The organism is Marinobacter sp. VGCF2001, assembly GCF_049943275.1.
Classification (GTDB): domain Bacteria; phylum Pseudomonadota; class Gammaproteobacteria; order Pseudomonadales; family Oleiphilaceae; genus Marinobacter.
Genome location: NZ_JBNFVX010000013.1, coordinates 1 through 56,445, shown reverse-complemented (window position 1 = coordinate 56,445; position 56,445 = coordinate 1). Strand labels below are relative to the sequence as shown.

The window sequence follows — 56,445 nt, the reverse complement described above, 5'->3', positions numbered from 1 at the left end:
GGTGATCGACTGCCTGCACTGTTCCATGAACATCACCTCGGCCGATCCGAAAATCCACTATCACGAGGAGGTGCTGGAGGATTTCGATGTGGTGATTCCCAGAATCGGTGCCTCGGTTACCTTCTACGGCACCGCGGTACTGCGGCAATTCGAAATGATGGGCGTTTTCCCGGTGAATGAGTCGGTGGCCATCACTCGCTCCAGGGATAAATTGCGCTCTCTGCAGTTGTTGGCGCGAAAGGGGGTTGGGATGCCGGTCACCGGGTTCGCCAATAAGCCCGATAACGTGCCTGAACTCCTGAAGATGGTGGGCGGCGCTCCGGTTGTCATCAAACTGCTGCAGGGGACCCAGGGTATCGGTGTGGTGCTGGCGGAAACCCGCAAAGCGGCCGAGAGTGTGATCGAGGCATTCATGGGGCTCAAGGCCGACATCCTGGTGCAGGAGTTCATCAAGGAAGCCGGTGGGGCAGACATCCGCTGCTTTGTCATCGGAGATAAAGTGATTGCCGCCATGAAGCGCCAGGGGGCCGAAGGTGAGTTCCGCTCGAACCTGCATCGTGGTGGCACCGCCTCGTTGATCAGGATTACACCGGAAGAGCGGCGCACCGCCATCGCTGCTGCCAAGGCCATGGGCCTGAACGTGGCGGGCGTGGATTTGTTGCGTTCCAGCCGCGGCCCGCTGGTTATGGAGGTGAATTCCTCTCCGGGCCTTGAAGGCATCGAGAATGCAACCGGCAAGAACGTCGCGGGCCTGATCATCAACTGGACTGAGAAAAACTACCAACCCTGGAAAACCAAAACCCGGGGCAGGGGATAAGCACCCATGGCCAGAGCACCCTTTGAAATCGCCGGCGTTCAGGTGAAAGCCGGAACCCGGGAGACCGTGGAAGTGCCGGTCGCCAAGCTTTATACCCATACGCCGTTGCACATCCCGGTCGAGGTGGTGCACGGCCGGCGGGATGGCCCGGTGCTGATGGTGTGCGGTGCCATCCACGGTGATGAAATCAACGGCGTTGAGATTATCCGCCGGGTGTTGAAAAACTCGGCCTTACGGCATTTGCGGGGCACGCTGGTGGCGGTGCCGATCGTCAACATCTTTGGGTTTGTCCAGCGCACCCGCTACCTGCCAGACCGCAGGGATTTGAACCGGTGCTTCCCGGGCTCGGAAAGTGGCTCGTTGGGCGGGCGCATTGCCTATCTGCTACGCACCCAGATTATGGAGAGCGTGACCCATATTATCGATTTGCACACCGGCGCCATTCACCGCTTCAACCTGCCACAGATTCGCGCCGAGCTGAAAAACCCGGAAACCGCTCGCATGGCGGAAGCATTTGGTGCCCCCATCATCATCAATGCCGGGCTGCGGGAAGGCAGCCTTCGGGCTTATGCCGATTCTCAGGATATTCCGGTGATCACCTTCGAAGGCGGTGAAGCACTGCGTTTCGACGAGGTGGTCATCTCCAGTGGAGTGAAGGGCGTGATGCGAGTGATACGGGCACTGGAAATGATGCCGGCGCAAAAGGGCCCGAAAGCGCCCAGAAAACGCTCGGAAACCGCTGCCAATTCCCTCTGGGTGCGGGCTGATATCGATGGCATCATGCGCCCGGTGGCCCGCCTGGGGCAGAAAGTGCGTAAAGGCCAGCGGCTGGCCATGGTGGCCGACCCCTTTGGTGAAACCGAAGTGGCCATTACCTCGCCCTGCTCCGGCATCGTCATCTGCGTAAACAACCTGCCGCTGGTGAATGAAGGCGAAGCCATCTATCACGTTGCGCGATTTGATGAACTGGGCGAAGCCGAGAAAGCGATGAATTATTTCCGAAGCACCTACGAAAGCGAAGTGTCTGAGGAAGCGGTTGTCCCGGTGCATCCCTGGGATGAATTTCAGAAATAACCGGCCGTTGGAGAAAACCATGATCTGGCATCAGAACCTTATTGAACTGGCCCCCAGGCCGAGGGGCTTTCATCTGGTTACCGATGAAATTCTGGCGCAGGCGCCGGAACTGACCAACTGTGAAGTGGGATTGCTGAACCTGTTTATTCAGCATACCTCTGCCTCTCTGGCCATCAACGAGAACGCAGACCCGGATGTGCGTGGCGACCTGGAGCGCCATTTCAACGTGATGGTGCCGGAAGATGCCGATTACTACGAGCACACCCTGGAGGGGCCGGACGACACCACCAGCCATATCAAGAACGTGATGATCGGGCCGTCGCTGAGCGTGCCCATTACCCATGGGCGGTTGGCATTGGGCACCTGGCAGGGGCTGTATCTGTGTGAACACCGGAACCGTGCAGGCAGCCGGCGTGTGGTGGCGACGTTGCAGGGGCGGTGGTAAAGGGCGGGTAAAAAAAGAAAACGCCGCCCGGGGCGGCGGCGTTGGGTAACTCCGGAATCAGTCCGCCAATGCCTCCATGGCGTGCTGACCAATGTCCGTGTGGTGCAGAATCGAGCCAAAGGGTTCGATTGCTTCAGCCGGGCCCTGGGTGAACACCAGTACCGGGGTGTTGGTGTGGGTACCGGTAGACCAGACCACGTTCTGCTGTTCAGCCACTTCCCGTGCCAGAAGGTTCTGGCGGTTGTCGTCGGTCTGATACACGAAGAATGCGCCGTTCACATCCATTTTCGGAACCGTCTTCGAGCTCAGGTAGGAGTGACCTTCCGCGTAATAGGGGTTGTCCTCGGTGGCCAGAACTCGGGCTGCCTGGGCTTCGGTGATTTCGAAGCTGGTTTCCGCGTTCACGATGCGAGCCAGGTTGGCCGGAGTCTGTTCGTCTTCGCTCAGGGCGTCGAACTGGCTGTAGAAGATGTCGCCATAAGAGGCTTTCTGCTCGTACAGTTTGTCGAGGGTTGCTACATCGCCGAAGTTGAAGGCCGGTTTGAACTGGTGGTCTTCAAATACGTCGCCCGGCAGGTCCATGGCGTGGGGCAGGTTGTTGGCGGAGTAGCTGAAGCCAAAGCCGCCGGTTTCGTGGTCAGCGGTTACTACCACCATGGTATCGTCGCGGCTTGCGGCCCAGTCCAGAACGTAGTTCAGGGTTTCGTTCATGCGCAGCATTTCGTGCAGCATGGTGCCGGTGTCGTTGTAGTGGCCAGCCCAGTCGATTTGCCCGGCTTCGATCATCAGGAAGAAGCCCTTGTCGTTCTTGGCCAGCGTGCTGATGGCCTTCTCCGACATTTCCTTGAGCGTTGGGATGGTGCGCTCCGGGTCGTTTTTGGTCTGGCTTTCCACGATGCCGTTGGGCAGTGCGGAGTAGGCAAACAGGCCAAGAATCTTGTCGTCCGCCTGGTTCATCTGTTCAAGATTGAAGGCCAGGTCGTAGTCTTTCTGCAGGGCTTCGGCAATCAGATTGCGGTCGTCTTTGCGCTTGGACTTGATGCGCACGGAGCCTTCCGTCAGGGCTTCCAGTTGTTGGCGGGCTTCTGACTGGGCATCGTTGGCCGATTGCGGAATCCAGTAGCGCAGGCCGCCGGAGAGCATGACATCCACATCGTTATTCAGCAGGTCTTCGGCAATTTCATTTTCCAGGCTGCGGTGGCTCTGGTGGGCGGCAAAGCCGGCCGGGGTGGCGTGGGTAATCCGGGTATCCGATACCAGGCCGGTGGATTTGCCCAGGCGCTTGGCCCGTTCAAGGATGCTTTCGGCGGTGTAGCCGTCGGCGTTGGCACCAATCATTTCCGCACCGGCCAGCTGGCCGGTCGCCAGTTGGGTGGCGGAGGCAGCGGAATCGACAATCAGGTTGTCGTTGGCGTGGGTCATAGAGACGCCAATGCGGCCGTTGTCGGCGATGCGGTCAAACGCGGTGATGCCGTCGGTGATGACGGAGTTGGGGGCCTGTTTGGCGTAAGCAAGCAGAAGGCCTATCTGCTGCGGGCCCATGCCATCGCCGATAATCATGATGACATTTTTGGCTTGATCGGCCTCCGGCTCTGAGCTCTGGGAACCGAATTGCAAAGGTGCGCAGGCGGCCAGCAGCAGAGACGAGGCAAGCAGCCCCGCTCCGGCCGTAATGTTGCGGATGTTCATAGATATCCTTTTCACGTGAGTGCTTTTATGGTTATGGAAGGGCGACAAGGCTCGCCCTAGCTATCGTCCAGATGCTTACCAAGCATGGCGTGGTAAAGCTCCCGGTCGCCAATGGCGCCGGTGATCTGGCCGTTTTCTTCCACCAGCAGGCTGTGGCCGGTGAAGTATCGGATCTCCACGGCATCCCGCAGAGGGGTGTCCGGGGCAATACGGGTAGGCTGTTTGGCCAGGCTGTCGATGGCCTGGTCTTGTTCCCAGGGTTGGGTCTGAAAGGTTTGGCCGCCACTGGTGATTACGGCTTTCTCGGCGTTATCCGGGGTGTGCAGCCAGGTGTCGTAGCGCTTGTTCAGGCACCGATTGCCCCGGGTATCTTCCTGAATGCTTTCGATGGGCAGTGCCAGAGAGCGCGCAGCGAGCACGTTCAGCGGGTTGGTGCTGGCCACGAAGCTCTTGACGTAATCGTTGGCCGGTTCCAGAACAATGGATTCCGGCTTGCCGTGCTGAACAATCTGGCCATCCTTCATGATGGCGATGTGGGAGCCCAGCTTGAGTGCTTCGTCCAGATCATGGCTCACGAACACGATGGTTTTCTGCAGTTCTTCCTGCAGGGTCAGCAGTTCATCCTGCAGTTGCTGGCGGATCAGCGGGTCAAGGGCGGAGAAGGGTTCGTCCATCAGGAGGATTTCCGATTCTGTCGCCAATGCCCGGGCGAGCCCCACCCGCTGTCGCATCCCGCCGGAGAGTTCGTCAGGGCGACACTTGGCCCACCCCGACAGGCCTACCAGCTCCAGCTGTTTGGCAACCTTGCTGCGCCGCTCCGCTTTGCTCATGCCTTGCAGTTCCAACCCAAAGGCCACGTTATCTTCCACGGTCAGCCAGGGCATCAGGGCAAAGTTCTGGAAGACCATGGAAATACGCCGGGTGCGAATGTCGCGCCGGGTCTTTTCGTCGGCCTGGGTGAAGTCGACCATCTGGCCGTCATGTTGAATGCGAATGGCACCACTGGTGACTTCGTTCAGGCCGTTAATGCAGCGTAAAAGGCTGGATTTGCCCGACCCGGACAATCCCATCAATACGCAGATTTCGCCTTTCTTTACGCTCAGGTTGGCATTCTGGACACCCACCACCAAGCCGGTTTCGGTCCGGATGTCTGCCCGGTCCATGCCTTGCTCAATCATAGGCAGGGCGCGCTGGGGCTGCTTGCCGAATACCACGTTTACATTTTCAAATTCGATCATGCTGCAGCCTCCGAGGTGTTTTTCTGACGGAAGAAACGGTCCATCCAGATGGCGAGCAGGACAATGGCCAGGCCGGCTTCAAAGCCCTTGCCAATATCGACCGTGTTCAGAGCCCGCACAACCGGGACGCCCAGACCATCAGCGCCAACCAGAGCGGCGATGACCACCATAGACAAAGACAACATGATGCACTGGGTGATACCGGCACCGATGGAGCTCATGGCGGCGGGCAGCTCTACTCTGAACAGCAGTTGCCGGTTGGTGCAGCCAAAGGCTTTGCCGGCTTCTACCAGTTCCGTCGGTACCTGGGAAATGCCCAGGTAGGTCAGCCGTACGGGGGCGGCAATGGCAAAAATAACCGTGGAAATTACGCCCGGTACCACACCCAAGCCGAACAGGGTCAGGGTCGGGATCAGGTAAACGAACGGTGGAATCGTTTGCATCAGGTCCAGGACCGGTTGCAGGAATTTGTACAGCCAGCTGCTGTGGGCCGCGTAAATGCCGAGTGGAATACCGATAAGCACGCACAGCAGGGTGGCGTAGAGCACCAGCGACAGGGTGGCCATGGTGTCTTCCCAATAGCCGATATTCCAGATCAGAAGAAAGCTGGCGGCGGTAAACAGGGTGAGCCCCCAGCGGCGGTGGCGAACATGGGCGGCTATTGCGAACACGGTGATCAGAACCGCCGGTGGCACCCAGAGGAGCCCGTCGGTGAGGCCGTGGATCATGCTTCTCAGGGTTTCGGAGACGGCGTCAAAAAAGCCGCTGAAATTGATCACCAGAAAATCAACAACGGCTTCCATGAAGTCGCCGAAGGGCAGTTGATGCTCAGTTATCCAGTTCATGGTTTTCTGTCTTTTCAGGTACAGGCAGGTGCCCGCACGGGGAATGAATGATTCAGGTAATGCATATCCGGGCCCGGGGTTGCCCCCGGGCCGCACGGATTACTTCAGGGATGCTTTTACAGCGGGCAGGGCTTCGTTACCGTCGAGGGTGGTTACACCTTCAAGCCAGGCGTCGAGCACGTCCGGATTGCTGGCCAGCCAGGCGTGTGCGGCGTCCCGGGGGGCCTCGCCATCGTTCAGGATGGCGCCCATGACTTCGTTTTCCATGGTCAGGGAGAAGGTCATGTTCGTCAGCAGCTTGCCAACGTTCGGGCACTCTTCAAGGTAGTTTTTGCGCACGTTGGTGTGCACCGTGGCGCCACCGTAGTTCGGGCCGAAGAAGTCATCGCCACCGTCGAGGTAGGCCAGGTCGTGGTTGGCGTTCATCGGATGCGGTTCCCAGGCCAGGAAGACCACCCACTGCTGGCGGCGTGTTGCCCGGCTGACCTGCGACAGCATACCCGCCTCGCTGGACTCAACAACGCGGAAGTCGCCCAGGCCAAAGGCGTCCTGGTCAATCATGTCCTGGATCAGGCGATTGCCGTCGTTGCCCGGCTCGATTCCGTAAATGCGGTCGTTGAATTCATCGGCGTGCGTGGCAATGTCGGCAAAGCTTGTAACGCCGGCATCGTAGACATATTGAGGAACGGCGAGTGTGTATTTGGCGCCTTCGAGGTTGGTAATCACGGTCTCAACGTCGCCACTTTCCAGATAGGGGCGAACGTCGCCTTCCATTGTGGGCATCCAGTTACCGAGGAAGACGTCGATGTCTTTGTTTTTCAGCGACCGGTAGGTGACCGGCACAGAAAGCACGTTGGCGGTGGGGTTGTACCCCATGCCTTCCAGAACCTCAGAGGCCAGAGCTGTGGTGGCGGTAATGTCCGTCCAGCCAACATCGGCGAAGCGTACGGTTTTGCATTCGGTGTTGGGGGCGGCGATGGCGGCTCCGGAGAGCGCAAGGCCAGCACAGGCCAGCATCAGTTTTTTCATGGTAGATCTCCTTTCGTTGTTTTCGGTCACAGCGTTTGCGTTACCGGTCAGAGAGATGTCCGGCTTGATTCGGTATGGCCGGCGTTCGCGGCGATAGCCTGGTCAACGTAGGTTTTGCACAGGGCGACCGCGCGATCGAGTTCGATTCGGCCTTCGCTCAGGGCCGCCCTCAACCAGAAGCCGTCGATCAGTGCGGCAATGGTTTGGGCCGTTGCCCGAGCCTGTTCCGTGGGCATGAGCTGACGCAACGGCACAATTAAATTAGACAGCAGGCGGCGCTCATTCACTCTCTGGAGGCGCATCAGGTCCGGGTTGTGCATGGCCTGGGTCCAGAAAGCCAGCCAGGTTTTGGCCGACTGGGCGCTGGTCTGGGCGCCGGAGAAGTTGGCATCAACAATGGCCATCAGCTGCTCTCGGGGCGCTTTGGAGCGTTCAGACATAAGCTTGGCCGCATCTCGCTGCAGGGAAGCCAGCAGGTGCCGCATACAGGCTTCCAGCAGGCCCTGCTTGTTGCCGAAATAATGGCTGATAATGCCCACCGATAGTTCCGAGACCTCGGCGATCCGGCCGATGGTAGCGCCCTGGAAGCCGTGCGCTTCGATAACTTCCATGGTGGCGTCGATGAGTTGTTGACGCCGGATCGATTCCACTCCTGGACGTGCCATGAACATTCCTATGCAAGCGTTGAATACATATTCAATTTGTTGAACGACTATTCAATGCTGGGAAAGGTTAATGGTTTGACTACTAAAGATCAAATCTTCGAAAAAATCGCTGTAATTCTTTAAGGCCCCGAAATTCGCGAGGTTTGCGTATTTTGTTTGAGAAAAACCCTTTAGAGCGCGAATTAAGTGTGAGGCGAGCGCTCCTGTGGGCATGATTGGCGCTGTCACCAGAGTGGTTGGTTCGGGGTGGGTGAAAGTTCACACATCCAGGGTAAGCAAAGGGTGGAAATCCACCCATCAGGGCTTTCTTATTCCGGGTTTTATTTTTTAACGTCATGTTTTTGTAAGGAAAATTTTTCTGGCTCGGTATTTGCCTATACGAACTCCGGGCGCCCAACAGGGCCGAGCTATTCAGCACCCAATAATCAAACAATCAGGGAGCATTCTCTATGAAGACCCAAGCCGTTATGACCGCCGCTTTCGTTTCAACACTTACCCTGGCCGCGCCGGTGGCTGCGCAGGATCGTGCCGGTTGGCCGGAAAGCTTTACTGTGGGTACCGCAAGCCAGGGGGGCACTTACTTTGCCTATGGCTCTGGCTGGGCAAATTTTGTGGCAGAGAACCTGGGGGTGTCTGGTGGTGCAGAGATTACCGGTGGTCCGGTGCAGAATATGGCTCTGGTGCACACCGGCGATCTCAAGTTTGGTTTGACCACCATGGGGCCGGCCCGGGAATCCCGTGATGGCCAGAGCCCGCTCGCGCCGGGCATGAAGATGGACAACGTATGCGCCATGTTCCCGATGTATGAGACGCCGTTTTCCATCACCACCCTGTCCAGCTCTGGTATCACCAGCATTTCCGACATTCCGGACGGCGCCGCCATTGGCTTCGGCCCCGCGGGCTCCACGTCAGACACCTATTTCCCGCGCATGATGGAAACGCTGGGCGTGGATTTTGAACGCCGCAACGGCAGCTGGTCGGATCTGGGTGGCCAGCTCCAGGATGGCCTGATTGATGTGGTGGCCTTCGCGGCCGGTATCCCGATTCCGGCGGTCAGCCAGCTGGAGGTTCAGACGGATGTAAACGTCATCGGCATGAACGATGAGGAAGCCAGAAAGATCGTTGATAACTTCCCCGTGTCCGAGTTTGTCATCCCGGCCAGCACCTACCAGTCGCTGGAGGCGCCATCACGAGTGGTGTCCATGTGGAACTTTGCCATGGTGAACTGCGATATGCCGGAGAGCTTTGTCTACGAAATCACCAAGCTGACCATGGAAAACAACGAAAAAATGGTGTCTATCCACAAGGCGGCGCGCCATTCTGTGCCTGAGAACTACACCAAGAACACCGTGCTGCCCTGGCATCCGGGTGCTGCCCGTTGGTTCAACGAGAACGGCTACTCCATCGAAGATGCGGCTATCAAGCAGTAATGCCGCTGGCCGAGGGGGCGCCTGGCGGCCCCCCGGCATTCCGTTGCTACCGATTCACCGCCTCTCTGACAGGCAGGATGCACCATGACTCAAGAACACCCCCATGCCGGCGGAGAAACCCAGCTGGCTGAAAACCTGACCGTTAATGAAGACCACGTGCTGGCTCACGATGTCGACGCGGAGCCGGTGGAGGCGAACCGCCGCCTTTATACCGGTGCCTTGCTCAAGTTTGTTGTGTCGCTGGCCATTGCTTACTCGGTGTTTCACCTGTACACCCTGAACGTTGCGCCGATGGAAACCTGGTCGTTCAGGATCGTGCACGTGGCCGGTGCCCTGGTGTTGGGCTTTTTGCTGTTTGCCGGCGCGCGGTTTGTGTCCTCCGAGGAGGGCGCCGCAAGACACCGCTGGACGACCTGGTTTGCCGCAGCGGCGCTGGTTCCCGCCGTGTACGCGCTGTACCAGACCTATGCTTTTTATCAGATGATCCAGGGCGGTACCCTGCGGATTCCCACCGAGCTGGAAACCTGGCATTTTGGCTGGCCACTGCTGGCGGCATCCGGTGTCGGGATTGTCATGAGCTGGTTCCATCAGCGGAATCGCGCCCGCTTCAGTGTTCCGGATCTGGTGCTTATTCTCTGCTCGGTGGCGGTCGCGGCCTATCTGTTGGTGGTGTTTAACACCTCCATGCGCATGGCGACGGGCACGGCGTTTGCCCCCGTTGGCATTTCTTTCGCGGCAGTTGCCGGTACGGCGCTGATTATGGAGATGACCCGCCGGGTAGCGGGTATGGCACTGGTCATCATTGCCCTGGTTTTCCTGACTTATGTCTTTGCCGGCCCCTATCTGCCGGGCTTCCTGGGGTACCCGGGCCTGTCGGTTCAGCGTTTCTTCAGCCAGGTTTATACCGATGCCGGTATTCTGGGGCCCACCACAGCGGTGTCTTCAACCTACATTATCCTGTTCATCATCTTCGCCGCTTTCCTGCAGGCGTCGAAGGTGGGCGACTACTTCGTAAACTTTGCCTTTGCGGCGGCGGGGCGTTCCCGCGGGGGGCCTGCCAAGGTATCTATTTTTGCCTCCGGCCTGATGGGCATGATCAACGGCACCAGTGCCGGCAATGTGGTGTCTACCGGGTCTCTGACCATTCCGCTGATGAAGCGGGTGGGTTACAGCAAGGAATCGGCAGGTGCCGTTGAGGCAGCAGCATCCACCGGTGGGCAGATTATGCCGCCGATCATGGGGGCTGGTGCTTTCATCATGGCTGAAATTACCGGCATTCCCTACACCGATATTGCCATTGCCGCGATCATTCCGGCGATTCTCTATTTCGCATCGGTCTTCTTCATGGTGGATTTTGAAGCCAAGAAGCTGGGTATGCGGGGTATGCGCGAGGACGAACTGCCGAACCTGCGGCTGATGCTGCGCCAGGTGTATCTGTTTGTACCGATCATTATTCTGATTGTGGCGCTGTTCCAGGGCTATTCGGTGATTCGGGCCGGTACCCTGGCCACGATTTCGGCCGCCGTGGTGAGCTGGATCTCACCCAACAAGATGGGCCTGCGCCAGATTCTCCATGCCTTCGAGATTGCGGCTTATATGTCCATCCAGATCATCGTGGTGTGTGCGGCGGCAGGGGTGATTGTCGGCGTGATTTCCCTGACCGGTGTTGGCGCGCGCTTTTCGGTGCTGTTGCTGGACGTGGCGGCGCACAGCAACCTGCTGGCGCTGGTGTTTGCGATGTTCATTTCCATCCTGCTGGGTATGGGTATGCCCACCACTGCCGCCTATGCAGTGGCGGCGTCTGTGGTTGCTCCGGGGCTGGTGCAGTTGGGTATTGAGCCGCTGACGGCACATTTCTTCGTGTTCTATTTCGCCGTGGTGTCGGCCATTACGCCGCCGGTTGCGCTGGCGTCCTATGCGGCCGCCGGTATTTCCGGTGCCAATGCCATGTCGACGTCGGTGGCATCGTTCCGGATTGGCATTGCCGCGTTTATCGTGCCCTTCATGTTCTTCTACAACGGTGCGCTGTTGATGGAAGGCGGCTGGTTCGAGATTGCCCGCGCGCTGGTGACGGCCTGCTTCGGGGTGTATCTGCTGTCGGCTGGCGTGCTGGGCTGGTTCGCCCGTTCCCCGGCGCCTGCACTGGTGCGCCTCTTGTTGGTGGCGGCTGCCTTGCTCACCATTGAGGGCGGTGTCTGGACCGATCTTGCCGGTATTGGCCTGGCCGTGGTGGCGATGCTCGTTCAGCGTAAACGCGCGCCGGCGGTTGCCGCAGCCTGATTCGACCTTTCCCGGCGGGGCAGTCTGCACTTGCGGGTTGTCCCGTTGGGCCGGGGGCGCTAGGCTTGGCCGATCTCCTATCCCAGTCTGATGGAACCTATTCCATGCTCCAGCGGTTCAGCGTCGTTGCCACTCTGGTTGTTACTTTGCTGTTGTCCTGGTCGCTCGGTGGCTGGTACGGCTACCGTGAGCTTGAGCGGGAATCCCTTCAGGAGGCCTTCCGGTACCGGCAACTGGTGGCCAATGAGCTGAACCGTTACCTGCCGGTGCCGGCACTGATTGCCGAACATCCCCTGCTGGCCGATGCCCTGAAAAAAACCGACGATGCCGTAACGCTGCTTCGCGCCAACCGGCAAATGGAGCGGATGGCTACCATTGTCGGCGGGTCGGATATTTACCTCATGGATTTGTCCGGGCTGACCATCGCCGCCAACAACTTTGGTCAGCCGGATACCTTTGTGGGCAATAATTACGCCTTTCGCCCGTATTTCTCTGAGGCCGTTCGAACCGGGCAATCGGTTGCCTATTTTGCGCTGGGTTTGCGATCCCTTGAACGCGGGCTCTACTTCACCCACCCGGTTCGCGATCAGCGCGGCAAGATGCTGGGAGTGGTGGCGATCAAAGTGCTGGTACACGAGCTGGAGTCCCAGTGGCACAGGCCGGAGTCTGCCCAGCAGGCCGACATGGTGGTGCTGGATGGCGATGGCATCAGTTTTTTGTCCAGTCGCAGCCAGTGGCTGTACCGGGATTTTCAGCCCGATAACGACGCGGAAAAGACCCCAGAGGTCCGCCGGCGTTATCCGGAGCGGACGTTAAGGTCTGTGGATTTTTCGCACACTGCCAGGCCCTGGGGGCTGGCGGAGGAGTCGGCGCGCATCCGGTTAAGAGACCAGGGCCGTGAACAAACCTATCTGACGGTGCAGGTTGCCCTGCCGCGGCTGGACTGGAGCCTGATGGTGCTGACCGGGACCGGTTCCGTGATCTGGACACGTTTCGGCTTTCTGGCCGGGGGGCTGGCGTTCTTTCTGGCCGGTTTCCTGACCTGGCTCTACCTTCGCGAACGTTATCGGCGTGAGCGTGAACTGGCATTACGGGGCGATCAGCTGGAGCGACGGGTGGCACAGCGCACGGCCGACCTGGAGCGCTCCAATAATCAGCTGTTGGGTGAAATCCAGGAGCGCGAGCGGGCCCAGACCGAGCTGCGTGAAACCCAGCAGGAGTTGATTCAGGCCGCCAAGCTGGCGGTGCTTGGCCAGATGTCGGCCGGGCTGAATCATGAAATCAACCAGCCGTTGACCGCCATTCAGGGGTACGCCCGCAACAGCCGCAAATTTCTGGAGCGGGGCGCACCCGACATGGTCGACGCCAACCTGGCGGAGATTGTCGCCCTGTGCGACAAAATGGCGGAGTTGATCCGGCAATTCAAGGTGTTCGCCCGCAAATCCGAAGGGCCACCATCGGTGGTTGATTTGAGACTGGCCGTGGATGCCGCGCTCAAAATCATGCGTGCTCAGCATGGCAGCCTGGGCATTGACATCCGCTGGCATCGACCGGAGCAGCCAGTGATGTGTCACGGTGACCTGATACGGATTGAGCAGGTGATGGTGAACCTGATGGCGAACGCCATTCAGGCTCTGGAGGGGCGCCCTCAGCCGGTTATCGACATACTGATTACCGCAGATGGCAGTGATTGGTGTTGCCGGGTACTGGATAATGGCCACGGTCTTCCCGGCAACTCCGAGCAGGTATTCGAGCCGTTTTTTACCACCCGCTCGGTCAAGCAGGGGCTGGGGTTGGGGCTGTCCATTTCGCGCCAGATCGTTGAGGCGCTTGGCGGCAGCCTGGTTGGCCACAACCGTGATGACGGGCCGGGGGCGGAATTTGTGTTGACGTTGAAACAGCGAAGGGCAGAGGAATGACAGCAGCTTCAGTCGTTTTTGTAGACGATGATCCCGATATCCGGCCGCTGATGGAGCAGACACTGGCGCTGGAGAATATCCCGGTGGCCTGCTTTGCTGACGGGGCCTCTGCACTGAAAACGCTGGATCCGGATTTTCAGGGTATCGTGCTCTGCGATTACAACATGCCGGACATGGATGGCCTGGAAGTGTTGCAACGCCTTCAGGCCATGGATCGGGACATACCGGTTATTCTGCTGACCGGGCAGGGGGATATCAGCACTGCGGTATCGGCGATGCAGCAGGGGGCCTACGATTTTATCGAGAAGCCCTTTGATCACGACGAATTGATTGAACTGCTGCGCCACGCTCTGGAAAAGCGCCACCTGGCTTTGGAAAACCGTCGGCTGAAAGCGCAGTTACGGCACCTGGCACGCCCCGGCCCCCGAATGCTGGGAGATTCCCCCGCCATGCAGCGGGTGATGGCGACGATTGATCCGGTGCTGGATATTTCGGCCAACGTGTTGCTGCATGGCGAAACCGGCTCGGGTAAGGATGCCCTGGCTCGTTACATTCATGAAAACAGCCCGCGCAGCACTCACAATTTTGTCGCCATCAATTGCGGCGCGGTGCCGGAACATCTGATTGAAAGCGAGTTGTTCGGGCACGAAGCAGGCGCGTTTACCGGGGCGGACAAGCGTCGAATCGGTAAAATTGAACACGCGCATCGTGGCACTCTGTTTCTGGATGAGCTTGAGAGTATGCCCATGCCGCTGCAGATCAAACTGTTGCGGGTTCTGGAAGAGCAAAAAGTCGAGCGTCTGGGCAGCAACCAGGTGGTGGACGTGGATGTCCGGATCATTGCCGCGACTAAAGCCGATCTCAGGGAATTGAGCGACAGGGGCGAGTTTCGGTCCGATCTGTATTACCGGTTGAATGTGGTCAAGGTAGACATTCCACCTTTGCGGGAGCGCAAGGACGATATTCCCAAGCTGTTCCATCATTTCGCGCTGATTGCGGCCGCCCGTTACGACCGGGAAAGCGTGCCTCTGGACGCCAGCCAGGCGGCGCGGCTGATGCAGCATTCATGGCCGGGCAATGTGCGCGAGTTGCGCAATCTGGCAGAACGCTACGTGCTGCTCGGGGCCGGAGCACTGGAAGAGGGCGACTCGGCAAGCGGGCCCAACATTACCGGTCGGCAGACGCTGTCGGAAATGATGGATGGCTTCGAGCGATCGGCGGTGGTCAGCGCTTTGAATGTCTGCCACGGCAGCATCAAAGACACTATGGTTCAGCTCGGCATTGCCCGCAAAACCCTGTACGACAAGATGAAAAAACACGGGCTGGACAAGGCTCAGTTCAAAGACTGACGGAACCTCACAAAAAATTACACTGTGGTTGCGCCGGTATTACAAACTACGGGGAATCCTCACTGAATCCGCCGTGTCTTTTTCTGTAGGCTTGCTAATCTTTTTATCAGATGTCCAAGACAGCCATTCCTACATTGGAAGACACGCCCCATGAAAAATCTCACTATTCAGGCACGGGTTCTGTTACTGGCCCTGGTGCCGGTTATCGTTCTGACTGCGCTGCTGACTACCTATAATCTGAACCAGGCCGGCTCGATTGGCGATCGGGCGGTGGCCACCTTCTCCGAGGACATGGAGGCCAGCAAGCGTCACGAATTGCGCAATTACCTCGAGTTGGCCAAAACGTCGATCCAGCACCTGTACGACCAACCGGGCTCGGCCAACGATCCGGCGATCCGGGAGCAGGCCTGGGAAATTTTGCGCCAGTTGCGGTTTGACGACTCCGGCAGTGAGGGGTACCTGTTTGCCTACGACACCGAAGGTGTGGCCGTGATGCATGGTGTCAATCCCGCGCTCGAGGGGCGTAACCTCTGGGGCTTCCAGGACCCGAATGGCAACTATCTGATTCGCGAACTGCTGCAGGCTGCGCGTAATGGTGGCGGTTACGTGCCTTACGGCTGGAAACATCCTGAAACCGGTGATGTGGCGCCCAAGCTCGGTTACGCCGAAATGCTGCCCAAGTGGGGCATCATGCTTGGAACCGGATTCTGGGTTGACGGGCTGGAGGCCCAGGTAGCGTCGATGGAGCAGCGGGTGGGAGATTCCTTGGGTGAGGCCATTGTCGGCTCGGTGACCACGTCGCTGATTGCCCTGGCGATTATTGTCTTTCTGGCTTTGGTGGTCGTGCGTGGCATCATCCGGCCGCTCAAGTCTGCGGTCACCGCCATGAATGGCATTGCCAGCGGTGACGGAGACCTTACCCGCCGCCTGGAGGTTGCGGGGCGGGACGAACTGTCGCAGCTGGCTACGGCGTTCAACAGCTTTGCAGATCAGGTGCATGGGCTGGTCCGGCAGGTTCGCCACTCGGCCGAGACATTGAATGACACCACCGGCGAGCTGAACGAGGTCATGGTGGAAGCCGAGCAGGGCGTTGAGCGCCAGAAATCGGAGAGTGACCAGGTGGCCACGGCGATGAACGAGATGACGGCCGCGGCTCAGGAAGTGGCCGGCAACGCCAGTGAGGCCTCAGACTCGGCAGGTCATGCAACGGCTCAGGTAACCGATGCCCAGGGGCTTGTGCATCAGGCGATCACGGTAATCGGCGGCTTGTCGGAGCAGGTTGAAGAAGGGGTCCGCGTGATCGAGAAGCTGGGTGCCGATTCCCGCCAGATTGACAATGTGCTGGAAGTCATCCGGGATATTGCCGACCAGACCAACCTGCTGGCACTGAATGCGGCCATCGAGGCCGCCCGCGCCGGTGAAGCCGGCCGGGGGTTTGCGGTGGTGGCGGATGAAGTCCGGACGCTGGCCAGCCGCACCCAGAAGAGCACTCAGGAAATTCAGGAGACCATCGAGCGGCTGCAGAAGGGTGCCCAGCAGGCGGTGACGCTGATTGGTGCCATCAGCCAGCGCAGCGAGGAAACAGTGGAGGAAACCCGGCAGGTAAACGAGGCGCTGCAGCGTATATCCCAGGCAGTGAATACGATTACCGATATGAACACGCAGATTGCCAGTGCCGCAGAAGAGCAGACCAGCGTGTCGGAAACCATTAACCAGAACGTGCACGAAATTGTGGCCATCTCCGAGCAAACCGCACAGGGCACGCGCCGTGCGGGTGAGGCTACTCAGCGCCTCAGGGCGCTGGCCGGTGATTTGACTGACGAGGTCAGCGGCTACCGGGTCTGAGCAGGGTTGCACACAGGGTTGAATGAAAAGGCGCAGTCACGACAGTGATCTGCGCCTTTTTTGGGCCCGGGTCAGGGCGCGATTTTCTTTTTCAGGGCCTTGGTCAGCGGCCTTGGCAGGCTCGGCAGCGATTTCAGCAGCCAGGGCAGAACCTTTCTTTTCACGCCATTCAGGGATTCCGGCACCACCGCTTCAATCAGGTGCGGGCCGGGGTTGTGTTTGGCGTATTCCATGGCTTTGATCAGCTCTTCGGCGGTGGTCACCCGGGTACCGTGTACGCCCATGCTCTGGGCCAGCAGCGCATAGTCAGTAATCGGGCCACTGATGTCGAGTTGGGATTTTGCCGTGGTCCCGGCCTCTTCAGCACCAACCCGCTCCAGTTCTACGTTCAGGATGGAGTAGGAGGCGTTGTTGAAGATGATGGTGGTCACGTTCAGGTTTTCCCGGGCCATGGTCCACAGGGCCTGGTTGGTGTACATGGCGGTGCCGTCGCCGATCAGGGCGTAAACCTGGCGGTCCGGGCAGGCGATGGCTGCACCGACGGCGTTGGGCATACCTTGCCCGATGGCACCGCCGGTAAGGGTGATCATGTCGTGCCTTGGCGAGCCGGCGGTCATGGCGTTCAGCATCAGGCCGGAGGTGATGGCTTCATCCACGATAATGCTGTTCTCGGGCATCAGTTCGCCCACCGCCCGGCAAACCTTTTCGGCGGTGAGTTTGCCCCTGGGAAGGCCGGGGCGGCCGGGCGCCTGCAGCGCTGGTTGGGCGTTGCTGGCACCCAGGGTATCGGCGAGCTTTTTAAGGCTGGCGGCGGCATCCTGCTCCGGTGTGCTCAGGGTGTGAGCGGTGCAGTTGTCCGGCACCAGGTAACTCTGTTTGCCGGGGTAGGCGAAGAAGGATACCGGTGCCTTGGCATCCACCAGAATCAGATGGTCAAACTCGGAGAGCTGCAGGGTGGCCAGTTCCGCCAGGTAAGCAATCCGTTCCACCGGCGGCAGGCCGGCACCCCGTTCGATACGGGTGGGGAAGGTTTCGGCAAACAGAGTAACGCCGCTGTGGGCGGCAATGCGGGCGGCTTCCAGCAGGGCGTGCTCTCGCAGGGCGTGGCCACCCAGCAGCAGGGCGGTTTTTTTGCCGCTACGGATGGCGTCAGCGGTTGCCTCTACAGCGTAATCTTCAGCCGCAGGCGCTTGCGCCTGGGTCGCTGCGGCACAGGGCTTGCCGCCTTCGCCCCAGGATACATCCGCCGGCAGAATCAGGGTGGCTACCTGGCCGGGCAGGCCCCGGGCGGCGGTGATGGCGTCGGCGGCGTCCTGGCACAGGGCGTCGGTGCTCCGGGAGGTACGCACGAAGCCCGGTGAGACGTTGCGGGCCACGGTTTCGATGTCAGATTGCAGCTGGGCATCGTACTTCACATGATAGGTGGCGTGGTCGCCGACAATGTTGACCACCGGTACCTTGCCCTTGCGGGCATTGTGCAGGTTGGCCAGGCCATTACCCAGGCCGCAGCCCAGGTGCAGCAGGGTGGCGGCAGGCTTGTCCGCCATTCGCGCATAGCCATCCGCGGCGCCAGTGGCCACGCCTTCAAACAGCGCCAGAACGGCGCGCATTCCCGGTTCACTGTCCAGGGCGGCGACAAAATGCATTTCGCTGGTACCCGGGTTGGTAAAACACACCTCAATACCGGCATCGACCAGCGTTTTCATAAGAGCTTGGGCGCCATTAGGCATGGTGTTCTCCTGATTCATCCGATGTCTTGTTGTTGTCGGTCCGTGCGATCACTGTCCGCTAACGATGGACCTGGCGGCAGCCCGGGCGGTGAGCATACACCCCGGCAGGAAGGTGCCCTCCAGTGAACGTTTGCCGTTGCTGCCCCCGCCGCCGAAGCCGGCGGCCTCGCCCACGCAATACAGGCCGGGGATGGGTTTACCCCCGGCGCTTAGCACCCGGCTTTGCAGATCGGTGCGAAGCCCTCCCAGACTCTTTCGGGTAGCCAGCTGCATATGGATGGCAATGAAGGGCCCGGCGCCCGGTTTCTGCAGCGGGGCGGGTTTGCAGGTTCGTAGCCGGTCCGGGCCCCACTGCCGCGCGTGCCGGATCATGCGGATTTGCGCGTCATTGTTCAGCTGGTTGCCGCTGCGGAAATTGGCATCAAAACGGTCGGCGGTCGCCTTGAGGGTGGCTGGCTCGATGTCGAGCGAGCAGGTCAGGGCGTTCATTTTTGTTGCCAGGCCTTCCAGGGTGTCGTCCGTCAGGAAGTGCCGGCTCTCGTTCTGCATCTGGTTAATCAGCGGCGTGTTGCCCAGGAGCAGTTCTTTCACAAACATCGGAAATTGCTTGTCGCGGATACGGGCGTTGTGCTCGGCCCCGGAAATGGCAAATTCCTTCAGGGCGATGCGCCGGTTCAGCAGGTGCCAGGTCCAGGGTTTTTCCTGCTCGGCCACGCGCTGGCACAGCCAATGGGTATCAAAACCGGTTACCAGGGACTCCGGCCCGATGCGCTCGCCCCGGTGGTTCAGCCACAGGGCGGATTTGCAGGGGATGGTAGACAGGCCATGCCCTGGAAAATGCGGGAAGGGGTGTGGAAAGCCGGCCGCGTAGTTCCACATTTCACCAGCGTGGGTGATGCGTGCGCCCAGGTGGTTCTTGGCCCAGTGATGAAGCTTGCCATCGGCAAACGGATGAGCACCGTTGAGCATGGTGGCCGGTTGCGGGCGGTGACTGGGCCAGTTGGCCCGGCATTCGGCATGGCTGCCGTTGATGCCGCCCATGGCCAGCACCACGTTCGGGGCTTCAAATCGCACCTCTTCGCCGGTTTCCTCGTTGATGGCGACCGCGCCGCAGACCTCACCGGCCTGGTGGTCGAGTGCGGTGATTCGGTGACGGTGGTGAATGGTCAGGCGGCCGCTGGCGTTGGCTTCATGCAGGGCCCTGACCATGCAACGCACAAGTTCCCGGGAGGTGCCCCAGGTAACGTGGTAGCGGGGCACGCTGTTACCGTCGCCGAACCGGCCCCGCTCTACCCAGTTCACGGCCGGCAGGAATTTGATACCTTCGTTGGTTAGCCAGTCATACACCTCGGTTCGCACGTGCTCGACGTAGTAGCGGGTCCATTGCATGGGCCACTCATCGTTGGGGTCCAGTTCGCCGAACCGCAGCCAGTCTTTCAGGGCCAGTTCCGGCGAGTCGGCGATCTTCATGCGCCGCTGCAGGGGGGTGTCAATCAATGCCATGCCGCCGAAGGCCCAAAGAGCCAGGCCACCAAAACGTTCTGGAGTGTCGCGGTCGACCAGGGTTACGGACTTACCGGCCCTGAGGGCCTCAAGTGCCGTGACCATGCCCGCCAGGCCGCCGCCGGCAATCAGGATATCGGAGCTCGCTGGTTTTGCCATGTTTCTTTTCCGGAATGCGTTTTTGATTTTGTTATAACCGACCATATACCGCTACGATCGGATCTGAATTGACTTTAGAGGCCAGAATCATTGGCGTTAAAAACCACTGTATCAATGGGCTGGGTCAATTCTACCGGGCTTTTCAGCGCTGGAACGGAATGCCCCCGGCGCGCTGGCGCAGGCAAGGGGCATTGTAAGGCTTACAGGTTGGCTTCCGCGAACTCGGCCAGCAGCGAGCGGGGAACGCCTTGCAGGTGGATGTGCCCGCCATGGCGGAAGCTTTTGAAGCGTTCGGTCATGTAGGTCAGGCCGGAACTCAGGGGGCTCAGATAGGGGGTGTCTATCTGAGCCAGGTTGCCCAGGCAGATTACCTTGGAGCCATTGCCGGCCCGGGTGATGATGGTCTTGATCTGGTGCGGGGTCAGGTTCTGGGATTCATCAATGATGATCAGGCTGTGCTGGAAGCTCCGGCCACGGATGTAGTTCATCGATTTGAAGTGCAGCGGCACCTTGCTGAGGATGTAGTCGACGCTGGCGGTCATGTTCTCATCGTCTTCGTGCAAAGCTTCCAGGTTGTCCACGATCGCACCCAGCCATGGCTCCATTTTCTCGGCTTCGGTGCCGGGCAGGAAGCCGATGTCCTCGTCCAGCCCCTGAGTGGAGCGGGTCGCGATAATGCGTTTGTAGGTTTTACTGGCGACGGTCAGTTCAATGCACGCCGCCAGGGCCAGGATGGTTTTACCGGAGCCGGCGGAGCCGGTCAGGTTGACCAGATGAATGTCCGGGTCCAGCAGCAGGTTCAGGGCCATGGCCTGGTAGATATCCCGGGGAACCAGCCCCCAGACTTCCTCGTTCAGCAGATCGTCCTGGTGCAGGTCTTTCAGTACCAGCCGGTCTTCGGAGATATCCACCACCTGGCCGATAAAGCCCTGTTGATCAATCACGAATTCGTTAATGTTCAGCCTGGCCAGCTCGCCTTCGCGTTTGAGCAAGTGCTCGGTTACGCCTTCCCGCTGGACGGTTTCCACCTTGGCGATACCGTCCCAGAAGGAGTTCGGGAATTCTTTATAGCCTTTGGGAAGCAGGTCAATGTCATCCAGGAGCTGGTCGTTATGGTAGTCCTGGGCCTCGACACCAAAGCCGCGGGCTTTGAGCCGCATATTGATGTCTTTGCTGACCAGGATGATATCCCGGGCGGTGTGCCGTGCCTGCAGTGCGGCCAGAGTATTGATGATCTTGTTGTCGTTCAGGTGCTCCGGTAATGAGTGGTTACCGGTGCCTTCGGTGCTCATGATGATGGACAGTGTGCCCAGGGGGGCCGCTTTCTTGCCGCGTAGAATCGGCACGCCTTTCTCGATGTCCCCCGGGCTGGCATCACCCAGCAGTTTGTCGATGTTGCGAATGGCCTGCCGGCAGTCGGCGGCTACCGATTGTTTGCCGGATTTCAGGCTGTCGAGTTCTTCGAGGACGGTCATCGGAATGATGACATCGTGTTCTTCAAAGTTCAGGAGGGCATTCGGGTCGTGGATCAGGACATTGGTGTCGAGGACATACATTTTCCGGCGAGCTTGCGATGCTCTTGGCATAGGTGGCGCTACCTCTCTGGTGGCTCAGTCGGTCTCGGCGCAGCGTTGCGTCAGGTCTCTGTCGGAGATCAGTTTCAGCATATCGTAAGTGGTTATGATGCCGGTAATTTTTGAATCCCGGGTGACAAAAATCCGGTGCAGGTGTTCGCGCATCATGATGTTGGCAATGTCTCGCACTGGGGTGCTTTCGTCAACCGACAAAATAATCGGTGTCATGATATCCCGCACTTCCACCGGCACCTTGCCCATTTCCTCAAAAAGCACCATCCGCAGGCGACGCGCCTCTTCCTGCTCTTCTTCGGTCAGTGTGGGCTGATCGCCGGAGCGGGAGGCGTTCCAGCGGAATTCGGTGATGTCTTTCAGAGTGGCGATGCCGATGACGTCGCCGTTGTCGTCAGTCACCGGGCTGCCGGTAATTTCGTTGTCGGTGAGAAAGCGGGCCAGGCGGTCCATGGTCCAGTTGTGGGGGACGGCTTTGATGGTTGGGGTCATGATCTCGTAGGCGAGAACAGTCATGGGCGGCATCTTCCATTGGCTGAGCTGTTGACGCAGCTTAGCCGTTCCCTGGCTTCTCGTCACCCCCACCTTGGCCGGTGTTAACGACCGGCCGGGGCAACACCCTGCAGTTGGCCGTCGTCGCCCCATTGCAGCCGGTGGTTTTGGTAGCGATTGTGTTTGGCAACGGCCTCCAGCGCCTGCATGGACTTGACCGGAATATCAACAATCAGGCTGTTCACCAGCCACCCCGGCAGTGCGCCGTTCGGTTCTGTGTGCTGGACCCAGACCATGCGGGTGCGTTCGCCCTCGGGAATAAACCGGTAGTGCGTGTCTGAGCGGTCGACCCGGACCCGGCTGTTGAACTCGGCCCGCATATCGGGCATGGCATTCAGGGTCATGATGATCTCACCGGTGGTGGCATCGCCCTGGGTCTGTATGCGTAAAACGTAGTCCCGGTCGGTTACCGGCCAGGGCATATCATTGACCGAATAGGCGTAGCGCTCCTGGAAGCTGCCCTGGCCAAAGGCGTAGGATTCGATGCAGTTGTGGACCCATTCTTTGCAAGATTCCGGGTTGATCATAACAGCCATCAGGTTCTCAATGGGGACGTCCAGTTCCGCCACCGCTTTGAAGGCCTCGAAGCTGGAGCCCTCGCGTTCCATGGTGTATATCCGCACATTGTCCACTTCCTGGCGCAACGACCAGCCGTCGGCTTGTTCCGGGGGCAGAGGGGCGGGTTTGCTGGCGGCGGCCGTCAGCGTGATCAACAGGCCCATCATGCCGGTAAACAGTCGCTGAAAGCCGTGGGCTCTGGTAGAAATCATAGGCTACACTTCCCTTAGAAAATGCGTCGAGTTTATCACGGGGGCCAGATATGGCCGGCCGCTAATGCGGGGGTTTGTGAACCAGGTAACTTAGTCGCACCGTGCAATTCACGTTTGGCCTGATCTGACGAATATGACGACAATACAGAAGCTGGTGGATGCCAGAGGAAGAATTACCCCGGGGCTGATAAACCAGCCTGTCGAGACCATCAATTACCTGGATTACGACCTGCGTACCGTGATGGACCGGCCCCGAACGCGCCTGGCCAGGCGCTGGCGTTTCAATCAGTTTCAGTTTGTCAGTGTCATGGCGCCGGGCTGGGTATTCGGCCTGGCCATTGTGGACCTGAATCTGGTGGGCAACGGTTTCTTTTATCTGTTTGATTTTGAGACCGGGCAAATGTTCGAGCATTCGTTTTTGCAGCCGCTGGCCCGCAACACGAGTATTGAGCCCTACCCGGAACGCGGCTGTGCCCGGTTTCAGAAAGGCGAGCTGAGCATGGCCATTGAGCCGGCGACCGGTGGCCGCAATGTTCGGGTTAACGGCCCGGGTAACATCCGGATCGATCTGGAATTAAGGGATATCGAGCAGCCGTTGCGGTTGGTTTCGCCAGCCGGATACAACGGCTGGGTGTTCACCCGTAAGTCGGCGGGCCTGGCCGTTGACGGCGAGGTGCGTCTGGGAGATATGGCCTGGCGTTGCGACGAAGCCACTCGCGGGTCCATCGATTGGAGCTGTGGTTTCATGCGCCGGGAAACGGCCTGGAACTGGGCGTGCCTGGCGGGTGTGGCCGAAAACAAGGTGTCGGTGGGGCTGAATCTCGCCGCCGGCGTGAATGAAACCGGGATGACGGAGAATGCGTTGTGGCTTGACGGGCGCCGTGTGTTGCTGGGCCCGGCCCGGTTCGAGTTTGACCGCTACCAGCCCGGCGCTGACTGGCGGGTAACAACCGACGATGGCCGGGTGGATCTTACCTTTGTACCGGCCGGGGCGAGGCGGGAGAAACTCAATGCCTGGGTGATTGCCTCGAACTTCCGGCAGTTTGTGGGCTCTTTCCGGGGCACGGTTACCGATGAGGACGGCACAAAAATCCCCGTAAAGGGTTTACGGGGATTGATGGAAGACCATTTTGCCCGGTGGTGAGCCGGGCAGGGTTCAGGACTTTTCAGGCAGGGTGACGTTGAGTTCCAGTACCGAGCAGTGGTCGTTACGATCCACTTCCACCTGAACCATATCGTCACTGATCTGTACGTACTTGCGTATTACCTGTAGCAGTTCCTGCTGAAGCTGGGGCAGGTAATCCGGTTGCTCGCGCTGGCCGCGTTCGTGGGCCACGATAATCTGCAGCCGCTCTTTGGCGACACTTGCCGTGCTGGTTTTCTTGTTTCTGAAGTAATCAAAAAAGCTCATGCCCTAGCCCCCTTTGAACATCCGTGAAAAGAAGCCTTTTTTCTGGGCGGTCATGAAGCGGTGTTCCCGTTCTTCTCCCAGCAATCGCGCCACAGCGTCATCGTAGGCCTGGCCGGCGTCGCTCTGTGTTTCCAGAATGACAGGCACGCCCTGATTCGAGGCATTCAGCACCACCTGGCTTTCCGGGATCACACCCAGCAACGGGATGGCTAGAATTTCTTCAACATCCTGAACCGACAACATCTCGCCCTTATCGACCCGGTCCGGGTTGTAGCGGGTCAGTAGCAGGTGTTCCTTAACCGGGTCCTGGCCCATTTCTGCCCGGCGGGATTTGCTCTGCAAGATGCCCAGAATCCGATCCGAATCCCGAACCGAGGAGACTTCCGGGTTGGTGACCACAATGGCCTCGTCGGCGTAGTAGAGCGCCATCTGGGCACCGTGCTCAATACCGGCGGGCGAATCGCATACGATGTAGTCGAACGCTTCTGACAGCTCGTTGATAACTTTCTCTACGCCTTCTTTCGTCAGCGCCTCTTTTTCGCGCGTTTGAGAGGCTGGCAGTATGTAGAGTGTTTCAACCCGTTTGTCTTTGATCAGGGCCTGATTGAGCGTGGCTTCGCCCTGAATAACATTGGCGAAGTCATATACGACCCGGCGCTCGCAGTTCATGATCAGGTCGAGGTTGCGCAGGCCCACGTCGAAATCAATGACAACGGTCTTGTGGCCATGCTTCGCCAGACCCGTGCTGATGGAGGCGCTGGTGGTGGTTTTGCCCACGCCGCCTTTTCCTGAGGTAACGACAATGATTCTAGCCAAGGTTCATTTCCTGTTTCTCGGTGGATTCGTCATGTCTTCAACTGTTGTTATCGGTTTTTTACAACATCAGGCTTTGTCCAGTGGCGTTACCACCAGTACATCGTCCCTGAGCTGGATCTGTGCAGCGCTTTTCCAGGCAATGTCCTGGAGATCTTCAGAGATTTTATAGTGTCCGGCGATGGACACAAGCTCGGCTTCCAGTGATTGGCAGAACACACGAGCGGTGTCGGCGCCATGGATTCCGGCCAGCGCCCGCCCGCGCAGGGGGCCGTAAACATGAATGTTGCCGGCCGCCAGAACCTCGGCCCCTGCCTGCACGGGTGCAAGGATGATCAGATCGCCCTCCGGAGCATACACCTGCTGGCCCGAACGGACAGGCTGGTTAATTACCCTGGCCGGTGCGGGTTCGCGGGCGGATTCCGGTTGGGGGACGGTTGGCGGCTGGGCCTCGGGCTCTGCGGCTTCGGGTGCCGGCTCTTTTACGCTGCCCCCGGGCAACAGTGCAAGCGAGGCACCCCGGGCGAGCCGGCGCTGATCGTCGTTGGCGGCGCGCACGCCAATCACGTGGATACTATGTCGCCGGCAGGTGCCGATGATCTTGAAGAAGTCCAGTTCGCTGTCTGGACCGTCGTATTTGTCCAGGCTGATGATCAGGGGAATATCTCTGAAAAAGCCCGGGGCCTGGCTGATCTTGCTTTTCAGGTTGGCTTCGAACTCGTCGTTGTCGAAATAGTAAAGTTCGAGGGCCGTCAGTGAAATACTGGCGCTTTTGAGTTGAAAACTCTGTCTGGTCTCGGTTGCTGCGGAGTCGCTCATGGATGCAGTTTTTCTCCGGTGTCTGAGACGTAGGCGGTCGGTCGGGCGCGTAACGGTGAGGCGTCGAATCGGATGCCGGACCAGCCCGTGCTGATGAACTGGCGAATATTACCATGGCTTTCGCCTGCCGGGTCGCCCAGTACTTGCTCGTAGTGCTGTGCAAACAACCGCAAGGTGTCGGCCTCACTCAGGTTGCAGTGCTGGCCCAGGGCGAAGACTCGGCAGGAGCCGGCGTTTTCTCCGGCTTCGTTGCGAAGCGGGCCATTGCTGAAACCGGTTGGCTGGAACTCGAAATGCTGGTCGATCAGCCCCAGGGTATCGTTAAAATCGGCGTGCCCGGCTTGCAGGGAGGCCAGGTGAATGCGCACCGCTTCGTTAACGTTCATTATTTGTGATCCTGCTTCGGGCCGGTCTGGTACTTTGATTTCCATTCGTCGTACGGCATACCGTAGATTTCTTCCCGTGCTTGCGGGTCAGAAATCTCCAGGCCACGTTCTTCCGCCTCGGCCCGATACCATTTCGACAGGCAGTTGCGGCAGAAACCGGCAAGATTCATCAGGTCAATATTCTGCACCTCGGTGTGCTCGCGCAAGTGATTAACCAGGCGACGAAAGGCGGCTGCTTCAATTTCTGTGCGCTCAGAATCGGGAATCGGGTTGTTCATAAGGCCTCGCTGTTGCTCACTGGAACACTGGGGGTTTCCTGACATTCTCAGCATGTTACCGTAAGATACAAGGCTGTATAAACGTACAGATTGTTAACGTGAGTCTGCCCCTATGGCCCAGCGCAAGATCATTCATGTGGACTGCGACTGCTTTTACGCCGCCGTTGAGATGCGTGACGATCCCAGCCTGAGGGAGGTGCCGCTGGCGGTTGGAGGAGATGGTGGCCGTGGTGTGGTGACGACCTGCAATTACCGCGCACGGGCTTTTGGGGTGCGTTCAGCCATGCCTGGCGGCGAAGCCCGGCGGCTGTGCCCGGGATTGGTGACGGTACCGACCGACATGGCTCGCTACCGCGCGGTGTCCCAGCAGGTGATGGCGATATTGAGGGACATGACGGACCTGGTTGAGCCCTTGTCCCTGGATGAGGCGTTTCTGGACGTAACGGATGTGGCGGACTTCAAGGGCAGCGCCACGCTGATAGCCCGGCATTTGCGGGAGAGAGTCAGTCGCGAAGTGGGTATCACCATCTCTGCCGGTGTGGCCCCGAACAAATTTCTGGCCAAAATTGCCAGTGACTGGCGCAAGCCTGATGGCCTGTTCGTGATTACACCGCAGCAGGTTGCGGATTTTGTCCACGAGCTTCCGGTAGAAAAGCTGTTCGGTGTTGGGCAGGTGACTGCCGCCAGGCTTCACGCGCTGGGGGCGAAAACCTGCGGCGATATGCTGGCATTGGGGGCGGATGTGTTGATCGAAACGTTCGGCAAGCAGGGTTACCGATTGTTCGAGATGGCCCAGGGGCGGGATGAGCGGCCGGTGGTGGTCTCGCGAGTGGCCAAATCGGTGAGCGTTGAACGTACCTTTTCCCAGGACCTGCCAGACCGCGGTGCCTGTGGCACCGTGATGCCGGGGTTGGTGGCCGATCTTAATCTGCGGCTTACCCGCAAAGGACGGCACAAACCGATACACAAACTGTTTGTGAAAATCCGGTACAGCGATTTTTCCACTCACACCCTGGAGCGGGTTCGGGATTCGGTTACCGGGCCGGCGCTTGCCGATTTCCAGCCCCTGCTGGAGGAACTGATGCCCCGGGACCGGCCTGTGCGCCTGTTGGGGGTGGGCGTTCGCTTCCGCAACGACGATGCGCCGGTCACTCAGCTGCGGCTGTTTGACTGAATCGGGCCTGCTTCGCGATATCCGGCGTTTTTCAGGTGAGAATGGTCTGGCTTGTGCTTAGAAATGACGGCTTGTCAGCCACGGCATTGCCGGAACTGTGCGTGTTGGTGTCAGGCGCCTGGCCAGTTCATAGAGGCCCAGCCCAGCGTGCCGCCAATGAGCGCGCCAGCCAGTACATCGGTGGGATAATGCAGCCCCAGAATAACTCGAGAGGCCGCCACAGAGAGCGTAAACGGCAGTATCCACCAGGCCAGGGCCGGGAGCCCGGCGAACAGCATGGTCTGAAAGCATACCGCGTGCAGGGTATGGCCGGAAGGAAAGCTGTAGCGATCCAGCGGTGGGGTGGCGCAGTTGATTGCCGGAAAGGAGATGAAGGGCCTTTCCCGGATCAGCCAGCGCTTGAGGGCTTTGTAGATCAGGGTGCAGGCGAGCCCGGTCAGCGCCATCTGCAGTGCAAGAGCCGGGCCGAGGTCGGCCTCGTAGAACGGCAGAGACAGAATCAGCGCGTACCAGAACCAGCCATCACCGAGCCGGCTGACCAGTTGGAAGTATCCGAGAATGGGGCGGAACCGGACGGTACGGTTAATCGCCTGACAGACAGCGAATTCCCGCTGGTCTGCCAGTTCAAAAAAGCGGGATGTTTTGCTTGTTGACGCCATGGGATCGGGCCTTTGCCTTGGGGTTCAGAACCAGTTGTTCAAATTGGTCGATCTGGCTGCCCCAGCTCAGTTCCAGGGCATCCAGCCGCGCCTGGGCGCGAATCCGTTGCAGCAGTGATGGCTGGTCTGTCAGTCTCAGGGCGTGATTGATGAACGCGTCGTCCTCGGCCAGTTCTGCTTTCAGTCCGTTTTCGCCGTGCCGGATGTGTTCGGCGGCCGCTGCATCGTCAAACGCCACAACGCCGAGGCCACTGGCCATGGCTTCCAGAACCACATTGCCGAAGGTGTCGGTTTTACTGGGAAACAGGAACAGGTCACCCGAGGCATAGTGCCGGGCGAGATCCTCGCCCCGCTGAGTGCCGCAGAACACGTATTCGGGGTGCTTGTGCTCCAGCGCGTGACGCAGGGGGCCATCGCCCACCAGCACAAATCGGGCGGAAGGGTGCAGGCTCCGGAGTCGCTCGAAGCAGGCAACAGCCATACGCAGATTTTTCTCGGCGGCCAGGCGCCCGACATAAAGGATGGCCGGCTCGTTCGGCCCCAGCCCCCACTGCTGGCGCAGAGTTGTGTCGCGTTTATGGGGGGTGAAGCGGCGACAATCCACGCCCCGACTCCAGAGCCCGGTATGGGTAATGCCCATGCCCCGGGTTATCCGTTGCATATGCCGGGTTGGTACCAGAGTGATCGCCGTTCTGTTATGGAACCATCGGCCATAGCTGCACAGGAGGCGCTCCAGCAAGCCGGCGCCGTAATAGCGGGAATACTGGTGAAAATTGGTATGGAAACCTGAACAGACGTGCAATCCCAATGTTCGTGCGGCGTTGACAGCGGCAACGCCAAGGGGGCCCTGGGTGGCTACGTATATGCCGTCGGGGCGCTGCTTCTGCCATAGTTTTCTGAGGGTAGAGGCCCGCGCCATGCCGAATCGAAGGTCGGCGTAACCGGGCAGTGGCAGGCCGTCTACGACCAGTTCGGTAGAAAACAGTCCGCTGCCGGTGCTCTCAAACCGTCCTTTTTGTTCGTGGCCCTGGCGGGGGCGTACCACCGTGACCTGGTGGCCACGTTGCATCAGCCCCTGGCAGAGATGCCGCATGGTATTGGCAACGCCATTGATTTCCGGCGGAAACGTCTCGGAAACAATGGTAATGTGATGCGGTTGCCGTTCGGTCAACTGGGCGTCGGTCACGGAGGGTCCTGAAGATTCGTATGTCATGCCTTTACTATGGAAAGCCGCCATGACAGAAATGCGACAACTCCGTGACATTCCGTTTACCCGTTTCACTCCCCCTTTCTGTCGATCCACCGTGAGGAGATTCCATGCAAAAGCGAAAACTTGGATTAACCGATATTGAGGTTAGCCTGATCTGCCTTGGTACCATGACCTGGGGCGAGCAGAATACGGAGCAGGAGGCCTTTGAACAGCTTGATTTTGCGGTTGATCAGGGAGTCAATTTCATTGATGTTGCCGAGATGTACCCCGTGCCGCCCAAGTCGGACACCCAGGGGCTGACCGAACAGTACCTCGGCAACTGGCTGACTCGTCGTGGCCGGCGCGACGATCTGGTGATTGCCAGCAAGGTAGCCGGGCCGGGCAATGGCCTGAGTTATTTGCGTGGTGGGCCGAGGCTGACCGCTGAGCACGTGCGTGCCGCCTGTGAAGAGAGTCTGAAGCGCCTGCAGACCGATTATATCGATCTCTACCAGGTACACTGGCCGGATCGGAACGCCAACTTTTTTGGCAAGCTGGGATATGTTCGTGATCCGGATGAGCAGATGACGCCCATTGAGGAAACGCTTGAAGCCCTTGACGGATTGGTTCGCGAGGGCAAGGTAAGGCAGATCGGTTTGTCCAACGAGACTCCGTGGGGCACCATGCAATACCTGGCGCTGGCACAGCAGCGCGGCTGGCCCCGCGCGGTGTCGATCCAGAATCCCTACAACCTGCTCAACCGCTCCTTTGAGGCCGGCCTGGCGGAATTCGCTCACCGGGAGGGTACCGGTTTGCTGGCGTATTCACCGCTGGCGTTTGGAATGTTGTCTGGTAAATATCTGGGAGGAAAGTGGCCGGAACAGGCGCGTTTGACCCTGTATGAACGGTTCAGCCGTTATACGGGAGACCGGGCAGCGGATGCGACCCGGGCATATGCGGAGCTGGCGCATCAGCATGGCCTGACTCCGGCCGGGATGGCTTTGGCCTGGGTGAACAGTCGCGAGTTCGTGACCAGCAATATTATCGGCGCGACCACCATGGAGCAGCTGAAAGAAAACATCGGCTCTGCCGGCGTTACTCTGAGCCCCGATCTGGTGTCTGCCATTGAGGCGATTCATAATGAATTCACCTATCCCTGCCCCTGACGAGTGCGCGCCGGCGGGCCTCTGGCCGTAACCAGCCCTGCTGCCCCTTGTCCGGGGCAGGGGCGTTACAAACAGACATAAAAATGATCATTCATTGACAAAAAAGCTGCTGGCAGGCGACAAAATACTGGCGAAATTGTGTGCAGAATCACATCAAATTTTCTGGCAGCCATTAGACTTTGGTACTGAAGTTAGCCCGATTCATTTTTTACCGGATTTGCCGTTGCCATGATTCTCCGCCTTTTTGTCGTCTTGCTTGCCCTGAACAGTGTCGCCTTCGCGATGCGGGCAGACGCCTCGCAGCCTGCATTGTCAGAGCCGGTGCTCTCTGACCGTATGCTGGCGGAGCGAGACGACATGATGACCGAACAAGAGGTTTACCAGCTCCAGGAGTGGATGTCCGGCGATTACGAAGACGATCGCAGTGATGCAATTACCGCGATCGGCTCCCGGCTGCTCAGTCTGGGCCTTACCCGTTCCCGCGATGCCGGGAAAACCTACGCCTCCGATCCTGCCCAACCCGACCATGGCATTGCCCTGCTGAACGAAGGCGCGTGCCTGAATTTACGCTGGAAATTCTGAAACTGTCCTGACTCATCGGTGCCCGACGAGACGCCCGTCTCATTGCCCCGGCTTTCTTGAAATGTCATGACCTGACGCATTGTCAGGTTGAATCTGTCGTGTGATTATCCGTTTATTGAGATTCTCACATGACGAGGAGCCGGTAATGGCAGGAGAGAACGGAGTCTATTGCGACGATGCAAATCGCTGTGTTGATCAGGTAATAGAGCGTGTTGGCAAGCGGATTACTCTGGGGCTTCCGCTTGGTCTGGGCAAGCCGGTGAGGTTTGTAAATGCCCTTTACCAGCGGGCCAAGGACGATCCGGAAATGGATCTGCATATTGTCACCGCACTTTCTTTGCTGGCGCCGGAGGGGAGTTCCTCTCTTGAAAAGCGCTTTATGGGGCCTTTCGCCGAGCGGCTGTTCGGGGAGATTCCGGAACTGGCCTATGCCCGTGATGTCTCGCGGAACCGTCTGCCCAAAAACGTCCGGGTATCGGAATTCTTCTTTAAAGCCGGAAGTTATCTGAACAATCGCAGCCAGCAGCGCAATTATGTGTGCACCAATTATACCCACGCCGTCCGTGATCTGATGGCCCAGGGAGTGAATGTGGTGGGGCAGATGATGGCTCCGGGCGAGCCCCATGGTTTTCCCGGTCAACTGAGCTTCAGCTGCAACCCCGATTTGTCTCTGGATATTCTGCCGCTGCTGCGTGAGCGGGAGCAGCAGGGCGTGCCGGTGGCCATGGTGGCAGAAGTTAACCAGCAGCTGCCCTGGTTCGGCCATCATTCGGCCGTGGAGGAACAGCAGTTCGATGTGATCTTTAACCAGCCAACAACGGATTACCCACTGTTTTCGGCGCCACAAATGGCCATCAGCCCGTCGGACCACCTGATCGGATTTTACGCCAGCTGTCTGTTAAAAGATGGCGGCACCCTGCAAGTGGGCATTGGCTCTCTCGGCGCATCTCTCGTTCATAACGCCATTCTCCGTCATAAGCACAACGATGCCTGGCGTGCCGTTTATGATCATCTTGATGTGGCTTCGCAGTTCCCTGTGGTGGAGAGTTACGGCGGCACGGGACCGTTTGAAACCGGTCTTTACGGATGCAGCGAAATGATGGTCGATGGTTTTCTGTATTTGCTCCAGGAGGGAATTCTCAAGCGTGAGGTGTTTGATCATGCCGGTCTCCAGGCGCTGCTCAATCGTGGTGAAATAAGCCAGAAACCGTCCCTGGATATGCTGGATGTGCTGGTTCGTGAAGGATTGATCGATTCGCCACTGCGAGCCCGTGATGTTAATTGGCTGATTCAGTACGGCATCTTCCGGGAGACCGTGGAGTTTCGCGGTGGCCGTCTGCGCCTGAGTGAAGACCACGCCGTAGAGGCGGACCTCAGCCAGGAACAGACCCGGGAGGCCCTGGCTGCGCTGGCGTTGGGCTCGCGTCTGGCCGGGGGGATTGCCATGCATGGCGGTTTCTTTGTCGGACCAGAGGCGTTCTACCAGGCGCTGCGAGACCTGTCGCCCGAGCAGCGCGACAAAATCTGCATGACCAGCGTGAATTTCATCAACCATCTTTACGACCATCGCTTTGGCGACCAGAAGCTCAAAGCGGCGCAACGGTTGCACGGCCGTTTTATCAATTCAGCCATGATGTATACCCTCAGTGGTGCGGCGGTGTCGGACGGGCTGGATGATGGTCGCGTGGTCAGTGGCGTAGGAGGGCAGTACAACTTCGTCTCCATGGCCCATGAGCTTCCCGGTGCCCGTTCGATTCTGGCGCTGAGGTCTACCCGCCTGTCCGGTGGGCAGGTAGTGTCCAATATCGTGTTCAACTATGCCCATTGCACGATACCGCGACACCTTCGGGACATTGTGATTACCGAGTACGGCATTGCCGATTTGCGGGGGCAGTCCGATGAAGATGTCTATCTGGGGCTGATTCGCATCGCCGATTCCCGGTTCCAGGCGGAATTGCTGAAACGGGCACAGAAAGCGGGCAAGGTGCGTGAAGACTTCAGCTTGCCCCAGCACTGGCGCAATAACACGCCTGAATCTGTTCGCGAGGCCCTGGGAGCGGCCGGTTCCGGAGACTGGTTCCCCGCGTTTCCGTTTGGCCGGGACTTTACCGACGAGGAGCTGACCCTGGGGAAAGCCCTTAAAGGACTGAAGGCCGCAACGGCGACTCCCCGTGGTAAACTGGCGACTCTTCTGCAGGCCTTCAGGACCGAAGATGACGCCGGCCAGTACGCTGCGCTGCTAAAGCGCATGGATCTGGAAAAGCCGTCCGGACTCCGGGAGAAGCTGGACCGCAAACTGGTTATTCATGGTCTGCAGCAAATTGAACCCGCTAAAAAGACAGGAAGCGATAACAGCTGATGCAAGCCGAGAACCCGAACCCTCGCCCGGATATTTTCACCGTTCACTATGTGCTCAAGAACCGCATCGGTGAGTTGGTGGACACGTCCGAGGGCAGTGAGCCATTACACTTCGTTTACGGTAGCCCGGAAATCATCGCCGGCATTCAGGAAGCGGTGAAGGATCGCAATGTGGGGGACTGTCTGGAAGTGACGGTGCCGCCCGAGATGGCTTACGGCGAATACAAGGAAGAGCTGGTCCGCAAAGTGCCGCGGTCTTTGTTTGAAGGGATCGAAAACCTGGAGGTTGGTATGAAGTTTCAGACCAACTCCGGGGATCAGGCCCAGGTAGTGCAGGTGGTTGCCATTGATGGCAACCTGGTGAAAGTCGATGCCAATCACCCGCTGGCGGGCTTCACCCTGTATTTTGACCTGGAAATCGTGGGCCGGCGTGAAGCGACTGAAGACGAGGTGCTTCAGGGCCGGCCGCTGTTCTGAGCGAAATCCCTGCTGATGGGGCTCAGCCTGCTGTTACAGGATTCGTGTCACAGGCTGTAACCCTTGGGCTGTTCCATGTATATTTCTGAATGCTATGTATAATTGCTGTAACTGTACGTTGCCTGTATCGTCGGGGGTAAAACCCTGAAACCGGAATAAAATAACCAGAGATGGATGGCGTGGAACAAACAAACGAAAGCTGGCGAATCCTGATCGTAGAGGACGATGAGCGGCTTGCGGATCTGACCCGCGAGTATCTCGAAACCAATGGTCTGACGGTCTCCCTTGAAACCCATGGCGGGGCCGCGGTTGAGCGAATCCGGAACGAACAGCCCGATCTTGTGGTGCTGGATCTCATGCTGCCGGGTGAAGATGGCTTGTCGATTTGCCGGCGGGTGCGACCGTTCTATACCGGCCCGATCATCATGCTGACGGCCCGAACGGACGACCTTGACCAGGTGTTGGGCCTGGAAATGGGGGCCGACGATTACATTGGCAAGCCCGTGCAGCCGCGGGTTCTTCTGGCCCGTATCCGTGCCATGCTGCGCCGCGTCGACACCTCGCCGGTTAATGGCCAAGAACCCGCCGGCGAAGAGCCTGTGCGTCTTCAGTTCAATGACCTGGTGGTTGATCGCTCGATGCGCGAGGCGTGGCTGAGCGACGAAAGCATTGACCTCACCAGTGCCGAGTTCGACCTGCTATGGCTTCTGGCCAGTAATGCCGGCCGGGTATTGAGCCGGGAGGAAATTTTCACGGCTTTGAGAGGCATCGAGTACGACGGCCAGGATCGTTCCATTGATGTTCGTGTCTCCAGGATTCGTCCCAAGATTGGTGACGACCCCATTCACCCCCGTCGTATCAAAACCGTTCGCAGCAAGGGCTACCTGTTTGTAAAGGAAGCCTGATTGTGCCTGAGGCGTTGCCGCCCCGAAAACGACAACGCCGATTACCAGGGGTGGCCTGATGTCCCTGAACTTTTTCCTGAAAGCCTACGCCCGTGTTGCGATCATCGCAGCGGTGGTCCTGCTTGTTTGCATAATGTTGTTTAGCGGTATCAATTCCGTTCGTGAGCAGTACTGGCGCGAGCGGATGGCCACACCGTTGATGAGCTGGCTGGCGGCGGCCCCGGACCCTCTTAATCAGTACCACTGGATGGCGCCGATGTTCGGCCTGAAACGCGGGCAGCCCGCAAGCCTGGGGCTCTCCGCTGTCACCACCGAGCGGTTGGGGTATGGTCAGGTGGTGGCACGGCAGACAGATGGCGGCTACGAGTTTTTTGTCCGTGCGCTGAATGGCGGCGTGCTGGGACTGCACCTGGGCCAGCCCTATCAGGACCTGTTGCGGGCAACCGCGTTAGTGGTTCGCTGGCATCTTGATACGATTCCGGCGAGCCGGCGCGTGGATGTGGCGGCGCAATTGTCCGAATCGTTCAACGTTGATATCCGGTTGGTGCAGAGCGCCCGGGAGCTGCCGGACCACCAGGCGTTGGGGCTTCTGGATGAGGCCGGTCTGGCCATTCTCGACCGGAGCGACAGCCGGGCCCGGGCACTGCTTCGCCTCTCGGAGGGTGCGCTGGTGATGGTGACACCGCCTGAGCGTTTCAATCCCTGGGGTTGGCCGGTGGTGGCATTGTTGTTGGCCGTTGTCGGCGGCGTGTTGGCTCTGGCTCTGTTCCTGGGGTTGCGTTTTGTTGAAAGCCATCTGCGGAAAGTTGAGTCGGTGGCCATTCGCATTGCCCGTGGTGAGATGGGCGCCCGGGTTGAATCGGCGCCCGGTACTCTGGTGTCGCGCCTGGCGTCCTCGTTCAACAGTATGGCAGAGCATATCCAGCGTCTGGTTCAGGTGCAGCGGGAAATGATTCATGCGGTTTCCCATGAGCTGAGAACCCCGGTGGCCCGAATCCGGTTCGGCGTTCAGATGATTGAGTCCGGAAGCAGTCAGGCGGTTCTCGATAAACAGCTTGAAGGTATCGACGGTGACATTCAGGAGCTGGACGAGCTGATTGACGAGATCCTGACCTATGCCCGGCTGGAGCAGGGGGGGCCTGTGTTCAGTTTGCGGGAGGGGTCGGTCACCGATATCGTCCGGCAAGTCGTGACCGAGCAGCGGCTGATCAGGCACGATGTCCAGATTGACTGTGATATAGATGAAACGTCCCAACGGTGGTCTCTGGCGGACATGGAGCCGCGTTATATTCATCGTGCAGTTCAGAATCTGGTCGGCAACGCGGCGCGTTACGCAGCCGGTCGAGTGAAAGTAAGCTGTCATCTCGACGAAGAGAACTGCCGCATTGATGTGGAGGACGACGGCCCCGGTATTCCGGAACAGGATTGGGAAAAGGTGTTTACTGCGTTTGCGCGTCTGGATGACAGCCGCACCCGAACCTCGGGAGGCTACGGGCTTGGCCTTTCCATTGTGCGCCGGATTCTGTATTGGCATGGAGGCCAGGCCTTCGTCTGTCGAAGCGATGCCCTGGGTGGGGCCCGCTTCAGCCTGGTATGGCCCAGGCTGAAGCCTGCAGATCCGGAATTGTGAACCAGTGCTCGTTGGCTCACCTGATGTAACAAAGCTCTACACAACCCTAACTGACGCCCGTGCTGCTCCGACCGATAATCAGCAATGTAAGGGATGACTTTTGAGGTTGTAGTTCTTACGAACTTTCCTTGTTTCATTCGTCATTTGAGGGCCGGTTTTTCCGGCCCTTTTTTTATTTCCGCGCCGCGTCACACCGCGCGCCTCCTGTCCTGTTAGAATTCCCCTAAACAACAGGAGATCTCAATGCCCCGATATCTGCTTGCCATTGACCAGGGAACCACAAGTTCCCGAGCCATTGTTTTTGATCAAAAAGGCGCGCAGGTCGCCGTTGCCCAGCAGGAATTTGACCAGTACTTTCCGGAAGACGGCTGGGTTGAGCATGATGCCGTGGAAATCTGGGAGAGCACGTTGTCGGTCTGCCGTGACGCCCTCTGCAATGCCAGAATTGCCGCCTCGGACCTGGCCGGAATCGGCATCACCAATCAGCGCGAAACCACCGTTATCTGGGATCGGGCCACGGGGCAGCCCATTCATCATGCGATTGTCTGGCAGGACCGGCGTACTGCCTCCTGGTGCACCAAATTGCGCCAGGATGGTCACGAGCCTCTGGTGGTTGACCGCACCGGGCTATTGATCGATCCCTACTTCTCTGCCACCAAGATTGCCTGGATTCTGGACAACGTTGACGGTGCCCGCCAGCGTGCGGAAGCGGGTGAGCTGGCCTTTGGTACCATTGATACCTGGTTGCTCTGGAACCTCACCGGAGGCAAACGTCACCGTACCGATGCCACCAACGCCTCCCGGACTGCGCTGTTCAATATTCATAGCCAGGAGTGGGACGACGAGTTACTCAGGCTCTTCCGCGTGCCTGCAGCTTTGCTGCCAGAGGTGCTGGACAGCGCCGCCGAGTATGGTGAGACCGACTCCGACGTACTCGGCGCCCCTGTTATGGTGGCGGGTATTGCCGGCGACCAGCATGCGGCTTTGATCGGGCAGGCCTGTTTTGAGCCGGGAATGGCCAAAAGTACCTATGGCACGGGCTGCTTCCTGATGCTGAATACCGGTCCCGAGGCTCTGCGCTCTGAAAACCGGTTGTTAACCACCGTGGCCTATCGGCTTGATGGTCAGCCCTGTTATGCGATTGAAGGCAGTATTTTTGTGGCCGGTGCTGCCATGCAGTGGTTGCGTGACGGGCTCCGTTTGATTTCACACGCCCGGGAGTCTGCGGAGCACGCAGCGGCAGTCGGTGTGAATAATCCGGTGTACCTGGTGCCGGCATTTACCGGACTGGGGGCCCCACACTGGGACCCGAACGCTCGTGGCGCCATTCTGGGGCTGACCCGTGACACCGGCATTGCCGAGATTGTCACTGCAGGGCTGCAATCGGTGTGTTACCAGACCAAAGACCTGGTGCGGGCCATCCGCAACGACGGCGCCCGGCTAGAGTCGCTTAGGGTGGACGGCGGTATGGCAGTCAACGACTGGGTGATGCAGTTTCTATCTGACATTCTGAACGTTCCCGTCGACCGGCCGCGGGTCACCGAAACCACAGCCTTGGGTGCTGCTTACCTGGCTGGATTGCAAACCGGCGTGTTCGAGAGCCTGGAGCAGATTCGCTCGCTCTGGGAATGCGAGCATCAGTTCCGGCCAGATATGGCACCGGGTTTGCGCGAATCCTTATATGCCGGATGGCTGGACGCGGTAGAGCGGGTCTGCCATCACTGACCGCCCGGGGAGCGCCCCGTGCGCCCTAGTGCACGGGTTCGTGCCCGGCGCGCTCAAAGGCGATCAGGTGGTCTGCCTCTACCCGGACAGGGACATTTTCACCAAGATTGAAGTCCAGGTGACTTCGGAACAGGGCCTCAAACTCGGTCTCTTCCGAGCAACGGAAACGGTAGAGAGTGGAGGTGCCGGCAAAGGTTTTTTCCACCACTTTCGGCTTCAGGTCCGAGGTCTCGTCAAACACAATATCGTCCGGCCGGATCAGTACATCCAGTAAGGTGCCGGGTTGCCATTTATAGGCTCTGTTGCCGTGAATGACACCCAGTTCCGAATCGATGGTGTCAGGCCCCAGCGCCTTGCCCGGAATAAATCCGCCCTGCCCGACGAAACTGGCAACAAACCGGTTGGCGGGTTCGTGGTAAAGGTTGTAGGGCACATCCCACTGCTGAATCTGGCCGTCCCGGAGTACCGCCACCTGATCGCACATCGCGAACGCTTCTTGCTGGTCATGTGTTACCAGTATTGCGCTGATGCCCAGGGTTTTGAGGATTTCCCGTACGTCCAGGCTAAGGCGACGGCGCAGATCGGTGTCGAGATTGGAAAACGGTTCGTCCAGCAGGATAAGCGTAGGCTCCGGGGCCAGCGCGCGGGCCAGGGCTACCCGCTGTTGCTGACCGCCGGACAGCTCATGAGGGTAGTTGTCAGCCAGGTCCTGCAGGTGCACCAGATGCAACAGCTCCATCACTTTTTGCCGACGCTCGGGTTTGCTGAGAGATTTCAGGCCAAACCCGACGTTGTCTGCGATGGAGAGATGCGGGAACAACGCATAATCCTGAAAGACCATGCCGATCTTGCGCTTTTCCGGTTGCAGGGCCCGGCCCGGTAAGCTGATTGCCTGGGATTGCAACCGTATTTCACCCTGAGAAATTGGTAAAAAGCCTGCCAGAGCTCTGAGGACGGTGCTTTTTCCGCAGCCGCTGGGGCCCAGAAGGCAGCCGATATCGCCGTGACTGAGGGCAAAGCTGATGTCTTTTACTACGGAGTCAGCACCGTAGCCACAGGACAGGTTATTAACTTCCAGCAGCCACTCTGCCGGGGGCACCATCGTGTTCGGCATGAATCAGTCCAGACGGTTGAGAATCAAAAATTCGAGCAAGGCTTTCTGGGCATGCAGCCTGTTTTCGGCTTCATGCCAGACCACTGAGCGTTCGTGGTCCATCATGTCTGCCGAGATTTCCTCGCCCCGATGGGCGGGCAGGCAGTGCATGAACAGGGCATCTTTGTCGGCCAGTGCCATCAGCGCCGGGTTGATCTGGTAGTTGCCAAAGGCTTGTTCCCGGGCTTTCTGTTCGTCTTCCTGGCCCATGGAGGCCCAAACGTCGGTAACCAGCAGATGAGCGCCGCGGGCGGCTTCTTCCGGGGTTCGCATCACGGTAACCCGGTCGGAATGCTGTTTGGTCAGTTCCTGATCCGGCTCGTAGCCCTCGGGGCAGGCGATGTTGAGATGGAACCCGAAGCGCTCTGCGGCATTGATGTAGGAGTGGCACATATTGTTGCCGTCGCCAATCCAGGCCACTGTTGCACCCTGAATGCTGCCTCTGAGCTCGCGGTAGGTCTGCATATCGGCGAGCAGTTGGCAGGGGTGAAAGTCATCGGTCAGGGCGTTGATTACCGGTTTGCTGGAGGCCGCAGCAAAGCGCTCAACAGTGTTATGGTCGAAGGTGCGGATCATTACCGCATCGACCATGCTGGAAATCACAATGGCAGAATCTTCGATTGGCTCGCCGCGGCCAAGCTGGGTGTCGCGGGGGGAGAGAAACATGGCGGTCCCTCCCAACTGTGCCATGCCCGCTTCAAAGGAGACCCGGGTGCGGGTTGAGGATTTCTCGAAGATCATGGCCAATACCCGGTTTTTCAGGGTGTCCCGGGTCTGGCCGGCGCGCCATTCCTTGCGCAATCTGGAGGCGTGGTCCAGCAGCCCTTCCAGTTCCGCAGTGCTCATGTCATTCAGTGTCAGAAAGTGTCTTGCTGCCATGAAAGGCCCCTGTTTGAAGCAAACTGCCCGTTTGGAAAAGCAGACAAGTCTAGCCCGTCATTACCCTGAAAACAACGCTGGCCGGGGGCTGGTTGCTCTGGGTCAAACCAGATGGTTTGTTGAGGTTGCGGGCACCCGTGTACAATGCCTTTGAAAGCCGCGTGATGGCAATGCCGACTCCCAACCAGAGGACTGAGTTCATGGATATCAATGAAACCATCAAGAGCCAACTCGAAGAGAACCCCGTTATCCTGTACATGAAAGGCACTCCGCAGGCTCCACAATGCGGTTTCTCCTCACGCACGGTTCAGGCTCTGATGGCCTGTGGCGAGCGCTTCGCCTTCGTAAATATTCTGGATAATCAGGAGCTTCGTGAGGCGCTGAAAGTTTATTCCAGCTGGCCGACCTACCCACAGCTCTATATCAACGGTGAGTTGGTCGGGGGGTGCGACATTATTATGGAGATGTCGGAAAGCGGTGAGCTCGCCAAGATGGTGAAGGGCGCTGCGGGCCAGGCCGAAGCCTGAGGCCTTCTGCCGTTACTGCCGTTTCGGGGTGAAGACCAGCTCCACCTCGAAACGGTCAGACTCCTCCCCCTCGGGGCTGGGATAGGGGCTTGCCGCCAGAGCCGTTCGGTAGGCTGCACGATCAATGCCTTCCACCCCCGTAGATCTAATTACCCGTGCCCGTGTCAGCGCGCCGTTGGGCATCAGCCTCAATTCCAGTTCCATGGACACGGTTTCTGTCAGTGCCGAAATTTCCGGCACCCGTTTCTGATCCAGATTCTCTGCCAGGTGTGTGGCCAGCCGAATGAGGTAGGGGTCGTTTTCCGACGGTGATTCTGTGATTCTCTTGATGCGCTCCGGGGTTTGTGTAGGTTCGGAAACCCTGGGGGTCAGCGCCGGTGTTGAACGCGAGGCCTGCGACTCCGGCATCGGCTTTGGGGAGCTGGTGCCCCTGTTGTTTTGGGTGTCAGTTCGGGGAGTGCGCTCAGGTTGTGGTTCAGCCATGGTGCGGGACGGTGCCCGGGGCGTTGCGTCCGGCGGTCGCCCGGTATCAGGCTCGGCGTGTTCGGGAGCGTTTTGCGAGGGGGCTGGTGCCTTTTCCTGGGTGGGCGGAGCAACCGGGCTCGTCAGCGTAAACACCAGACGATGGGTTAGCTCCTGGGCTTCCGTCAGGGGAGCAGGAAGCCCGGCCAGCACCAGAGTGTGTGTCAGGATGGCTAACGACGTCGCCAACAGCAGTCGATAGGGCGCCGGCATTGAGGTGGAGTGAACAGCCAGATCCGGCATCGAGATCAGGCTGTTTTTGCGCGCAGATTACCGACAACGGCGTTCAGGGCCCTGTCAATCAGTGCGCCTTGTTCCAGCAGTGTAAGGCGCCCACGACGCATTTCGTGAGCCAGTTCAACCCGGCTTTTCTCGATGACTTTCAGGCCCATCCGGTTAACAAAGACAAAGCAGTCTGCTTCCTCAATGATCGCGGAAAGCTTGCAACGAAAGCTCGTGCCGTTCACCAGGCGAAACTCAACCCAGTTGCCCAGTTCGATATTGTCCAGTTTGGTTACGTATTCGGCGATGGCGGCATCTTCCAGTTCTTGCTGTCGTTCAATCGCAGTCTGGTGCAGAACCGGGGCTTCTTCTTCCTGCTTCGGGTCTGTGTCCTGGCGAGCTTCGATTGCCGCGTTGGTGCGGAAAGCTTCAGCCAGTTCATGTTTTAGCTGCCCCATCATCTGGTCGAGCCGGGTGGCGTTGTAGGACACCTCCTCCAGGCCGGCGCGAAGTGCTTTCAGCAGGCCGGGAACAACGCGGACCCACTGGTCGCGTTCCTCGTCTTCTTCATGGGGATGCAGGCACCAGATCAGGTCGTCTACCACCCGTGCGCTTTCCTGCCAACGGTGTTCGGTATCATCTTTCAGATAGGCCAGGAACATGACGCGGCTCCAGCCATTCATCAGAATGTCCCGCACTGACTCGGGTAGCCGATAGCGGGATACTTTCTCCTGCAGCAGCCGGTCGACCTCCTCCTGGGCTTTCTGCGACTTGATTCGGCCGCGCTCGGACTCCCGGGTTCTTTGTTCCACCAGCGAGGCCTTTCGGTTTTCCCGTTCGAGGAAGAGTTCAAACTCGTCGTTGAGTGTCTCGAACAGCCGGATATCGCCGTCGAATTCGTTCAGGATGCGTTGCACAACGTTGTGTATCTGGCTGTAAAGTTTGTCTCGGGATTTTTCATCACTGTTGCTCCATCCGATACCGGCGCGGGCCAGAGAGTTAAGCAGTTTGCGGGCCGGATGGGTGGCTTTGCCAAAGAAACTTTTGTCTTTGATGACGACTTTGAGAATGGGGATTTGCAGACGACTGATGAGCACCTGAACCGGCGCCGACAGGTTGTAGTCATCCAGAATGAATTCGAACAGCATGGAGACGAGGTTTATCAGGTCTTCATCGACTTCGTTCAGGGCCGGCTGCCGGCCATCCGGGGTATCCTTTTTGGCCAATAGCTGCTGTACCACCTGGCGCAGGTCGACAGTCAGAGGTTCGCCGGTGCTGAGATCCCCGGCCTCCATGCCATGCTGCTGCAGCGGAATCGCATTGAGCAGATCGGCCAGTTCCCGGCCGCCAATCACCTCTAATGAGGGGTCTGCACTGCGCGGTGGCATACCTGCGTTGGCTCTCTGAACCGACAGCATCTGCCGGATTTGGTCGAACAGTGCAGTGTCTTCCGGCCGTTGATCGTAGCTGGCGGCTACTTTCTGGCTGTCTTCGGAAGAACTTTCCCCGGCCGCGGCCGTTTTCTGACCGGGGTCCTTTTTACCGTGATAACGGAAATTCGGAATAATCCCGGCCTGGATCAGAATGCGATTGGCTTCGTCCAACAGCATTCCCAGGTTGGAAATGACATACCGGTCAAATTGCTTGAGTAGAATGAGGCGCTCGCGAATTTGTATGTCGAGAGCCTGAATGGCTTCAGTGAAGGCGCTGCAGAGATGTTCCGGTGCCATGGGGTTGACCGGTTCGTCCTCGGTAGCGCCCGGATAGATTTCGCTGAAGCGTGCCTGCAGTTGCAACAGGGGCCCCTGGAAATGCGCTTTCGCCTTGGTGGCCATGGCGTTGAAAGCAACCTGTTCTTCAAGGTCGTCGTTGCCAACCAGCGACAGGGAGTCGGCGCCTGCCTGCGGATTGGCTTCATTTGCCTGGAGCTGACCTGCGTGGGGCGGGTTGGCAAAGAATTGTGCTACGGTATTCTGGAAGTGTCTTTCCACGCCCTTGCGCTTGATCCGGATTTCGCGCATGGCTTCGAAATAGCGGTTTTGTTCATTATTACTTCGGGCATTATTGGCAAGTTCGAAGAGCGAGTCATCGACCGCGTCGAAGGCCCCTTGCAGTAAATCGCCCAGCCCCGCCACAACCGTGTCGCGGATGCGAGTAGCCTCCGCCGGAACCGGCCGCGTGCTTGCCGCTTCCCTGTGCTCGCGGAGATAGTGTATGCCGGACTGCTTATTCATGGCCGACTCCTGTTTACGCCTCAACCGGATACATGACCGAGCCTGATGTTTATCTATTCTGGTTATTGGTTAAATTTAGCGCATTTCCCGCCGCATTAACATGAATAAACGCTAACCTGGGATCGGGTTCATAAACTCCTGGTGCGTTTCTTCTTGCGTTTCGGGTGTACGATGGCCGCTTTGACCACGTTGTCTTTGATTTGCAGCACTTCGATGCGATGTTGTCCTACCTTCAGGCAGACGTTGGTGTCCGGGATGTTTTCCAGGGTTTCCGTGATCAGGCCGTTGAGTGTTTTGGGGCCATCGGTAGGCAGGTGCCAGCTCAGGGTTTTGTTGATGGTGCGCACCGATGCACTGCCATCAATAATAAAGGTGCCGTTGTCCTGGGGAATAATGTCGGGGGAGGTGGCGGCGTAATCCGTTGTGAATTCTCCGACGATTTCCTCGAGGATATCTTCCAACGTGGCCAGGCCCATGACATCGCCATACTCGTCCACGACGATGCCAAACCGGCGCTTTCCTTTCTGGAAGTTCAGCAGCTGCGTATTCAGGGCCGTGCTTTCCGGAATGAAATACGGTTCCTGGCACAGTTGCATGATCATGGCCTTGTTAATGTCGGCCTCCTGCAGCAGTCTGGCCGCGCTGCGAAGATGCAGAATCCCCTGGATGTTGTTGATGTCGCCCTTGAAAATCGGCAAGCGCGTGTGCTGGCTGCTTCTGAGCTGGCGCAGAATGGTGTCGGTATCGTCCTCCAGGTCGATGCCGACGACATCATTCCTGGGCACCATGATGTCGTTGACCGTGACATTTTCCAGATCAAGAATGCCGACCAGCATATCCTTGTGGCGTGCAGGAATCAGGGCGCCGGCTTCGTTTACCACGGTGCGCAGTTCTTCGCGGCTGAGGTGGTCTTCCGAGGCCCGGGCGGAAGAAACACCCAACAGCCTGAGAATGCCGGTGGTGAACAGGTTTACCGCCCAGACCAGCGGGTAGAGCAACTTCAGCAGTGGTCCCAGCACAAAACTGGCGGGGAACGCGATTTTTTCCGGAAACAGGGCGGCGAGAGTTTTGGGGGTAACTTCTGCGAAAATCAGGATGACGATCGTGAGCAGAGCCGTGGCGATGGCAATCCCGGCATCACCCCAGAGCCGAATGGCGATCACCGTCGCAATGGACGAAGCAAAAATGTTGACGAAGTTGTTTCCGATCAGGATGACGCCTATCAACTGGTCGGTCCGGTTGATAAGTCTTTGCGCCCGTTGCGCGCCCTTATGGCCGGTTTGGGCCATGTGTTTCAGGCGGTAGCGGTTGAGGGACATCATGCCGGTTTCGGAGCTGGAGAAAAATGCGGAAAGAATGATCAGCCCGAAGAGAAGGATAAACAGCGCGGCCAGCGATGTTTCGTTCAAGAGAAAAGCCCTTTTAATTGGTGGTGAGCTGAGAAAGTAGGTTTTGGCTGTGACCTGTGTCAAGCCGGTCTGCTCAGGGACGTTCCGGCTCAGAGCCCCCGGTGAAAGACCAGCTCAAGAACAAACTTGCTGCCGTAAAAAGCCAGCATCAGCAGGGCGCAGCCGGCCAGGGTCCACCGGCTGGCGGTGATGCCGCGCCAGCCCTTGGTGTAGCGGCCTACCAGAAGCCCTACAAAAACCAGCAGGGATAACAGAGAGAAAACAGTTTTGTGGGCCAGATCCTGGGCAAACAGATCTTCAATAAACAAAGCGCCGGTAACAATGGCCAGGATCAGTAGCACCACGCCCGCCCAGACCATTTCGAAAAGCAGGGATTCCATGGTCTGCAATGGCGGGAGATTGCGCACGAGCAGACCATTGTAGTTGCGTTTGAGTTGCCGGTTCTGGAGCCAGAGAATGACGGCTTGAATGGCGGCCAGCGAAAACAGGCTATAGGCGGTAATGGACAGCGCGATATGGGAGAGCATTCCGAAGCTCTCCTCCGGCACCAGGCGGGACGGTGTATGGGTGATCAGCGCCATTACTATGGTTAGCGCGGCAATGGGGTAAGCGACCACAAACAGGCTTTGCACCGGTTTTCTCAGGTTCAGCCCCAGCAATAAAAATACGATCAGCCAGGAAATCAGCACCGAGCTTTTGAAAAAACTGAAGTCGAAGCCGTCGTCCAGGTGCACGGTCTGGGCGATCAGCAGCCCGTGACCGACCAGGGCGAGTATGCCGATCAGCGTGGTGATCGCAAGGTTGCTGTGCACCCTGCCGCGCAGATGGAGGGCCTGAAGCGCGGTTCCAACGCTATAGAGAAATAATGCGGTAACCGCCAGAATCAGCGTTCCCATGACATCCTTAATCGTGTTGCCTGATGAAGTGAAATCGGCGCGGAGTTGTTCAGAGGCTCCGTAGTCTGGGTATAATGTCGCGATTATGCAACAGGAATCAAGCGGGCCGAGCCGGCTTCTTGATCTGTGTGAACAAATTCTCCGGGGTACGGAAGAGCAACATGTTTGAGAATCTCCAGGACCGGCTATCCGGTAGCTTGCGCAAGATCTCGGGTCAGGCCCGCCTGACGGACGACAATATCAAGGACACGCTCCGCGAAGTGCGGATGGCGTTGCTTGAGGCCGACGTCGCACTGCCTGTGGTCAAGGCTTTCGTAGAGGGTGTTCGCCAGCGTGCGATTGGTCAGGAGGTGCAGCGCAGTCTGACGCCGGGGCAGGTTTTCGTAAAAGTTGTCCAGCAGGAGCTGGAGCGGGTTATGGGGGACGGCAACGAGTCCCTGAACCTGGCGACGCGTCCGCCTGCGGTCATTATGATGGCCGGCCTGCAGGGTGCGGGTAAGACCACGACAGTTGCCAAGTTGTCGCGGATTTTGAAGGAGCGTGAAAAGAAGTCGGTACTTGTGGTCAGTGCAGACATCTATCGGCCGGCGGCTATCCGGCAGCTGGAAACTCTCGCCGGTGAAGTGGGGGTTGAGTTTTTCCCCAGCACCACCGAGCAGGACCCGGTAGATATCGCCAATGGCGCCATTGAGGCCGCCCGTCGCAAGCACATTGATGTGGTGATTCTGGATACGGCGGGCCGTCTCCACGTTGACGAGCAGATGATGGGCGAGATTGGCCGCTTGCACAAAGCCGTTGATCCGGTTGAAACCCTGTTCGTGGTCGATGCCATGACCGGCCAGGACGCCGCCAATACCGCCAAGGCATTCAACGATGCGTTGCCTCTGACCGGTGTGGTGCTGACCAAAACCGATGGCGATGCCCGTGGGGGTGCAGCTCTGTCGGTACGCCACATTACCGGTAAGCCGATCAAGTTCCTCGGGATCGGGGAGAAATCAGACGCATTGGAGCCGTTTTATCCCGACCGGGTTGCTTCCCGGATCCTCGGCATGGGAGATGTTCTTTCTCTCATCGAGGAGGCCGAACGCAAGCTGGACAAAAAGAAAGCGGAGAAGCTGACCAAGAAGATCAAGAAAGGTAAGGGCTTTGATCTTGAGGACTTCCGGGACCAGCTTCAGCAGATGAAGAACATGGGCGGCATTGGTGGCTTGCTGGACAAGCTGCCGGGCATGGGGCAGATGGCTCAGATGGCCCAGGCGCAGGTTAACGACAAGTCCGTTGGCCAGATGGAGGCGATTATTTGCTCCATGACGCCGAAAGAGCGTCGATATCCGGATGTCATCAATAACTCCCGCAAGCGCCGCATCGCGGCCGGTTCCGGTACGCAGATCCAGGACGTGAATCGTTTGCTCAAGCAGCACAAGCAAATGCAGAAGATGATGAAAAAGTTCGGCAAGAAGGGCGGAGCGGCTAACCTGATGCGCGGTATGGGTGGTATGATGCCGCCCGGCGGCGGTGGTGGCGGAATGCCTCCCTTTGGCCGTATGTAAAAAGCCTTACACATAAAATGGGGAAACCATCGGTTTCCCTGTTTTCATTGGCGCTTTTTTCGCATAGAATAGCGCCCCTTTCGAGTATGGGTCTTCCCGTCAGCTGCCAGTCGGCTTGTCGGGAATCGTACAAAGTTCGTACAACAGAACAGGATATTGGTCGAAATGGTAACAATCCGTTTGGCTCGTGGCGGCTCCAAGAAGCGCCCGTTCTACCATCTGACAGTCACTGACAGCCGCAAATCCCGCGACGGTCGGTTCATTGAGCGTGTTGGTTTCTTCAACCCGGTTGCCCGTGGCCAGGAAGAGCGCCTGCGCGTTAACCGTGAGCGCGTTGACTACTGGCTGGGCCAGGGTGCTCAGGCCAGCGAGCGCGTTGCGCAGCTGCTGAAGGTTGCTGAGTAAAAGCACGACTTGTACCGGGGTTGGAAAAGGCATGACACAGAATTCGCAGGAAACTGTGATCGGCCGGATCACCTCGGTATTCGGGGTCAAGGGTTGGCTTAAGGTCTTCTCTTATACCGACCCGAAAGACGGAATTCTGGATTACCGTGACTGGGTTTTGCTCCTGAACGGTAAGCGTTTTCCGGTAAGGCTTGAGGAGGGTCGCCGCCAGGGGCAGGGGATCGTCGTCAGGCTTAAGGGTATTGATGATCGTGAAGTGGCCCGCTCTTACAGCGGTGCCGAGATCCGGGTTCCGACCGAGCAGTTGCCTGAACTTCCCGAGGGAGAGTTCTACTGGCACCAGCTCGAAGGTCTGGATGTCTTTACGGTTGAGGGTGAGTGCCTTGGTAAGGTGCATCATCTTCTGGAAACAGGCTCTAACGATGTCCTGGTTGTGCACGCAACAGCGGGTTCGATAGACCAGCGCGAGCGGTTGCTTCCGTATTTGCCGGAGCAGGTTGTTCAGCAGGTGGATCTCGATGCCGGCCGTATCGTGGTCGACTGGGACCCGGAGTTCTGACGGGTGTGGGTTGGCGCAGTCAGTCTGTTCCCGGATATGTTTTCTGCGGTGACGGATTACGGAATTACCGGGAGAGCCGTGCGTGAAGGGTTATTGACCTTTCAAAGCTGGAATCCCCGGGATTACACCCACGATCGTCATCGCACGGTGGATGACCGGCCTTATGGTGGCGGCCCGGGTATGCTGATGAAAATTCAGCCCCTGCGGGACGCAATCCAGGCGGCCAGGGCATCGGCACCCGGCAAGGCCTGTGTGGTCTATCTTTCGCCGCAAGGTGAAAGGCTGGATCAGTCGGTGGTGGAGTCACTCGCCGCCGAACAGCAGCTCATTCTTGTTGCCGGTCGGTATGAAGGCGTGGACGAGCGTCTGATTGCGACCGAAGTTGACCGGGAGGTGTCCCTCGGGGATTTTGTGCTCTCGGGAGGCGAACTGGCAGCGATGGCTGTGATTGATGCGGTAACACGCCTCATCCCCGGAGCGCTGGGTCATGCGCAGTCGGCAGAGCAGGATTCCTTTGCCGATGGATTGCTGGATTGTCCGCACTACACCCGGCCCGAGGTATACGAAGGTCAGGCGGTGCCGGAAGTTCTTTTGGGCGGTCACCATGAACAGATCCGGCGTTGGCGATTGCAAGAGTCGTTGAGGCGAACCAGTGAGCGGCGCCCCGACCTGCTGGAAAAGCGGGTGCTTACGGAAGAAGAGCGCCAGTTACTGGAAGAAATTTTGAACGAACCGGGTGCCTCTGAGTCATCAGGGCATTGAAAGATTGGGTATCAGGAGCATTACGATGAGCGGCAAGAACAACATCATCAGTCAACTTGAAGCAGAACAGATGACCAAGGAAATCCCTGCCTTTGCGCCGGGTGATACCGTGGTTATTCAGGTACGCGTAACTGAAGGCAACCGTGAGCGCCTGCAGGCGTTCGAGGGTGTGGTTATCGGCAAGCGTAACCGTGGCATGAACTCTTCCTTCACTGTTCGTAAGATTTCTTACGGCGTGGGCGTTGAGCGTACCTTCCAGACCTATTCCAAGCTGATCGACAGCGTTAGCGTGAAGCGTCGCGGTGACGTGCGTCAGGCCAAGCTTTACTACCTGCGCGACCTGTCTGGTAAGGCAGCTCGTATCAAGGAAAAGCTTAACTGATTCGGATTCGTTTGGTCAGTACCGAAAAAGCAGCCTCAAGAGGCTGCTTTTTTTATGGTTTAATACCTGCCCTGATTGGGTGGAAAGGTAGAATTCTGTGCCGAGATCGGAAGACCAGCAATGGATAGAGCAGTTCAGCGATGCGGTCTGGCTAGAGGATGGTCTGGGGCAGAAGACTCGCGAGGCCTATGCCAGTGATTTGCGGCGCTTGTCTGCCTGGCTTGAAGCCTTACCCGGTGCGCCTGGCCTGATTCGGGTAAAGCGTGACGATTTGCTGGCCTGGATGTCGAGCGGCCTGGTTGATGGGCTCAAGGCCTCGACTGCGGCTCGCCGGTTGTCCGGTATCCGGCGTTTTTATCGTTTTCTGTTGCGTGAGGGGGTTATCGCCGAGGATCCGACCTTGCGTATCGATAGTCCGCGGTTGCCTCGACGGCTGCCTGACACTCTGACGGAGGCGGACGTAGAGTCTTTGCTGTCAGAACCAGACCCTCAGGTGGCCATCGAATTGCGGGACCGGGCTATGCTGGAAATTCTATACGGTTGCGGTTTACGGGTCTCAGAGCTGACCGGGCTGGCCGTTGATCAGGTTAACCTGAGGCAGGGCGTTGTCCGGATTCATGGTAAGGGGGGCAAAGAGCGTCTGGTGCCTCTGGGTGAAGAGGCGATAGACTGGCTTTTGCAATATATGCGGCAGGCGAGAGGTGAGTTGCTTCGGGCTAAATCCAGTGATGCCCTCTTCCCCGGTAACCGTGGAACCGCTATGACGCGCCAGGCTTTCTGGTATCGCATCCGGCATTATGCCGCCCGCTGCGGCATCACCAGGCATCTGTCGCCGCATACGCTCCGGCACGCGTTCGCTACCCATTTGCTCAACCACGGTGCGGATTTGAGAGTGGTTCAGATGCTGTTGGGGCACTCCGATTTGTCCACAACCCAGATATATACCCATGTGGCGCGGCAACGGTTACAGGATTTGCACCAGGCCCATCATCCCCGGGGGTGATGCCTGGCGAGTGGTCGCTGAACTATTCGCGCTTTCCGGTGTCGCAGACATCACACTTAATGACAGAGGTAGTTGTAAGCTCATGAGCATCAGAGATTTAGTCATATCCATCGGATTGGTGTTGAGCGTAGCCTGGATTCCGGCCTCTCAGGCCAGCGATGCCGAAGAGCGCATTGCCCAGCGGCTGACCGAGGCGGTGCCCGGGCTCCGGGTGACTTCTGTGCGCGAATCCGAGGCGAAAGGGTTGTACGAGGTTCAGAGCAATAACGGCGATACCATCTATACCACTGAAGACGGGGCGTACCTGTTGACCGGTGACCTCCTGAAGATCACGGACAATGGCATTGCCAACGTCACGGAGGAGTCCCGCGCCGCCACCCGGAAGACGGCAATGGCCGAATTTGGTGGGGACGGGGTAATTTCTTATCCGGCCAGTGGTGAAGAGAAAGCCGTCATCGACGTCTTTACGGATATCGATTGCCCATACTGCCGGAAGTTGCATGACGAAGTTCCGCAGCTCAATGATTACGGTATTACCGTCAACTATTATGGTTTTCCGCGTTCAGGCCCGAATACACCGTCTTTCCGCAAATATGTGTCGGTCTGGTGCGCAGAAGACCAGCAAACGGCCATGGATGCCGCCAAGGCAGGGCGCTCTGTTGAGCAGAAGCGTTGTGAAAATCCGGTGGCCGAGCAGTACCGTCTGGGCGGGCAGGTCGGCGTGACTGGCACGCCTGCGATCGTGCTGGAAGACGGTAACATGGTTCGGGGGTATGTGCCGGCCCGGAATCTGGCCGAGGGTCTTGGGCTTTTATAAGGTTGCCGGCGCTCGCCGGTATCGTGACACATTGTTGAACGTGTGACCGATTCAGGGCTTATTCACCGGGCCCTGAATCGGTATACTATGCCCCCTATTGCAATCCATCAGCACCCCATCGGGATCAGAGGTGAGAGCTTGAAAGACGTTAATGTCGGAATTTGCGGACTGGGAACCGTAGGCGGCGGTACATTCAATGTCCTGACTCGCAACGCGGCGATTATTGCGGGCCGTGCAGGCTGCAATATCCGTATCACACGCGTGGCCAGCCGTCGCAGTCGCGACGACCTTGAGTTGGGTGATGTTCCGTTCAGCACCGATATTTACGATGTGGTGAATGATCCCGCTGTTGATATTGTGGTGGAGCTGATTGGTGGCTACGACGCGGCCAAGGAATTGGTGCTGGCAGCCATTGCCAATGGCAAGCACGTTGTTACCGCCAACAAGGCATTGATTGCGGTACACGGCAACGAGATATTTGAGGCGGCGGAAAAGGCGGGTGTCGTTATTGCCTACGAAGCCGGTGTGGCCGGTGGCATTCCCGTGATCAAAGCGGTGCGTGAAGGCCTGGCCGCAAACCGGATCGATACCATCGCCGGCATTATCAACGGGACGGGTAACTATATTCTTACTGAAATGCGCGCCGGCCGTGAGTTTGGCGAAGTGCTCAAAGAAGCCCAGGCGCTCGGTTACGCTGAAGCCGACCCGACCTTCGATGTTGAGGGCATTGATGCAGCCCACAAGCTGACCATTCTGGCCGCTTCCGGTTTCGGTGTTCCGCTGCAGTTCGAAAAAGCGTATACCGAAGGCATTTCCGGTATCACGCCTTACGATATCACTCACGCCGAATTGCTGGGATACCGGGTAAAGCATCTGGGCATCGCCCGTCGCCGGGATGAAGGTATTGAGCTGCGTGTTCATCCCACGCTGGTGCCCAAAAGCCACCTGATTGCCCAGGTCGACGGGGTGTTGAATGCGGTTCTGGTTGACGGTGACGCCGTTGGCCAGACTATGTATTACGGGCCCGGCGCCGGGGACGAGGCCACGGGCTCGGCTGTGATTGCCGATATTGTGGATGCGGCTCGTGCAGTGGCCAACAGCAGCCAGCAGCGCATTCCTTATCTTGGCTTTACGCCGGAGTCCCTGGAGGACCTGCCGGTATTACCGATGGAAGATGTCCAGTCGGCCTATTACCTGCGCATCCAGGCGCTGGATCATCCGGGTGTATTGGCCAAGATTGCGGCGATTCTGAGTGAGCATGGCATCAACATTGAATCGATCATGCAGAAGGAATCAGAGTTCAAGGATGGTCGTATCCCGGTCATCATCCTGACCCACACGGTTCAGGAGCGCCAGATGAACCTGGCTATAGACGAGATGGAATCCCTGGCCGATATCGATGGCAAGGTTGTTCGTATTCGCGCAGAAAACTTTAACTGACAGGTACGCACGTGAGATACATCAGTACACGGGGTGAAGCGCCCGCACTGGGCTTTGAAGACGTTCTTCTGACCGGGCTGGCCACGGACGGTGGCCTCTATGTGCCGGAATCCTTACCGCACTTCAGCCTGGAAGAAATTCGTAGCTGGCGCGGCCTGCCTTACGCGGAGCTGGCGTACAAGGTGATGTATCCGTTTGTGGAAGATGCGATTCCCGCAGACGATTTCCGCCAGATGCTCGATGACACCTACGCTGTGTTCAGCCATCAGGCGGTGGCACCGCTGGTGCAGTTGGACAGCAACGAGTGGGTGATGGAACTGTTCCGTGGCCCCACGCTGGCGTTCAAGGATTTCGCCCTGCAGCTGCTGGGCCGCCTGCTGGACTATGTGCTCGAGAAGCGCAAGCAGCACGTTGTGATTATGGGGGCCACCTCCGGTGATACCGGCTCTGCTGCCATCGAAGGCTGCCGCCGTTGCGAGCACGTGGATATTTTTATCCTGCATCCGCACCAGCGGGTGTCAGAGGTGCAGCGCCGGCAGATGACCACGGTACAGGGCGACAACATCCATAACATCGCAGTCAAAGGCAACTTCGACGACTGTCAGCGCATGGTGAAGGAGAGCTTCGGCAACCAATCCTTCCTTGGTGGAAAAACCCAGCTGGCGGCGGTGAACTCTATAAACTGGGCACGGATCATGGCCCAGATTGTTTACTACTTCCAGGCCTCGCTGTCGCTGGGTGGCCCGGACCGCAGCATGGCGTTCTCGGTGCCCACCGGTAATTTCGGTGACATTTTTGCCGGCTACCTCGCCAAAAAGATGGGGCTGCCGATCAATCAGCTGGTCATTGCCACCAACCGCAACGATATCCTGCATCGCTTCATGAGCGGCAACAAGTATGAACAGCACCAGCTGGAGCATACCTTGTCGCCAAGCATGGACATTATGGTTTCCAGTAACTTCGAGCGTTTGCTGTTTGATCTGCACGGTCGTGACGGCGCAGCGGTGAAAACCCTGCTGGAAAACGCCACCAGGGGGCCGGTCAGTATTGAGGACTATCGCTGGAAGCATGCCCGCAAGGTGTTTGACAGTGATGCGGTCGACGACAAGGCGACTTGCGACACCATTCGCGAGATTTATGAACAGAATGAATATCTTCTGGACCCGCACACGGCCATTGGGGTGCGCGCTGCCCGCAATTGCCGCCGTGATTCTGCCGTTCCGATGATTACTCTGGGCACGGCACACCCGGCCAAGTTCCCGGATGCCATATCAGAGTCTGGTCTGAGCGTCGAGCCGCAGTTGCCCGCCCACATGGCCGACCTGTTTGAGCGCGAAGAGAGCTATACCGTGCTGGATAACAATGTGTCCGAGGTGCAGGGCTTTATCGCCAGGCATTGGAAGAATGCCTGATCCGGCATGACTCCAAAAAAGATTCTGCGTCGCCCCCAGCCGTCTGATCTGGCGGATTGGGGGCAAAGCCTGCCTCCCATCCTTCGTCGCCTGTATGCTGCCCGTGGCGTGCACTCAGACGACCAGCTCCAGTACACCCTGAAGCATCTGGCATCGCCCATGCAGTTGCGCGGCATTGATCGCGCCGTTGAGTTGCTGTCTGAGGCTATTGCGCAGAAGCAGCGGGTGATGGTGCTGGGGGACTTCGATGCCGATGGTGCCACCAGTACCTCCGTGGCCATGCTCGGTTTGTCTATGCTCGGCGTGGCAGCCATCGATTTCCGGGTGCCCAGCCGTTTTTCCGACGGCTACGGACTGACACCGGGGATCATCCACCGGTTGCAGGAAGAAGGGGATTTGCCGGACCTTCTGGTGACCGTTGATAACGGCATCTCGGCCATCGAAGGCGTACGCGCCGCCCGCGAACTGGGTATCAAAGTGGTCATCACCGACCACCATCTGGCCGGAGAAGTGCTGCCAGACGCCGATGCGATCGTGAACCCCAACCAGCCCGGCTGCCCGTTTCTGAGCAAGAATGCGGCGGGTGTGGGTGTTATGTTTTATGTACTCACGGCCCTGCGCAAATATCTGCGGGACAACAGCCTGCTGCCGGACCCGGAGCCGAACCTGGGCAGCCTGCTGGACCTGGTGGCGCTGGGCACGGTGGCTGACGTTGTGCCCCTGGATCACAACAATCGCATCTTCGTGGAGCAGGGTATTCGCCGCATCCGCAAAGGCGAAGCCCGGCCGGGCATTCTGGCCCTGCTGGAAGTGGCCGGCCGCGACTACACCGAGATCAGCGCCACCGACCTGGGTTTTGTGGTGGGGCCGCGACTGAACGCCGCCGGCCGGCTAGACGACATGAGCATCGGCATCGCCTGCCTGCTTGCCGACAGCCGCGACGAAGCCCTCCGCCTGGCGCGGGAGTTGGATAACTTTAACCGCGAACGCCGCACCATTGAAAAAGACATGAAGACTCAGGCCCAGGACCTGCTGGCGTCCATGTCCCTGGACATCGATGGCCTGCCCTGGGGGCTTGCCCTGTTTGACCAGGACTGGCATCAGGGCGTGATCGGTATCCTGGCGGCCAGAATTCGCGAACAAACCCATCGCCCCACTATCGCCTTCGCCCCCGATGATGACGGCGAACACCTTAAAGGCTCCGCCCGCTCCATCCCTGGCCTGCATATTCGGGATGCCCTGGCTGTGGTAGATGCGAAGAACCCGGGCCTGATGAAAAAATACGGCGGCCACGCCATGGCAGCGGGCATGAGTATCGCCCGGGACGACCTGGAACGGTTCAGCAACGCCTTCGATCAGGCCGTACGGGATAGCCTGAAACCGGAGGACCTGGAAGCCGCCATCACCACCGACGGCCCTCTGGCCCCGGAAGAGCTGAACCTGGACACCGCCTACCTGCTCAAACGCGCCGGCCCCTGGGGGCAGCATTTTCCCGAGCCGGTGTTTGATGGCGAATTCCGGGTGGTGAGCCAGCGCATTGTGGGGGAGAACCACCTGAAACTGGTGCTGCAGCCGGTTGAAGGCGGCGGCATAATTGATGGTATTGCCTTCAACACCGGGCCGGAAGTGCCGGACTTTACCCGCAGTGGGGCACGGGTGGTTTATAAGCCGGATGCCAATACGTTCCGCGGGCGGACTAATTTGCAGTTGTTGGTGGATTATCTGGAGCCACTTGGCTGAATTCGTTGACTCCCCGGAGTATGTCGGGGCATAGGG

General features: G+C 58.5%; 51 protein-coding genes (1 of these 51 only partly in view). 28 read left to right on the top strand and 23 right to left on the bottom strand.

The window, feature by feature from the left end:
* The 3 genes in view from rimK to ACP2AU_RS12640 are tightly spaced (at most 19 nt apart) and all read left to right on the top strand, a layout consistent with a single transcriptional unit that may run on beyond the window.
* On the top strand, positions 1-817 hold the 3' portion of the coding sequence (rimK, locus tag ACP2AU_RS12650; RefSeq protein WP_426376567.1) for a 30S ribosomal protein S6--L-glutamate ligase. It extends 89 nt beyond the left edge of the window; only the last 817 of its 906 coding nucleotides appear in the window; its start codon lies beyond the left edge, outside the window; it ends in the stop codon at positions 815-817.
* Positions 818-823: 6 nt separating this feature from the next.
* A complete protein-coding gene (locus ACP2AU_RS12645; RefSeq protein ID WP_426376566.1) occupies positions 824-1,891 on the top strand; it encodes a succinylglutamate desuccinylase/aspartoacylase family protein in 1,068 nt (355 codons plus the stop codon).
* 19 nt (positions 1,892-1,910) lie between these two features.
* The gene (locus tag ACP2AU_RS12640) at positions 1,911-2,336 is read left to right on the top strand and encodes a secondary thiamine-phosphate synthase enzyme YjbQ (RefSeq protein ID WP_426376565.1); all 426 of its coding nucleotides are present in this window, start codon (positions 1,911-1,913) and stop codon (positions 2,334-2,336) included.
* A 57-nt stretch (positions 2,337-2,393) separates the two neighbouring features.
* On the opposite strand, the gene ACP2AU_RS12635 is transcribed toward ACP2AU_RS12640, so the two are convergent.
* The 5 genes from ACP2AU_RS12635 to betI all read right to left on the bottom strand — a co-directional run bounded on the left by ACP2AU_RS12635 (position 2,394) and on the right by betI (position 7,802).
* Complete coding sequence (locus ACP2AU_RS12635) at positions 2,394-4,025, bottom strand: alkaline phosphatase (protein ID WP_426376564.1); 1,632 nt, start codon at positions 4,023-4,025, stop codon at positions 2,394-2,396.
* Positions 4,026-4,081: 56 nt separating this feature from the next.
* Positions 4,082-5,263, bottom strand: coding sequence for a choline ABC transporter ATP-binding protein (choV, locus tag ACP2AU_RS12630; RefSeq protein WP_426376563.1), 1,182 nt, complete (start codon positions 5,261-5,263; stop codon positions 4,082-4,084).
* Complete coding sequence (gene choW, locus ACP2AU_RS12625; RefSeq protein WP_426376562.1) at positions 5,260-6,108, bottom strand: choline ABC transporter permease subunit; 849 nt, start codon at positions 6,106-6,108, stop codon at positions 5,260-5,262. Before choW ends, choV begins: the two co-directional genes overlap by 4 nt.
* A 99-nt stretch (positions 6,109-6,207) precedes the next feature.
* Positions 6,208-7,137 carry a choline ABC transporter substrate-binding protein gene (locus ACP2AU_RS12620; protein ID WP_426376561.1) on the bottom strand — a complete coding sequence of 310 codons (930 nt, stop codon included), beginning with the start codon at positions 7,135-7,137 and terminating at the stop codon, positions 6,208-6,210.
* A gap of 47 nt (positions 7,138-7,184) precedes the next feature.
* Positions 7,185-7,802, bottom strand: coding sequence for a transcriptional regulator BetI (betI, locus tag ACP2AU_RS12615; RefSeq protein ID WP_426376560.1), 618 nt, complete (start codon positions 7,800-7,802; stop codon positions 7,185-7,187).
* A 449-nt stretch (positions 7,803-8,251) separates the two neighbouring features.
* Between betI and ACP2AU_RS12610 the strand changes: the two genes are divergently transcribed.
* From ACP2AU_RS12610 to ACP2AU_RS12590, 5 genes are all read left to right on the top strand, one after another.
* Complete coding sequence (locus tag ACP2AU_RS12610; RefSeq protein ID WP_426376559.1) at positions 8,252-9,232, top strand: TAXI family TRAP transporter solute-binding subunit; 981 nt, start codon at positions 8,252-8,254, stop codon at positions 9,230-9,232.
* 84 nt (positions 9,233-9,316) lie between these two features.
* Entirely contained in the window at positions 9,317-11,512 is a 2,196-nt protein-coding gene (locus tag ACP2AU_RS12605) for a TRAP transporter permease (RefSeq protein ID WP_426376558.1), read from the top strand.
* Positions 11,513-11,616: 104 nt separating this feature from the next.
* Positions 11,617-13,431, top strand: a complete 1,815-nt coding sequence (locus tag ACP2AU_RS12600; RefSeq protein ID WP_426376609.1) for a sensor histidine kinase — start codon at positions 11,617-11,619, stop codon at positions 13,429-13,431.
* The gene (locus ACP2AU_RS12595) at positions 13,428-14,780 is read left to right on the top strand and encodes a sigma-54-dependent transcriptional regulator (RefSeq protein WP_426376557.1); all 1,353 of its coding nucleotides are present in this window, start codon (positions 13,428-13,430) and stop codon (positions 14,778-14,780) included. The genes ACP2AU_RS12600 and ACP2AU_RS12595 overlap by 4 nt, the downstream gene beginning before the upstream one ends.
* Positions 14,781-14,930: 150 nt before the next feature.
* On the top strand, positions 14,931-16,625 hold the full coding sequence (locus tag ACP2AU_RS12590) for a methyl-accepting chemotaxis protein (protein ID WP_426376556.1): 1,695 nt from the start codon (positions 14,931-14,933) through the stop codon (positions 16,623-16,625).
* 71 nt (positions 16,626-16,696) lie between these two features.
* Here ACP2AU_RS12590 and ACP2AU_RS12585 read toward each other — a convergent pair whose 3' ends face one another.
* From ACP2AU_RS12585 to ACP2AU_RS12565, 5 genes are all read right to left on the bottom strand, one after another.
* Positions 16,697-18,355 (bottom strand): acetolactate synthase large subunit, encoded by a 1,659-nt coding sequence (locus tag ACP2AU_RS12585; protein ID WP_426376555.1) that lies wholly within the window; start codon positions 18,353-18,355, stop codon positions 16,697-16,699.
* 48 nt (positions 18,356-18,403) lie between these two features.
* The gene (locus tag ACP2AU_RS12580; protein ID WP_426376554.1) at positions 18,404-20,017 is read right to left on the bottom strand and encodes an FAD-dependent oxidoreductase; all 1,614 of its coding nucleotides are present in this window, start codon (positions 20,015-20,017) and stop codon (positions 18,404-18,406) included.
* A 200-nt stretch (positions 20,018-20,217) separates the two neighbouring features.
* A complete protein-coding gene (locus ACP2AU_RS12575; RefSeq protein WP_426376553.1) occupies positions 20,218-21,603 on the bottom strand; it encodes a PhoH family protein in 1,386 nt (461 codons plus the stop codon).
* A gap of 24 nt (positions 21,604-21,627) precedes the next feature.
* A complete protein-coding gene (locus ACP2AU_RS12570; protein ID WP_426376552.1) occupies positions 21,628-22,119 on the bottom strand; it encodes a CBS domain-containing protein in 492 nt (163 codons plus the stop codon).
* A gap of 80 nt (positions 22,120-22,199) precedes the next feature.
* Entirely contained in the window at positions 22,200-22,925 is a 726-nt protein-coding gene (locus tag ACP2AU_RS12565; protein WP_426376551.1) for an START domain-containing protein, read from the bottom strand.
* A 133-nt stretch (positions 22,926-23,058) separates the two neighbouring features.
* Here ACP2AU_RS12565 and ACP2AU_RS12560 point away from each other — a divergent pair, with 133 nt between their 5' ends.
* Positions 23,059-24,069 carry a DUF2804 domain-containing protein gene (locus ACP2AU_RS12560; protein ID WP_426376550.1) on the top strand — a complete coding sequence of 337 codons (1,011 nt, stop codon included), beginning with the start codon at positions 23,059-23,061 and terminating at the stop codon, positions 24,067-24,069.
* A 12-nt stretch (positions 24,070-24,081) separates the two neighbouring features.
* On the opposite strand, the gene minE is transcribed toward ACP2AU_RS12560, so the two are convergent.
* From minE to ACP2AU_RS12535, 5 genes are all read right to left on the bottom strand, one after another.
* Positions 24,082-24,336, bottom strand: a complete 255-nt coding sequence (gene minE, locus ACP2AU_RS12555; protein ID WP_426376549.1) for a cell division topological specificity factor MinE — start codon at positions 24,334-24,336, stop codon at positions 24,082-24,084.
* 3 nt (positions 24,337-24,339) lie between these two features.
* Positions 24,340-25,152, bottom strand: coding sequence for a septum site-determining protein MinD (gene minD / locus ACP2AU_RS12550; RefSeq protein WP_426376548.1), 813 nt, complete (start codon positions 25,150-25,152; stop codon positions 24,340-24,342).
* A gap of 66 nt (positions 25,153-25,218) precedes the next feature.
* The gene (gene minC, locus ACP2AU_RS12545) at positions 25,219-25,968 is read right to left on the bottom strand and encodes a septum site-determining protein MinC (RefSeq protein WP_426376547.1); all 750 of its coding nucleotides are present in this window, start codon (positions 25,966-25,968) and stop codon (positions 25,219-25,221) included.
* On the bottom strand, positions 25,965-26,354 hold the full coding sequence (locus ACP2AU_RS12540) for a HopJ type III effector protein (protein ID WP_426376546.1): 390 nt from the start codon (positions 26,352-26,354) through the stop codon (positions 25,965-25,967). The genes minC and ACP2AU_RS12540 overlap by 4 nt, the downstream gene beginning before the upstream one ends.
* Positions 26,354-26,632 (bottom strand): DUF1244 domain-containing protein, encoded by a 279-nt coding sequence (locus ACP2AU_RS12535; RefSeq protein ID WP_426376545.1) that lies wholly within the window; start codon positions 26,630-26,632, stop codon positions 26,354-26,356. The genes ACP2AU_RS12540 and ACP2AU_RS12535 overlap by 1 nt, the downstream gene beginning before the upstream one ends.
* A 112-nt stretch (positions 26,633-26,744) precedes the next feature.
* Between ACP2AU_RS12535 and dinB the strand changes: the two genes are divergently transcribed.
* Complete coding sequence (dinB, locus tag ACP2AU_RS12530; protein WP_426376544.1) at positions 26,745-27,806, top strand: DNA polymerase IV; 1,062 nt, start codon at positions 26,745-26,747, stop codon at positions 27,804-27,806.
* A 110-nt stretch (positions 27,807-27,916) separates the two neighbouring features.
* On the opposite strand, the gene ACP2AU_RS12525 is transcribed toward dinB, so the two are convergent.
* Together ACP2AU_RS12525 and ACP2AU_RS12520 are read right to left on the bottom strand one after the other, a co-directional pair.
* A complete protein-coding gene (locus ACP2AU_RS12525) occupies positions 27,917-28,465 on the bottom strand; it encodes a phosphatase PAP2 family protein (RefSeq protein ID WP_426376543.1) in 549 nt (182 codons plus the stop codon).
* Positions 28,431-29,678 carry a glycosyltransferase family 4 protein gene (locus tag ACP2AU_RS12520; RefSeq protein ID WP_426376542.1) on the bottom strand — a complete coding sequence of 416 codons (1,248 nt, stop codon included), beginning with the start codon at positions 29,676-29,678 and terminating at the stop codon, positions 28,431-28,433. Before ACP2AU_RS12520 ends, ACP2AU_RS12525 begins: the two co-directional genes overlap by 35 nt.
* A 104-nt stretch (positions 29,679-29,782) precedes the next feature.
* Between ACP2AU_RS12520 and ACP2AU_RS12515 the strand changes: the two genes are divergently transcribed.
* From ACP2AU_RS12515 to glpK, 7 genes are all read left to right on the top strand, one after another.
* On the top strand, positions 29,783-30,820 hold the full coding sequence (locus ACP2AU_RS12515) for an NADP(H)-dependent aldo-keto reductase (protein WP_426376541.1): 1,038 nt from the start codon (positions 29,783-29,785) through the stop codon (positions 30,818-30,820).
* 228 nt (positions 30,821-31,048) lie between these two features.
* Entirely contained in the window at positions 31,049-31,402 is a 354-nt protein-coding gene (locus tag ACP2AU_RS12510) for a hypothetical protein (protein WP_426376540.1), read from the top strand.
* Between the two features lie 145 nt (positions 31,403-31,547).
* Positions 31,548-33,761 carry an acetyl-CoA hydrolase/transferase C-terminal domain-containing protein gene (locus ACP2AU_RS12505; RefSeq protein ID WP_426376539.1) on the top strand — a complete coding sequence of 738 codons (2,214 nt, stop codon included), beginning with the start codon at positions 31,548-31,550 and terminating at the stop codon, positions 33,759-33,761.
* Positions 33,761-34,237 carry an FKBP-type peptidyl-prolyl cis-trans isomerase gene (locus ACP2AU_RS12500; RefSeq protein ID WP_426376538.1) on the top strand — a complete coding sequence of 159 codons (477 nt, stop codon included), beginning with the start codon at positions 33,761-33,763 and terminating at the stop codon, positions 34,235-34,237. Before ACP2AU_RS12505 ends, ACP2AU_RS12500 begins: the two co-directional genes overlap by 1 nt.
* 170 nt (positions 34,238-34,407) lie before the next feature.
* Positions 34,408-35,142, top strand: a complete 735-nt coding sequence (locus ACP2AU_RS12495) for a response regulator (protein WP_426376537.1) — start codon at positions 34,408-34,410, stop codon at positions 35,140-35,142.
* A gap of 58 nt (positions 35,143-35,200) precedes the next feature.
* Entirely contained in the window at positions 35,201-36,772 is a 1,572-nt protein-coding gene (locus tag ACP2AU_RS12490; protein ID WP_426376536.1) for an ATP-binding protein, read from the top strand.
* 243 nt (positions 36,773-37,015) lie between these two features.
* Positions 37,016-38,497, top strand: a complete 1,482-nt coding sequence (gene glpK, locus ACP2AU_RS12485) for a glycerol kinase GlpK (protein WP_426376535.1) — start codon at positions 37,016-37,018, stop codon at positions 38,495-38,497.
* Between the two features lie 25 nt (positions 38,498-38,522).
* On the opposite strand, the gene ACP2AU_RS12480 is transcribed toward glpK, so the two are convergent.
* Both ACP2AU_RS12480 and argF read right to left on the bottom strand, forming a co-directional pair.
* Entirely contained in the window at positions 38,523-39,611 is a 1,089-nt protein-coding gene (locus ACP2AU_RS12480) for an ABC transporter ATP-binding protein (RefSeq protein ID WP_426376534.1), read from the bottom strand.
* Between the two features lie 3 nt (positions 39,612-39,614).
* Positions 39,615-40,529, bottom strand: coding sequence for an ornithine carbamoyltransferase (gene argF / locus ACP2AU_RS12475; protein ID WP_426376533.1), 915 nt, complete (start codon positions 40,527-40,529; stop codon positions 39,615-39,617).
* A gap of 200 nt (positions 40,530-40,729) precedes the next feature.
* On the opposite strand from argF, the gene grxD reads away from it, so the two are divergent.
* The gene (gene grxD, locus ACP2AU_RS12470; protein ID WP_426376532.1) at positions 40,730-41,056 is read left to right on the top strand and encodes a Grx4 family monothiol glutaredoxin; all 327 of its coding nucleotides are present in this window, start codon (positions 40,730-40,732) and stop codon (positions 41,054-41,056) included.
* A 12-nt stretch (positions 41,057-41,068) separates the two neighbouring features.
* Here grxD and ACP2AU_RS12465 read toward each other — a convergent pair whose 3' ends face one another.
* The 4 genes from ACP2AU_RS12465 to ACP2AU_RS12450 form a co-directional block, all read right to left on the bottom strand.
* The gene (locus tag ACP2AU_RS12465) at positions 41,069-41,821 is read right to left on the bottom strand and encodes a TonB family protein (RefSeq protein WP_426376531.1); all 753 of its coding nucleotides are present in this window, start codon (positions 41,819-41,821) and stop codon (positions 41,069-41,071) included.
* 5 nt (positions 41,822-41,826) lie between these two features.
* Positions 41,827-44,034, bottom strand: coding sequence for a DUF1631 domain-containing protein (locus ACP2AU_RS12460; protein ID WP_426376530.1), 2,208 nt, complete (start codon positions 44,032-44,034; stop codon positions 41,827-41,829).
* Positions 44,035-44,162: 128 nt separating this feature from the next.
* Positions 44,163-45,443, bottom strand: coding sequence for an HlyC/CorC family transporter (locus ACP2AU_RS12455; protein WP_426376529.1), 1,281 nt, complete (start codon positions 45,441-45,443; stop codon positions 44,163-44,165).
* Between the two features lie 89 nt (positions 45,444-45,532).
* Entirely contained in the window at positions 45,533-46,339 is an 807-nt protein-coding gene (locus ACP2AU_RS12450) for a cytochrome C assembly family protein (RefSeq protein WP_426376528.1), read from the bottom strand.
* A 161-nt stretch (positions 46,340-46,500) separates the two neighbouring features.
* Between ACP2AU_RS12450 and ffh the strand changes: the two genes are divergently transcribed.
* From ffh to recJ, 10 genes are all read left to right on the top strand, one after another.
* The gene (gene ffh / locus ACP2AU_RS12445) at positions 46,501-47,889 is read left to right on the top strand and encodes a signal recognition particle protein (protein WP_426376527.1); all 1,389 of its coding nucleotides are present in this window, start codon (positions 46,501-46,503) and stop codon (positions 47,887-47,889) included.
* Between the two features lie 165 nt (positions 47,890-48,054).
* Positions 48,055-48,294: a 30S ribosomal protein S16 gene (gene rpsP / locus ACP2AU_RS12440; protein ID WP_426376526.1), complete on the top strand. Its 240-nt coding sequence runs from the start codon at positions 48,055-48,057 to the stop codon at positions 48,292-48,294.
* 31 nt (positions 48,295-48,325) lie between these two features.
* Complete coding sequence (rimM, locus tag ACP2AU_RS12435) at positions 48,326-48,853, top strand: ribosome maturation factor RimM (protein WP_426376525.1); 528 nt, start codon at positions 48,326-48,328, stop codon at positions 48,851-48,853.
* 3 nt (positions 48,854-48,856) lie between these two features.
* Entirely contained in the window at positions 48,857-49,615 is a 759-nt protein-coding gene (gene trmD / locus ACP2AU_RS12430) for a tRNA (guanosine(37)-N1)-methyltransferase TrmD (RefSeq protein ID WP_426376524.1), read from the top strand.
* Positions 49,616-49,640: 25 nt separating this feature from the next.
* A complete protein-coding gene (gene rplS, locus ACP2AU_RS12425) occupies positions 49,641-49,997 on the top strand; it encodes a 50S ribosomal protein L19 (RefSeq protein WP_426376523.1) in 357 nt (118 codons plus the stop codon).
* Positions 49,998-50,094: 97 nt separating this feature from the next.
* On the top strand, positions 50,095-51,000 hold the full coding sequence (gene xerD / locus ACP2AU_RS12420) for a site-specific tyrosine recombinase XerD (protein WP_426376522.1): 906 nt from the start codon (positions 50,095-50,097) through the stop codon (positions 50,998-51,000).
* An 82-nt stretch (positions 51,001-51,082) separates the two neighbouring features.
* Positions 51,083-51,817: a thioredoxin fold domain-containing protein gene (locus ACP2AU_RS12415; RefSeq protein WP_426376521.1), complete on the top strand. Its 735-nt coding sequence runs from the start codon at positions 51,083-51,085 to the stop codon at positions 51,815-51,817.
* Between the two features lie 138 nt (positions 51,818-51,955).
* Positions 51,956-53,257 carry a homoserine dehydrogenase gene (locus ACP2AU_RS12410; protein ID WP_426376520.1) on the top strand — a complete coding sequence of 434 codons (1,302 nt, stop codon included), beginning with the start codon at positions 51,956-51,958 and terminating at the stop codon, positions 53,255-53,257.
* 11 nt (positions 53,258-53,268) lie between these two features.
* Positions 53,269-54,669: a threonine synthase gene (gene thrC, locus ACP2AU_RS12405; protein WP_426376519.1), complete on the top strand. Its 1,401-nt coding sequence runs from the start codon at positions 53,269-53,271 to the stop codon at positions 54,667-54,669.
* Positions 54,670-54,675: 6 nt separating this feature from the next.
* A complete protein-coding gene (gene recJ, locus ACP2AU_RS12400) occupies positions 54,676-56,409 on the top strand; it encodes a single-stranded-DNA-specific exonuclease RecJ (RefSeq protein WP_426376518.1) in 1,734 nt (577 codons plus the stop codon).
* Positions 56,410-56,445: the final 36 nt, after the last annotated feature.

What these genes read in the sequence shown, in the direction of transcription:
- ACP2AU_RS12480 (WP_426376534.1), bottom strand. Translation starts at nt 39,611, where the DNA reads ATGCCGAACACGATGGTGCCCCCGGCAGAGTGGCTGCTGGAAGTTAAT.
- ACP2AU_RS12520 (WP_426376542.1), bottom strand. Translation starts at nt 29,678, where the DNA reads ATGACATACGAATCTTCAGGACCCTCCGTGACCGACGCCCAGTTGACC.
- argF (WP_426376533.1), bottom strand. Translation starts at nt 40,529, where the DNA reads ATGGCAGCAAGACACTTTCTGACACTGAATGACATGAGCACTGCGGAA.
- ACP2AU_RS12600 (WP_426376609.1), top strand. Translation starts at nt 11,617, where the DNA reads ATGCTCCAGCGGTTCAGCGTCGTTGCCACTCTGGTTGTTACTTTGCTG.
- ACP2AU_RS12515 (WP_426376541.1), top strand. Translation starts at nt 29,783, where the DNA reads ATGCAAAAGCGAAAACTTGGATTAACCGATATTGAGGTTAGCCTGATC.
- ffh (WP_426376527.1), top strand. Translation starts at nt 46,501, where the DNA reads ATGTTTGAGAATCTCCAGGACCGGCTATCCGGTAGCTTGCGCAAGATC.
- ACP2AU_RS12505 (WP_426376539.1), top strand. Translation starts at nt 31,548, where the DNA reads ATGGCAGGAGAGAACGGAGTCTATTGCGACGATGCAAATCGCTGTGTT.
- ACP2AU_RS12610 (WP_426376559.1), top strand. Translation starts at nt 8,252, where the DNA reads ATGAAGACCCAAGCCGTTATGACCGCCGCTTTCGTTTCAACACTTACC.
- choV (WP_426376563.1), bottom strand. Translation starts at nt 5,263, where the DNA reads ATGATCGAATTTGAAAATGTAAACGTGGTATTCGGCAAGCAGCCCCAG.
- minC (WP_426376547.1), bottom strand. Translation starts at nt 25,968, where the DNA reads ATGAGCGACTCCGCAGCAACCGAGACCAGACAGAGTTTTCAACTCAAA.
- ACP2AU_RS12460 (WP_426376530.1), bottom strand. Translation starts at nt 44,034, where the DNA reads ATGAATAAGCAGTCCGGCATACACTATCTCCGCGAGCACAGGGAAGCG.
- ACP2AU_RS12585 (WP_426376555.1), bottom strand. Translation starts at nt 18,355, where the DNA reads ATGCCTAATGGCGCCCAAGCTCTTATGAAAACGCTGGTCGATGCCGGT.
- ACP2AU_RS12560 (WP_426376550.1), top strand. Translation starts at nt 23,059, where the DNA reads ATGACGACAATACAGAAGCTGGTGGATGCCAGAGGAAGAATTACCCCG.
- betI (WP_426376560.1), bottom strand. Translation starts at nt 7,802, where the DNA reads ATGGCACGTCCAGGAGTGGAATCGATCCGGCGTCAACAACTCATCGAC.
- ACP2AU_RS12640 (WP_426376565.1), top strand. Translation starts at nt 1,911, where the DNA reads ATGATCTGGCATCAGAACCTTATTGAACTGGCCCCCAGGCCGAGGGGC.
- ACP2AU_RS12645 (WP_426376566.1), top strand. Translation starts at nt 824, where the DNA reads ATGGCCAGAGCACCCTTTGAAATCGCCGGCGTTCAGGTGAAAGCCGGA.
- ACP2AU_RS12525 (WP_426376543.1), bottom strand. Translation starts at nt 28,465, where the DNA reads ATGGCGTCAACAAGCAAAACATCCCGCTTTTTTGAACTGGCAGACCAG.
- ACP2AU_RS12565 (WP_426376551.1), bottom strand. Translation starts at nt 22,925, where the DNA reads ATGATTTCTACCAGAGCCCACGGCTTTCAGCGACTGTTTACCGGCATG.
- ACP2AU_RS12490 (WP_426376536.1), top strand. Translation starts at nt 35,201, where the DNA reads ATGTCCCTGAACTTTTTCCTGAAAGCCTACGCCCGTGTTGCGATCATC.
- rpsP (WP_426376526.1), top strand. Translation starts at nt 48,055, where the DNA reads ATGGTAACAATCCGTTTGGCTCGTGGCGGCTCCAAGAAGCGCCCGTTC.
- ACP2AU_RS12575 (WP_426376553.1), bottom strand. Translation starts at nt 21,603, where the DNA reads ATGCCAAGAGCATCGCAAGCTCGCCGGAAAATGTATGTCCTCGACACC.
- ACP2AU_RS12540 (WP_426376546.1), bottom strand. Translation starts at nt 26,354, where the DNA reads ATGAACGTTAACGAAGCGGTGCGCATTCACCTGGCCTCCCTGCAAGCC.
- ACP2AU_RS12535 (WP_426376545.1), bottom strand. Translation starts at nt 26,632, where the DNA reads ATGAACAACCCGATTCCCGATTCTGAGCGCACAGAAATTGAAGCAGCC.
- minE (WP_426376549.1), bottom strand. Translation starts at nt 24,336, where the DNA reads ATGAGCTTTTTTGATTACTTCAGAAACAAGAAAACCAGCACGGCAAGT.
- ACP2AU_RS12595 (WP_426376557.1), top strand. Translation starts at nt 13,428, where the DNA reads ATGACAGCAGCTTCAGTCGTTTTTGTAGACGATGATCCCGATATCCGG.
- ACP2AU_RS12620 (WP_426376561.1), bottom strand. Translation starts at nt 7,137, where the DNA reads ATGAAAAAACTGATGCTGGCCTGTGCTGGCCTTGCGCTCTCCGGAGCC.
- ACP2AU_RS12580 (WP_426376554.1), bottom strand. Translation starts at nt 20,017, where the DNA reads ATGGCAAAACCAGCGAGCTCCGATATCCTGATTGCCGGCGGCGGCCTG.
- grxD (WP_426376532.1), top strand. Translation starts at nt 40,730, where the DNA reads ATGGATATCAATGAAACCATCAAGAGCCAACTCGAAGAGAACCCCGTT.
- ACP2AU_RS12510 (WP_426376540.1), top strand. Translation starts at nt 31,049, where the DNA reads ATGATTCTCCGCCTTTTTGTCGTCTTGCTTGCCCTGAACAGTGTCGCC.
- ACP2AU_RS12465 (WP_426376531.1), bottom strand. Translation starts at nt 41,821, where the DNA reads ATGCCGGATCTGGCTGTTCACTCCACCTCAATGCCGGCGCCCTATCGA.
- glpK (WP_426376535.1), top strand. Translation starts at nt 37,016, where the DNA reads ATGCCCCGATATCTGCTTGCCATTGACCAGGGAACCACAAGTTCCCGA.
- ACP2AU_RS12570 (WP_426376552.1), bottom strand. Translation starts at nt 22,119, where the DNA reads ATGACTGTTCTCGCCTACGAGATCATGACCCCAACCATCAAAGCCGTC.
- choW (WP_426376562.1), bottom strand. Translation starts at nt 6,108, where the DNA reads ATGAACTGGATAACTGAGCATCAACTGCCCTTCGGCGACTTCATGGAA.
- ACP2AU_RS12635 (WP_426376564.1), bottom strand. Translation starts at nt 4,025, where the DNA reads ATGAACATCCGCAACATTACGGCCGGAGCGGGGCTGCTTGCCTCGTCT.
- ACP2AU_RS12605 (WP_426376558.1), top strand. Translation starts at nt 9,317, where the DNA reads ATGACTCAAGAACACCCCCATGCCGGCGGAGAAACCCAGCTGGCTGAA.
- recJ (WP_426376518.1), top strand. Translation starts at nt 54,676, where the DNA reads ATGACTCCAAAAAAGATTCTGCGTCGCCCCCAGCCGTCTGATCTGGCG.
- ACP2AU_RS12590 (WP_426376556.1), top strand. Translation starts at nt 14,931, where the DNA reads ATGAAAAATCTCACTATTCAGGCACGGGTTCTGTTACTGGCCCTGGTG.
- dinB (WP_426376544.1), top strand. Translation starts at nt 26,745, where the DNA reads ATGGCCCAGCGCAAGATCATTCATGTGGACTGCGACTGCTTTTACGCC.
- rplS (WP_426376523.1), top strand. Translation starts at nt 49,641, where the DNA reads ATGAGCGGCAAGAACAACATCATCAGTCAACTTGAAGCAGAACAGATG.
- rimM (WP_426376525.1), top strand. Translation starts at nt 48,326, where the DNA reads ATGACACAGAATTCGCAGGAAACTGTGATCGGCCGGATCACCTCGGTA.
- ACP2AU_RS12415 (WP_426376521.1), top strand. Translation starts at nt 51,083, where the DNA reads ATGAGCATCAGAGATTTAGTCATATCCATCGGATTGGTGTTGAGCGTA.
- ACP2AU_RS12450 (WP_426376528.1), bottom strand. Translation starts at nt 46,339, where the DNA reads ATGGGAACGCTGATTCTGGCGGTTACCGCATTATTTCTCTATAGCGTT.
- ACP2AU_RS12500 (WP_426376538.1), top strand. Translation starts at nt 33,761, where the DNA reads ATGCAAGCCGAGAACCCGAACCCTCGCCCGGATATTTTCACCGTTCAC.
- ACP2AU_RS12495 (WP_426376537.1), top strand. Translation starts at nt 34,408, where the DNA reads ATGGATGGCGTGGAACAAACAAACGAAAGCTGGCGAATCCTGATCGTA.